This window comes from Streptomyces sp. NPDC001544 (genome assembly GCF_042894285.1).
Classification (GTDB): domain Bacteria; phylum Actinomycetota; class Actinomycetes; order Streptomycetales; family Streptomycetaceae; genus Streptomyces.
This window is the reverse complement of the sequence record NZ_JBIAVN010000028.1, coordinates 1-56,024: the sequence shown is the minus strand read 5'-3', so window position 1 is coordinate 56,024 and position 56,024 is coordinate 1. Positions and strand designations below refer to the sequence as shown.

The 56,024-nt window shown below is 72.1% G+C and carries 54 protein-coding genes (1 of these 54 running past the window's edge); 27 read left to right on the top strand and 27 right to left on the bottom strand.

Annotation, left to right across the window (positions count from 1 at the left end):
* Positions 1–198: the end of a serine/threonine-protein kinase gene (locus tag ACFY0F_RS37970; protein ID WP_388805352.1), read on the top strand. It extends 2,019 nt beyond the left edge of the window; 198 of the gene's 2,217 nt are visible here — the last part of the coding sequence; its start codon lies beyond the left edge, outside the window; the stop codon is at positions 196–198.
* Positions 199–259: 61 nt separating this feature from the next.
* Here ACFY0F_RS37970 and ilvD read toward each other — a convergent pair whose 3' ends face one another.
* From ilvD to ACFY0F_RS37950, 4 genes are all read right to left on the bottom strand, one after another.
* Positions 260–2,113 carry a dihydroxy-acid dehydratase gene (ilvD, locus tag ACFY0F_RS37965; RefSeq protein WP_388805349.1) on the bottom strand — a complete coding sequence of 618 codons (1,854 nt, stop codon included), beginning with the start codon at positions 2,111–2,113 and terminating at the stop codon, positions 260–262.
* Between the two features lie 157 nt (positions 2,114–2,270).
* On the bottom strand, positions 2,271–2,879 hold the full coding sequence (locus tag ACFY0F_RS37960; RefSeq protein ID WP_388805346.1) for a TetR family transcriptional regulator: 609 nt from the start codon (positions 2,877–2,879) through the stop codon (positions 2,271–2,273).
* Positions 2,876–3,697 (bottom strand): sugar phosphate isomerase/epimerase family protein, encoded by an 822-nt coding sequence (locus ACFY0F_RS37955; RefSeq protein ID WP_388805343.1) that lies wholly within the window; start codon positions 3,695–3,697, stop codon positions 2,876–2,878. Before ACFY0F_RS37955 ends, ACFY0F_RS37960 begins: the two co-directional genes overlap by 4 nt.
* A gap of 151 nt (positions 3,698–3,848) precedes the next feature.
* Complete coding sequence (locus tag ACFY0F_RS37950; protein ID WP_388805340.1) at positions 3,849–4,796, bottom strand: Ppx/GppA family phosphatase; 948 nt, start codon at positions 4,794–4,796, stop codon at positions 3,849–3,851.
* Positions 4,797–4,867: 71 nt separating this feature from the next.
* Here ACFY0F_RS37950 and ACFY0F_RS37945 point away from each other — a divergent pair, with 71 nt between their 5' ends.
* Complete coding sequence (locus ACFY0F_RS37945) at positions 4,868–5,734, top strand: hypothetical protein (protein ID WP_388805338.1); 867 nt, start codon at positions 4,868–4,870, stop codon at positions 5,732–5,734.
* Between the two features lie 253 nt (positions 5,735–5,987).
* Here ACFY0F_RS37945 and ACFY0F_RS37940 read toward each other — a convergent pair whose 3' ends face one another.
* Positions 5,988–7,694 (bottom strand): hypothetical protein, encoded by a 1,707-nt coding sequence (locus tag ACFY0F_RS37940; protein ID WP_388805335.1) that lies wholly within the window; start codon positions 7,692–7,694, stop codon positions 5,988–5,990.
* 181 nt (positions 7,695–7,875) lie between these two features.
* On the opposite strand from ACFY0F_RS37940, the gene radA reads away from it, so the two are divergent.
* Positions 7,876–9,285: a DNA repair protein RadA gene (radA, locus tag ACFY0F_RS37935; RefSeq protein ID WP_388805332.1), complete on the top strand. Its 1,410-nt coding sequence runs from the start codon at positions 7,876–7,878 to the stop codon at positions 9,283–9,285.
* Between the two features lie 81 nt (positions 9,286–9,366).
* On the top strand, positions 9,367–10,491 hold the full coding sequence (disA, locus tag ACFY0F_RS37930) for a DNA integrity scanning diadenylate cyclase DisA (protein ID WP_388805328.1): 1,125 nt from the start codon (positions 9,367–9,369) through the stop codon (positions 10,489–10,491).
* A gap of 81 nt (positions 10,492–10,572) precedes the next feature.
* Here disA and ACFY0F_RS37925 read toward each other — a convergent pair whose 3' ends face one another.
* Complete coding sequence (locus ACFY0F_RS37925; protein ID WP_388805325.1) at positions 10,573–11,403, bottom strand: hypothetical protein; 831 nt, start codon at positions 11,401–11,403, stop codon at positions 10,573–10,575.
* A 221-nt stretch (positions 11,404–11,624) separates the two neighbouring features.
* On the opposite strand from ACFY0F_RS37925, the gene ACFY0F_RS37920 reads away from it, so the two are divergent.
* The 5 genes from ACFY0F_RS37920 (at position 11,625) to cseC (ending at position 16,073) form a co-directional block, all read left to right on the top strand.
* Complete coding sequence (locus tag ACFY0F_RS37920; protein ID WP_388805322.1) at positions 11,625–12,500, top strand: A/G-specific adenine glycosylase; 876 nt, start codon at positions 11,625–11,627, stop codon at positions 12,498–12,500.
* Positions 12,501–12,760: 260 nt separating this feature from the next.
* The gene (locus ACFY0F_RS37915; protein ID WP_361620673.1) at positions 12,761–13,300 is read left to right on the top strand and encodes a SigE family RNA polymerase sigma factor; all 540 of its coding nucleotides are present in this window, start codon (positions 12,761–12,763) and stop codon (positions 13,298–13,300) included.
* Positions 13,288–13,941, top strand: a complete 654-nt coding sequence (locus tag ACFY0F_RS37910; RefSeq protein ID WP_388805319.1) for a hypothetical protein — start codon at positions 13,288–13,290, stop codon at positions 13,939–13,941. The genes ACFY0F_RS37915 and ACFY0F_RS37910 overlap by 13 nt, the downstream gene beginning before the upstream one ends.
* Positions 13,942–14,014: 73 nt before the next feature.
* Positions 14,015–14,719 carry a two-component system response regulator CseB gene (gene cseB, locus ACFY0F_RS37905; protein WP_388805316.1) on the top strand — a complete coding sequence of 235 codons (705 nt, stop codon included), beginning with the start codon at positions 14,015–14,017 and terminating at the stop codon, positions 14,717–14,719.
* Between the two features lie 10 nt (positions 14,720–14,729).
* The gene (gene cseC, locus ACFY0F_RS37900) at positions 14,730–16,073 is read left to right on the top strand and encodes a two-component system sensor histidine kinase CseC (RefSeq protein ID WP_388805312.1); all 1,344 of its coding nucleotides are present in this window, start codon (positions 14,730–14,732) and stop codon (positions 16,071–16,073) included.
* 362 nt (positions 16,074–16,435) lie between these two features.
* On the opposite strand, the gene ACFY0F_RS37895 is transcribed toward cseC, so the two are convergent.
* Positions 16,436–17,023, bottom strand: coding sequence for a TetR/AcrR family transcriptional regulator (locus tag ACFY0F_RS37895; protein WP_388805310.1), 588 nt, complete (start codon positions 17,021–17,023; stop codon positions 16,436–16,438).
* 127 nt (positions 17,024–17,150) lie between these two features.
* Between ACFY0F_RS37895 and ACFY0F_RS37890 the strand changes: the two genes are divergently transcribed.
* Complete coding sequence (locus ACFY0F_RS37890) at positions 17,151–17,906, top strand: SDR family oxidoreductase (protein WP_388805307.1); 756 nt, start codon at positions 17,151–17,153, stop codon at positions 17,904–17,906.
* Positions 17,907–17,983: 77 nt separating this feature from the next.
* Here the strand turns inward: ACFY0F_RS37890 and ACFY0F_RS37885 are convergent, their stop codons facing one another.
* On the bottom strand, positions 17,984–19,561 hold the full coding sequence (locus ACFY0F_RS37885) for an MDR family MFS transporter (protein ID WP_388805304.1): 1,578 nt from the start codon (positions 19,559–19,561) through the stop codon (positions 17,984–17,986).
* Between the two features lie 120 nt (positions 19,562–19,681).
* Between ACFY0F_RS37885 and ACFY0F_RS37880 the strand changes: the two genes are divergently transcribed.
* From ACFY0F_RS37880 to ACFY0F_RS37870, 3 genes are all read left to right on the top strand, one after another.
* A complete protein-coding gene (locus ACFY0F_RS37880) occupies positions 19,682–20,284 on the top strand; it encodes a TetR/AcrR family transcriptional regulator (RefSeq protein ID WP_388805301.1) in 603 nt (200 codons plus the stop codon).
* Positions 20,285–20,397: 113 nt separating this feature from the next.
* On the top strand, positions 20,398–21,084 hold the full coding sequence (locus ACFY0F_RS37875) for an HdeD family acid-resistance protein (RefSeq protein WP_388805298.1): 687 nt from the start codon (positions 20,398–20,400) through the stop codon (positions 21,082–21,084).
* Positions 21,085–21,100: 16 nt separating this feature from the next.
* Positions 21,101–22,090, top strand: coding sequence for a diacylglycerol/lipid kinase family protein (locus tag ACFY0F_RS37870; RefSeq protein ID WP_388805295.1), 990 nt, complete (start codon positions 21,101–21,103; stop codon positions 22,088–22,090).
* On the opposite strand, the gene ACFY0F_RS37865 is transcribed toward ACFY0F_RS37870, so the two are convergent.
* A complete protein-coding gene (locus ACFY0F_RS37865; RefSeq protein ID WP_388805292.1) occupies positions 22,033–22,632 on the bottom strand; it encodes a M23 family metallopeptidase in 600 nt (199 codons plus the stop codon). The genes ACFY0F_RS37870 and ACFY0F_RS37865 overlap by 58 nt on opposite strands.
* A gap of 344 nt (positions 22,633–22,976) precedes the next feature.
* Here ACFY0F_RS37865 and ACFY0F_RS37860 point away from each other — a divergent pair, with 344 nt between their 5' ends.
* Positions 22,977–23,486, top strand: coding sequence for a DinB family protein (locus ACFY0F_RS37860; protein WP_388805289.1), 510 nt, complete (start codon positions 22,977–22,979; stop codon positions 23,484–23,486).
* Positions 23,487–23,493: 7 nt separating this feature from the next.
* Here the strand turns inward: ACFY0F_RS37860 and ACFY0F_RS37855 are convergent, their stop codons facing one another.
* A complete protein-coding gene (locus tag ACFY0F_RS37855; RefSeq protein ID WP_388805286.1) occupies positions 23,494–23,721 on the bottom strand; it encodes a hypothetical protein in 228 nt (75 codons plus the stop codon).
* A 125-nt stretch (positions 23,722–23,846) separates the two neighbouring features.
* Here ACFY0F_RS37855 and ACFY0F_RS37850 point away from each other — a divergent pair, with 125 nt between their 5' ends.
* Both ACFY0F_RS37850 and ACFY0F_RS37845 read left to right on the top strand, forming a co-directional pair.
* Positions 23,847–24,455, top strand: coding sequence for an HAD family acid phosphatase (locus ACFY0F_RS37850; RefSeq protein WP_388805283.1), 609 nt, complete (start codon positions 23,847–23,849; stop codon positions 24,453–24,455).
* A 68-nt stretch (positions 24,456–24,523) separates the two neighbouring features.
* Positions 24,524–27,610: an NACHT domain-containing protein gene (locus tag ACFY0F_RS37845; protein WP_388805280.1), complete on the top strand. Its 3,087-nt coding sequence runs from the start codon at positions 24,524–24,526 to the stop codon at positions 27,608–27,610.
* A 78-nt stretch (positions 27,611–27,688) separates the two neighbouring features.
* Here ACFY0F_RS37845 and ACFY0F_RS37840 read toward each other — a convergent pair whose 3' ends face one another.
* On the bottom strand, positions 27,689–30,211 hold the full coding sequence (locus ACFY0F_RS37840; RefSeq protein WP_388805277.1) for an ATP-dependent Clp protease ATP-binding subunit: 2,523 nt from the start codon (positions 30,209–30,211) through the stop codon (positions 27,689–27,691).
* A gap of 457 nt (positions 30,212–30,668) precedes the next feature.
* Here ACFY0F_RS37840 and ACFY0F_RS37835 point away from each other — a divergent pair, with 457 nt between their 5' ends.
* Complete coding sequence (locus ACFY0F_RS37835; RefSeq protein ID WP_388805275.1) at positions 30,669–31,286, top strand: SCO3374 family protein; 618 nt, start codon at positions 30,669–30,671, stop codon at positions 31,284–31,286.
* Here the strand turns inward: ACFY0F_RS37835 and ACFY0F_RS37830 are convergent.
* The 10 genes from ACFY0F_RS37830 to ACFY0F_RS37785 form a co-directional block, all read right to left on the bottom strand.
* Entirely contained in the window at positions 31,265–31,600 is a 336-nt protein-coding gene (locus tag ACFY0F_RS37830; RefSeq protein ID WP_388805272.1) for an Lsr2 family protein, read from the bottom strand. The two genes, ACFY0F_RS37835 and ACFY0F_RS37830, sit on opposite strands and share 22 nt — an antisense overlap.
* Before the next feature lie 206 nt (positions 31,601–31,806).
* A complete protein-coding gene (locus tag ACFY0F_RS37825; RefSeq protein ID WP_388805269.1) occupies positions 31,807–32,340 on the bottom strand; it encodes an amino-acid N-acetyltransferase in 534 nt (177 codons plus the stop codon).
* A gap of 9 nt (positions 32,341–32,349) precedes the next feature.
* A complete protein-coding gene (locus ACFY0F_RS37820; RefSeq protein WP_388805380.1) occupies positions 32,350–32,805 on the bottom strand; it encodes a BlaI/MecI/CopY family transcriptional regulator in 456 nt (151 codons plus the stop codon).
* Between the two features lie 157 nt (positions 32,806–32,962).
* Positions 32,963–33,142, bottom strand: coding sequence for a hypothetical protein (locus tag ACFY0F_RS37815; RefSeq protein WP_388805266.1), 180 nt, complete (start codon positions 33,140–33,142; stop codon positions 32,963–32,965).
* Between the two features lie 47 nt (positions 33,143–33,189).
* Positions 33,190–33,798 (bottom strand): hypothetical protein, encoded by a 609-nt coding sequence (locus ACFY0F_RS37810; protein WP_388805263.1) that lies wholly within the window; start codon positions 33,796–33,798, stop codon positions 33,190–33,192.
* Between the two features lie 853 nt (positions 33,799–34,651).
* Complete coding sequence (locus ACFY0F_RS37805; protein ID WP_388805261.1) at positions 34,652–35,449, bottom strand: type III pantothenate kinase; 798 nt, start codon at positions 35,447–35,449, stop codon at positions 34,652–34,654.
* 4 nt (positions 35,450–35,453) lie between these two features.
* On the bottom strand, positions 35,454–36,440 hold the full coding sequence (nadC, locus tag ACFY0F_RS37800; protein ID WP_388805258.1) for a carboxylating nicotinate-nucleotide diphosphorylase: 987 nt from the start codon (positions 36,438–36,440) through the stop codon (positions 35,454–35,456).
* Positions 36,441–36,445: 5 nt separating this feature from the next.
* Positions 36,446–38,158, bottom strand: a complete 1,713-nt coding sequence (locus ACFY0F_RS37795; RefSeq protein ID WP_388805255.1) for an L-aspartate oxidase — start codon at positions 38,156–38,158, stop codon at positions 36,446–36,448.
* Positions 38,155–39,156, bottom strand: a complete 1,002-nt coding sequence (panC, locus tag ACFY0F_RS37790) for a pantoate--beta-alanine ligase (RefSeq protein ID WP_388805252.1) — start codon at positions 39,154–39,156, stop codon at positions 38,155–38,157. The genes ACFY0F_RS37795 and panC overlap by 4 nt, the downstream gene beginning before the upstream one ends.
* Positions 39,153–40,109: a Rossmann-like and DUF2520 domain-containing protein gene (locus ACFY0F_RS37785; RefSeq protein WP_388805249.1), complete on the bottom strand. Its 957-nt coding sequence runs from the start codon at positions 40,107–40,109 to the stop codon at positions 39,153–39,155. Before ACFY0F_RS37785 ends, panC begins: the two co-directional genes overlap by 4 nt.
* 170 nt (positions 40,110–40,279) lie before the next feature.
* Between ACFY0F_RS37785 and ACFY0F_RS37780 the strand changes: the two genes are divergently transcribed.
* Positions 40,280–41,452 (top strand): threonine aldolase family protein, encoded by a 1,173-nt coding sequence (locus ACFY0F_RS37780; protein WP_388805246.1) that lies wholly within the window; start codon positions 40,280–40,282, stop codon positions 41,450–41,452.
* Between the two features lie 28 nt (positions 41,453–41,480).
* Here ACFY0F_RS37780 and ACFY0F_RS37775 read toward each other — a convergent pair whose 3' ends face one another.
* The 3 genes from ACFY0F_RS37775 to ACFY0F_RS37765 all read right to left on the bottom strand — a co-directional run bounded on the left by ACFY0F_RS37775 (position 41,481) and on the right by ACFY0F_RS37765 (position 44,068).
* Positions 41,481–42,113 (bottom strand): AAA family ATPase, encoded by a 633-nt coding sequence (locus ACFY0F_RS37775; protein ID WP_388805243.1) that lies wholly within the window; start codon positions 42,111–42,113, stop codon positions 41,481–41,483.
* 3 nt (positions 42,114–42,116) lie between these two features.
* Positions 42,117–42,788, bottom strand: a complete 672-nt coding sequence (locus tag ACFY0F_RS37770) for a response regulator (protein ID WP_388805240.1) — start codon at positions 42,786–42,788, stop codon at positions 42,117–42,119.
* Between the two features lie 74 nt (positions 42,789–42,862).
* Complete coding sequence (locus tag ACFY0F_RS37765) at positions 42,863–44,068, bottom strand: sensor histidine kinase (protein ID WP_388805237.1); 1,206 nt, start codon at positions 44,066–44,068, stop codon at positions 42,863–42,865.
* A gap of 118 nt (positions 44,069–44,186) precedes the next feature.
* Between ACFY0F_RS37765 and ACFY0F_RS37760 the strand changes: the two genes are divergently transcribed.
* Entirely contained in the window at positions 44,187–45,230 is a 1,044-nt protein-coding gene (locus ACFY0F_RS37760) for an SAM-dependent methyltransferase (RefSeq protein WP_388805234.1), read from the top strand.
* Here ACFY0F_RS37760 and ACFY0F_RS37755 read toward each other — a convergent pair.
* Positions 45,195–46,355 (bottom strand): NADH-quinone oxidoreductase subunit D, encoded by a 1,161-nt coding sequence (locus tag ACFY0F_RS37755; RefSeq protein ID WP_388805231.1) that lies wholly within the window; start codon positions 46,353–46,355, stop codon positions 45,195–45,197. The two genes, ACFY0F_RS37760 and ACFY0F_RS37755, sit on opposite strands and share 36 nt — an antisense overlap.
* Positions 46,356–46,386: 31 nt before the next feature.
* Here ACFY0F_RS37755 and ACFY0F_RS37750 point away from each other — a divergent pair, with 31 nt between their 5' ends.
* Positions 46,387–46,887, top strand: coding sequence for a PH domain-containing protein (locus ACFY0F_RS37750; protein WP_388805228.1), 501 nt, complete (start codon positions 46,387–46,389; stop codon positions 46,885–46,887).
* Positions 46,884–48,212: a PH domain-containing protein gene (locus tag ACFY0F_RS37745; protein ID WP_388805225.1), complete on the top strand. Its 1,329-nt coding sequence runs from the start codon at positions 46,884–46,886 to the stop codon at positions 48,210–48,212. The genes ACFY0F_RS37750 and ACFY0F_RS37745 overlap by 4 nt, the downstream gene beginning before the upstream one ends.
* Positions 48,213–48,264: 52 nt before the next feature.
* On the opposite strand, the gene ACFY0F_RS37740 is transcribed toward ACFY0F_RS37745, so the two are convergent.
* On the bottom strand, positions 48,265–49,389 hold the full coding sequence (locus ACFY0F_RS37740; RefSeq protein WP_388805222.1) for a hypothetical protein: 1,125 nt from the start codon (positions 49,387–49,389) through the stop codon (positions 48,265–48,267).
* A gap of 77 nt (positions 49,390–49,466) precedes the next feature.
* Entirely contained in the window at positions 49,467–50,594 is a 1,128-nt protein-coding gene (locus tag ACFY0F_RS37735) for an alpha/beta hydrolase (protein WP_388805219.1), read from the bottom strand.
* Positions 50,595–50,823: 229 nt separating this feature from the next.
* Between ACFY0F_RS37735 and ACFY0F_RS37730 the strand changes: the two genes are divergently transcribed.
* The 6 genes from ACFY0F_RS37730 to ACFY0F_RS37705 all read left to right on the top strand — a co-directional run bounded on the left by ACFY0F_RS37730 (position 50,824) and on the right by ACFY0F_RS37705 (position 55,895).
* Positions 50,824–52,644, top strand: coding sequence for a phosphatidylglycerol lysyltransferase domain-containing protein (locus ACFY0F_RS37730; RefSeq protein ID WP_388805216.1), 1,821 nt, complete (start codon positions 50,824–50,826; stop codon positions 52,642–52,644).
* A 102-nt stretch (positions 52,645–52,746) separates the two neighbouring features.
* Positions 52,747–53,607, top strand: a complete 861-nt coding sequence (folP, locus tag ACFY0F_RS37725; RefSeq protein WP_388805213.1) for a dihydropteroate synthase — start codon at positions 52,747–52,749, stop codon at positions 53,605–53,607.
* Positions 53,604–54,107, top strand: coding sequence for a nuclear transport factor 2 family protein (locus ACFY0F_RS37720; RefSeq protein WP_388805210.1), 504 nt, complete (start codon positions 53,604–53,606; stop codon positions 54,105–54,107). The genes folP and ACFY0F_RS37720 overlap by 4 nt, the downstream gene beginning before the upstream one ends.
* Positions 54,108–54,353: 246 nt before the next feature.
* Positions 54,354–54,713, top strand: a complete 360-nt coding sequence (folB, locus tag ACFY0F_RS37715) for a dihydroneopterin aldolase (RefSeq protein ID WP_388805208.1) — start codon at positions 54,354–54,356, stop codon at positions 54,711–54,713.
* Positions 54,710–55,321, top strand: a complete 612-nt coding sequence (folK, locus tag ACFY0F_RS37710) for a 2-amino-4-hydroxy-6-hydroxymethyldihydropteridine diphosphokinase (protein ID WP_388805205.1) — start codon at positions 54,710–54,712, stop codon at positions 55,319–55,321. The genes folB and folK overlap by 4 nt, the downstream gene beginning before the upstream one ends.
* 85 nt (positions 55,322–55,406) lie before the next feature.
* Positions 55,407–55,895, top strand: a complete 489-nt coding sequence (locus tag ACFY0F_RS37705; RefSeq protein ID WP_388805202.1) for a DUF3180 domain-containing protein — start codon at positions 55,407–55,409, stop codon at positions 55,893–55,895.
* Positions 55,896–56,024 lie beyond the last annotated feature (129 nt).

The window sequence follows — 56,024 nt, the reverse complement described above, 5'->3', positions numbered from 1 at the left end:
ATCCCCGACGGGCGGCTGCTCGCCGTCGACGCCCGGCACGGCAGGCTCCTCGGGCAGACGCCGACCCGGCTCGGCGCGCACGCGGACCGGGTCTCCGCCACGCTGTCCGAGCCCGTGGTCGTCGACGGCCACGTCTACGCCTCCGCCCCCGACGGGACCGTCTTCGCCGTCGACGGACACCGTCCGGCGGCCTGGTGACACGAAGGGGCCGCCCCCGTCGGAGGCGGCCCCTGTCCCTGACACCGTGGTGTCCGGGCGCTCAGCCCAGCCTGGTCACGTCCCGCACCGCGCCCTTGTCCGCGCTGGTCGCCATCGCCGCGTACGCCCGCAGCGCGGCCGAGACCTTGCGGTCGCGGTTCTTCGGGGCGTAGGCACCGTTCAGGGCCTGCTCGCGGCGGGCGAGTTCCGCCTCGTCGACGAGGAGCTCGATGGTGCGGTTCGGGATGTCGATGCGGATGCGGTCACCGTCCTCGACGAGGGCGATGGTGCCGCCGGAAGCGGCCTCCGGGGAGGCGTGGCCGATGGAGAGGCCCGAGGTGCCGCCGGAGAAGCGGCCGTCGGTGATCAGGGCGCAGGTCTTGCCCAGGCCGCGGCCCTTCAGGTACGAGGTCGGGTAGAGCATCTCCTGCATGCCGGGGCCGCCCTTGGGACCCTCGTAGCGGATGACGACGACGTCGCCGTCCTTGACCTCCTGGGTGAGGATCCGCTGGACGGCCTCCTCCTGGGACTCGCAGACGACCGCCGGACCCTCGAAGGTCCAGATCGACTCGTCGACGCCGGCCGTCTTCACCACGCAGCCGTCGACCGCCAGGTTGCCCTTGAGGACCGCGAGGCCGCCGTCCTTGGAGTACGCGTGCTCGACCGAGCGGATGCAGCCCTCCGCCGCGTCGTCGTCGAGGGCCTCCCAGCGCTCGGACTGGGAGAAGGCCTCGGCGGAGCGCTTGCAGCCGGGTGCCGCGTGCCACAGTTCCACCGCCTCGGGGGACGGGGAGCCGCCGCGCACGTCCCAGGTCTTCAGCCAGTCCGCCAGGGACGGGCTGTGCACGGCGTGCACGTCCTCGTTGAGCAGGCCCGCGCGGTGCAGTTCGCCGAGGAGGGCGGGGATGCCGCCGGCACGGTGCACGTCCTCCATGTAGTACGTACGGTTCTTCGCGACGTTCGGGGCGACCTTCGCCAGGCAGGGGACGCGGCGGGAGACGGCGTCGATCTGCTCCAGGCCGAAGGGGACGCCCGCCTCCTGGGCGGCGGCCAGCAGGTGCAGGATCGTGTTGGTGGAGCCGCCCATCGCGATGTCCAGGGCCATGGCGTTCTCGAAGGCCTGGAAGGTGGCGATGTTGAGCGGCAGTGCCGACTCGTCGTCCTGCTCGTAGTAGCGGCGGGTGAGGTCCATGACCGTGCGGGCCGCGTCGACGTAGAGCTGCTTGCGGGCCGTGTGGGTGGCGAGGACCGAGCCGTTGCCGGGGAGGGAGAGGCCGATCGCCTCGGTGAGGCAGTTCATCGAGTTGGCGGTGAACATGCCGGAACAGGAGCCGCAGGTCGGGCAGGCGTTCTCCTCGATACGGAGGATGTCCTCGTCCGAGATCTTGTCGTTGACGGCGTCGGAGATCGCGTCGACCAGGTCGAGCGTGCGGACCGTGCCGTCGACGAGCGTGGCCCGGCCTGACTCCATCGGGCCGCCGGAGACGAAGACCGTCGGGATGTTCAGCCGCAGGGCGGCCAGCAGCATGCCCGGGGTGATCTTGTCGCAGTTGGAGATGCAGACCAGGGCGTCGGCGCAGTGCGCCTCGACCATGTACTCCACGCTGTCCGCGATCAGGTCGCGGGAGGGCAGGGAGTAGAGCATGCCGCCGTGGCCCATCGCGATGCCGTCGTCGACGGCGATGGTGTTGAACTCGCGCGGGATGCCGCCGGCCTCGACGATCGCCTCGCTGACGATCCGGCCGACCGGCTGCAGGTGCGTGTGGCCCGGCACGAACTCGGTGAAGGAGTTGGCCACCGCGATGATGGGCTTCCGGCCGATGTCCGCACCTGGTACACCGGAGGCGCGCATAAGGGCGCGGGCGCCCGCCATGTTGCGGCCGTGGGTGACTGTGCGGGACCTCAGCTCGGGCATCGTCGCTCGCTCCTTCGAAGACCGTCCGGCAGAGACGTCTGCCGGACCCCTGCCAGAGAGTTCTGACTCTACGAGCCTACGCCGCCCCTCCAAGGGATGGACTCGAGTGTCCGGAATGCGGGACGCTTGTTCCACGGACGCGGTATACGGGCCTGGCTCAGGGATCGGTCAGGTGGCCCTGCACCACCGGCGCCACCCGCGCGATGATCTGCTCCAGGTCCGCCGAGGCCAGCGGCTCCAGCTTGATCACGTAGCGCAGCATCGCCGTGCCCACCACCTGCGCGGCCGCCAGCTCGGCCCGCAGCTCGGCGTCCGGCCGGGCGAGCTGGGCGGCGACCCGGCGCAGGAGTTGAGCGGCGACGAGCCGGCGGAAGACGGCGGCGGCGGTCTCGTTGGTCACGGCGGACCGGAGGATCGCGAGCAGGGGGGTCCGGGTCGTGGGGTTCTCCCAGACGCCGAAGACGAAGCGGGTGAACCGCTCCCCCACCTCGTCCGCCGGGCCGGCGGCCACCGCGTCGGGGGCGTTCAGGGCGGGCGCGAAGGCGACCTCGATGGCCGCCTCGAAGACCTGCTCCTTGGTGCCGAAGTAGTGGTGGACCAGCGCCGAGTCGACACCGGCGGCCTTGGCGATGCCGCGTACCGAGGTCTTCTCGTAGCCGCGCGCGGAGAACTCCTCGCGGGCCGCGGCCAGGATGCGGTCGCGGGTGTCCGCCGACTCGGTGCGCGGGGGGCGGCCGCGGCGGCGGGCGCCGGTCGCCTCGGTCACCGCCGGGGCACCTTCAGCGCGGACGCCAGGTGCAGACGGGTGAAGGCCAGGGCCTCCGCGAGGTCGGCCTCGCGTTCGGCGCCGGACATCGCCCGGCGGGTGTTCACCTCGATGACGACGTGACCGTCGAAGCCGGTCAGCGCGAGGCGCTCCAGCACCTCGGCGCAGGGCTGGGTGCCGCGGCCGGGGACCAGGTGCTCGTCCTTCGCGGAGCCCCTGCCGTCGGCGAGGTGGACGTGGCCGAGGCGGTCGCCCATCCGGTCGAGCATGTCGAGGGCGTCCGTGCGGGCGGTCGCGGCGTGGCTGAGGTCGATCGTGAAGTGCCGGTAGTCGTCCCGGGTGACGTCCCAGTCGGGGGCGTAGGCGAGCATCTCGCGGTCGCGGTAGCGCCAGGGGTACATGTTCTCCACCGCGAACCGTACGTCCGTCTCGTTCGCCATGCGCCAGATCCCGGTGACGAAGTCCCGGGCGTACTGCCGCTGCCAGCGGAACGGCGGGTGCACGACCACGGTGTCGGCGCCGAGCTTCTCGGCGGCCGCCCGGGCGCGCTGCAGCTTGGTCCAGGGATCGGTGGACCACACGCGCTGGGTGATCAGCAGACAGGGCGCGTGCACGGCCAGGATCGGTATCCCGTGGTAGTCGGACAGCCGGCGCAGTGCCTCGATGTCCTGGCTGACCGGGTCGGTCCACACCATGACCTCGACGCCGTCGTAACCGAGGCGCGCGGCCATCTCGAAGGCCGTCGCCGTGGACTCCGGGTACACCGAGGCCGTGGACAGGGCGACCTTCGCATCTGGGATGCGGACGGGATCTGCCATGAGGGACAGGTTACGGTGTGCGGTCGCCGGAGTGCGGGGTGCCCATGAGCCGTTGTGGGGTTTCCCACGGGGCGGTGCGGACGGTGCCGTGACCTGACACGGGCACCGGTCCCGCTCCTCCTCTATCGGGTCTATCGGGTCTTCCGGGTCGCTACACCGACTCCATGTGAACCGACCCCATGTGATCGAGCCGCCGCAGGATCACGCCCTCCCTGAGCGCCCACGGGCAGATCTCCAGGTTCTCCACGCCGAACAGGTCCATCGCGGCCTCGGCCACCAGGGCGCCGGCGACGAGCTGGCCGGCACGGCCGTCGGAGACGCCGGGGAGTTCGGCGCGCTCGGCGGTGGTCATGCAGGCCAGGCGGGGCACCCAGGCCTGCAGGGACTCGCGCTTGAGCTCGCGCTGGACGTACAGGCCCTCCGCGGAGCGGGCCGCGCCGGCTATGCGGGCCAGCTGCTTGAAGGTCTTGGAGGTGGCGACCACGTGGTCGGGGGCGCCGAAGCGGGTGAACTCACCGACCGTGCGGGCGATCTCGGTGCGCACATGGCGGCGCAGTGTCCTGATCGCCTCGGGGCTGGGCGGGTCGCCGGGCAGCCGGCCGGCGGTGAGCCGGCCCGCGCCGAGCGGGAGGGAGACGGCGGCGTCCGGCTCCTCGTCGATGCCGTAGGCGATCTCCAGGGAGCCGCCGCCGATGTCCAGGACCAGGAGCTTCCCGGCCGACCAGCCGAACCAGCGGCGGGCGGCGAGGAAGGTGAGGCGGGCCTCCTCGGCGCCGGAGAGGACCTGGAGCTCGACGCCGGTGGCGTCCCGGACCCGGGCCAGCACCTCGTCGGCGTTGCTCGCCTCACGGACGGCGGAGGTGGCGAACGGCAGCAGGTCCTCGACGCCCTTGTCCTCCGCGGCCTGTAGCGCGTCCCGGACGACGCCGATCAGTTTGTCGACGCCCTCGGCGCCGATGGCGCCGCTGCCGTCGAGGAGCTGGGCGAGCCGCAGCTCGGCCTTGTGCGAATGCGCGGGCAGGGGGCGCGCGCCGGGGTGTGCGTCAACCACCAGCAGATGCACCGTGTTCGAACCCACGTCCAGGACACCGAGTCTCATGTACGGAACGCTACCCACCGCGGGGCTGTTCTCAGGTCCCGGAGCGGCCGCTTGCCGCTTACCCTGGACGGGTGCCAAAGACGAAAAAGGCGAAGACCGACAAATCCTCCAAGGGTCAGAAGGATTCTGCGGATTCTTCGCAGGTGAAGGCGCCCAAGTCCGGAAAGGCCCCCATGGTGAGCTCCAGGGCGAGCGACGAGAAGGGGCTCGACTTCGCGCGCGCGTGGGTGGAGTTCCCGGATCCGGCGGACGACGAGCAGGTCTTCCGGTGCGATCTGACATGGCTGACCTCCCGGTGGAACTGCATCTTCGGCAGCGGCTGCCAGGGCATCCAGGCGGGCCGCGCGGACGACGGGTGCTGCACGCTGGGTGCCCACTTCTCCGACGAGGACGACGAGAAGCGGGTCGCCGAGCATGTGGCGAGGCTCACCCCGGACATCTGGCAGCACCACGACGAGGGTCTGGCGGGCGGCTGGATCTCCGAGGACGAGGACGGTTCCCGGCAGACCCGCCCCTTCCAGGGCTCCTGCATCTTCCAGAACCGGCCCGGCTTCGCGGGCGGCATGGGCTGCTCGCTGCACATCCTGGCGCTGCGCGAGGGCCGCGAGCCGCTGGAGACCAAGCCCGACGTGTGCTGGCAGCTCCCGATCCGGCGGACCTACGACTGGATCGACCGGCCCGACGACACGCGCGTGCTGCAGGTGTCCATCGGCGAGTACGACCGCCGCGGCTGGGGTCCGGGCGGCCACGACCTGCACTGGTGGTGCACGTCGGCGACCTCCGCCCATGGGGCGGGCGAGCCGGTCTACGTCTCCTACCGGGCCGAACTGACCGAGCTGATGGGCAAGGCCGGTTACGACCGCCTGGTGGAGCTGTGCGAGCAGCGCCTGGCCTCCCAGCTGCCGCTGGTGGCGCCGCACCCGGCGGATCCGGTCTGAGCGTTCCGGAGCGGGGCATGCTGTCGCGGGACATCCAGGGGGTGTCTTGTGGAACAGGCCGGTTGAGACCGACGGCGCCTTCCAGCCGACCCGAGCGGGGGCGATGGGGGTGCCCCCGCGCGAGCTCGTTCGAGCGTGGGGGAGTCGAGGACCGACGACAACGCCGGTGGGGGCCCCGCCCGCTCGAGCGAAGTCGAGAGCGGGGGAGTGCGTGCCAGACCCCGCGACCCCGGCGTGATCCACAAGGCACCCCCTAGGGCCCGGTCGGAGGGGTCTGGGTGTCGTCGGCGGTCGGTGGGGGCGTAGGGCTGCCGGGGTTGTCCGGTGGGGACGACGGGGTGGTCGGTGGCGGGGTCGGGTCGGTCGGCGGGGGCGGGTCGGTCGGTGCCGGGTCCGTGGGAGCCGGGGTCGTGGGGGCCGGGTCCGGGCCCGTGGTGGGAGGCGGGTCCGCCGGTCTCGAGGGGCCGGTGGGGGCGGTGCCGTAGCCCTCGATCGAGACGACGGCGCCCGCCGGGGCGATCCTGACCCGGGCGGCCCAGTGGCCGGCGGGCTCCCGCAGCTGGTCGACGTACACCCTGACCGTGAGCGACTCGCCGGGCCGGAGGGTTCCCGAGGACCGGCTGAGGTAGAGCCAGTCGGCCGAGGTGGCGGCCGACCAGCGGACCGGGGAGGGGCCCGACGCGGTGAGCCTGATGAGCGTGGTGTCGCCGCGGGTGGCGGCCGTGACCGCGAGGTGTCCCGCTCCCTTGTGCCCGGCCCGGGGGGAGCTGATCACCTCCACGGACACGTCGGAGGAGCCGTCCTTGGCGAGGCGCTTGCCGGGGACGCTGGCGTTGCCGGCGTTCTCGTAGCCGCCGGCCGGGGCGCCGTCGAGACCGTCGAACATGTGTGCCTCGCGCGCGGTGGCGGCGGGGCCGTCCTGACCCTCCCCGACCGGGGTGCCCCGGTAGGCGGCCCACAGGGCCAGCACGGGGGCGGCGACCACGGTGGCGACGACGGTCGTGGTGACGGCACGCGCGCGGATGCGGTCCCGGCGGGCGGCGCGGTCCTTGGGGTCCATGGGAAAGCCCCGCCGGTCGAAGCGGGGCACGGCGGTGCCCCGCGCGCGTGGGTGATGGGCCAGGGCGACGTGCAGGGCCGCGCGGGGTGCCTCCAGTACTGGCAGCTCGGCAGGGGTGATGGTGGCGCCGGGCCAGTGTCCCGAGGCCGCGCGCTCCGCGGTGCGGCGGCAGCGCGGGCAGTCGTCGACGTGCCGCACCAGCTCGCGTCGCAGGGCGCTGCTGAGCACCAGCTGCCGGTCGCCGGTGAGCCGGTCGACGCCGGGACAGCCGCCGGCCTCGACGACGGCGAGGGCGGCGCGGGTGCGCTCGACCTCGCAGGCGGCGGACGCCAGCAGTTCGCGGGCGGCGGCGAGGCTCATGCCGAGGACGGCGGCGACCTCGTGGGCGGCGAGGTGGTGGCGCACGGCGAGTTCGAGCGCCTCGCGCTGCTCCGGGCTGGTCCCGGCGGCCTCCGGCCAGGCCAGCAGGGCGAGTTCGCGGCGCCGCTCCTCCTGGGCCTCCTCGGACACGGGCACGTCGGCGGGCTGTTTCGCGGGTTGTTTCCCGGGCGCCGTGCGGCCCGCCGCGTGCGTGGCCTGACGTTTCTGCTTGGCCTCGGCCAGCTTGCGCAGGCACGCCCAGCGGGCCAGCGCGTACAGCCAGGCCCTGCGGTCGTCCGCCGCGTCCGGCATCCGCTGCCCGCGCCGCTCGGCGAGCGCGAGGACGTCGCCCAGCGCGGCGGTCGCGGCGTCGTGGTCGCACAGCACGGACAGGCAGTAGGTGAACAGGCCGTCCAGGTAGGGGTCGTAGCGCGCGGGCGGCTGCTGCGCCAGCGTGCGCGCCGCAGCACGATCGCGAGCCTCCCGGTGCGCTCGATGTGCGCCGGTGGTGCGGGTCGATGTCTCCGGACTGCTGCTCATCACCCGTGCGACCGTAGGCGGCTGTGGATGAACCATTCCGGCGCCTTGAGCACATTTAATCCGTACGGGTGAAACGATCCCTCATAAGGGGACAGGAATTCAGGATTCCGCGGTCGTCCGCCGCGGGTCACGATGCCGGTCGGGGCCCGCGTTGTCAGTGCCTGCGGTTACGGTTTCGTCCATGGCTGCCCGTACCAAGACCACCAAGGACCGCCCGTCCTACCGCTGCACCGAGTGCGGCTGGCAGACGGCCAAGTGGCTCGGCCGCTGCCCCGAGTGCCAGGCGTGGGGGACGGTCGAGGAGTACGGGGCGCCCGCGGTCCGTACGACGGCGCCGGGGCGGGTCACCAGCTCTGCGCTGCCCATCGGACAGGTCGACGGGCGGCAGGCCACCGCGCGGTCGACCGGGGTGCCCGAGCTGGACCGGGTGCTCGGCGGCGGGCTGGTGCCGGGCGCGGTGGTGCTGCTGGCGGGCGAGCCCGGTGTGGGCAAGTCCACGCTGCTGCTGGACGTGGCGGCCAAGTCGGCCAGTGACGAGCATCGCACCCTCTATGTGACGGGTGAGGAGTCGGCGAGCCAGGTGCGGCTGCGGGCCGACCGGATCGGCGCCCTCGACGACCATCTGTACCTCGCCGCCGAGACCGATCTCGCGGCGGTGCTCGGGCACTTGGACGCGGTCAAGCCGTCCCTGCTGATCCTCGACTCGGTGCAGACGGTCGCCTCCCCGGAGATCGACGGGGCGCCCGGCGGCATGGCCCAGGTGCGGGAGGTGGCCGGCGCCCTCATCCGCGCCTCCAAGGAACGCGGCATGTCCACGCTGCTGGTGGGCCATGTCACCAAGGACGGGGCCATCGCCGGGCCCCGGCTGCTGGAGCACCTGGTGGACGTGGTGCTCAGCTTCGAGGGCGACCGGCACGCCCGGCTCCGCCTGGTGCGGGGCGTGAAGAACCGGTACGGGGCCACGGACGAGGTCGGCTGCTTCGAACTGCACGACGAGGGCATCACCGGACTCGCCGACCCGAGCGGGCTCTTCCTCACCCGTCGCGCCGAACCGGTGCCCGGCACCTGTCTGACGGTGACCCTGGAGGGCCGCCGCCCGCTGGTCGCGGAGGTGCAGGCCCTGACCGTCGACTCGCAGATCCCCTCCCCGCGGCGGACCACGTCGGGCCTCGAGACCTCACGCGTGTCGATGATGCTCGCGGTGCTGGAGCAGCGCGGCCGGATCAGCGCGCTCGGCAAGCGGGACATCTACTCCGCGACGGTCGGCGGTGTGAAGCTGTCGGAGCCCGCCGCGGACCTCGCCGTCGCCCTCGCCCTGGCGTCGGCCGCCAGTGACACCCCGCTGCCGAAGAACCTCGTCGCCATCGGCGAGGTCGGCCTCGCGGGCGAGGTCAGACGGGTCACGGGCGTGCAGCGCAGGCTCGCCGAGGCGCACCGGCTGGGCTTCACGCACGCGCTCGTACCGGGCGATCCGGGCAAGGTCCCGGCCGGGATGAAGGTGCTGGAAGTCGCCGACATAGGGGACGCGCTGCGGGTCCTTCCCCGCTCCCGTCGCCGAGAGGCCCCACGGGACGCGGAGGACCGCCGGTAGACTTTGCCCTGGTCTCGCCCGTCCGTACGAACCGAGTGCGCGAAACGGGAGCGCCTCAGATCCTGCGACCGGAGGAGTGCAGTGGCAGCCAACGACCGGGCGGCAGCTCCCGGAAAGTCCGGCGGAAGTTCCCGTGCCGACGGCCTGATGCGTGCCGCGCTGAGCGCCGTGGCTCCCGGCACGTCCCTGCGCGACGGCCTCGAGCGAGTGCTGCGCGGCAACACCGGCGGTCTGATCGTGCTCGGTTCCGACAAGTCCGTCGAGACGATGTGCACGGGCGGTTTCGTCCTGGACGTCGAGTTCACGGCCACGCGTCTGCGGGAGCTGTGCAAGCTCGACGGCGGCATCGTGGTCTCCTCCGACCTGTCGAAGATCCTGCGGGCGGGCGTGCAGTTCGTGCCCGACGCGACGATCCCCACGGAGGAGACGGGCACCCGGCACCGCACGGCGGACCGGGTCAGCAAGCAGGTCGGTTTCCCGGTCGTCTCGGTCTCGCAGTCGATGCGGCTGATCGCCCTGTACGTGGACGGTCAGCGCCGCGTCCTGGAGGACTCCGCGGCGATCCTGTCCCGCGCCAACCAGGCCCTGGCCACGCTGGAGCGGTACAAGCTCCGCCTGGACGAGGTCGCGGGCACGCTGTCGGCGCTGGAGATCGAGGACCTGGTGACGGTCCGGGACGTCTCCGCCGTCGCGCAGCGCCTGGAGATGGTGCGTCGCATCGCCACCGAAATCGCCGAGTACGTGGTCGAGCTGGGCACCGACGGGCGGCTGCTCGCCCTTCAGCTCGACGAGTTGATCGCGGGCGTGGAGCCGGAACGCGAACTGGTCGTCCGTGACTACGTCCCGGCACCCACCGCCAAGCGCTCCCGCACGGTCGACGAGGCCCTGTACGAGCTGGACGCCCTCTCCCACGCCGAGCTGCTGGAGATGCCCACGGTCGCCCGCGCCCTCGGCTACACCGGCTCCCCCGAGAACCTCGACAGCGCGGTGTCGCCGCGCGGCTTCCGGCTGCTGGCCAAGGTGCCGCGCCTGCCCGGCGCGATCATCGACCGGCTCGTGGAGCACTTCGGAGGTCTGCAGAAGCTGCTCGCGGCGAGCGTGGACGACCTCCAGACCGTGGACGGCGTGGGCGAGGCCCGGGCCCGCAGCGTGCGCGAGGGCCTGTCGCGCCTGGCGGAGTCGTCGATCCTGGAGCGGTACGTCTGAGGGCGGTCGCTTGCCTGGGAGCCGGCCCGCGTTTTCCAGCCCGTTGTCTGGGTCTGCCCCCTGGCGGCGAGGCGTGATCGGCTAGTCCGCCGACAGCACGAACGACGTCTGCGCCTTGGCGAACCCGGAGGCCTTCGCCTCCACCAGATACGTCCCCGCCTTCGCCGACCCCGCCGGAGGCGTCGCGCACTCGGGTGCGCTCGGCTTGCGGTCCCACTTCACGGTGTAGGTGATGGTGCTGCCCGCGGAGACCCGGAACACCAGGCTCGCCGCACCCTTGGGGCAGTCGGCCGACGACCAGTAGTCGTCGCTGCCGCCCGCCTGCGTGATGGTCAACACGGCCTTCTTCGGGCCGAGATCGATCTTGCAGTCGTTCGCGGACGAGTTCTTGACGGTGAGTTCGAAGGCTGGCGTCTGGTCCGGCGAGTAGGAGTTGTGGACGCTGCGCAGGTGCAACGTGGCGGCGCCCGCTGTGCAATCGGGCAGTGTGGACGACGCCGGAAGCGCGTCCCCGGCGACGACACTGCCACCGCCGGACCCCGACCCGGAGCCGGACCCGGAACCCGAAGAACCGCTGCCGCTCGACCCGTCGCCGGATCCCCCGGAGCCCGAGCCGGCGGATCCGCCCGACCCGCCCGACCCGCTCCCACCGGTGTCCGAGCCCCCCGACCCGTCGCGCCCGCCCGGGTGTTGACTGATGGCGGGCCCCGAGTCGGACGGCCCCGGTGTGATCGAGGGGGCGGGGTTCTTGCCGCCCGGCCCTTCGGCACCGTTCTTCCCGCCGGAGCCGCCCGAGGTGACTATCCAGGTGACCAGCAGCGCCAACACGGCGACCACCGACACAAGTACGACCCTCCGTCGCCAGTAGATGGAGGAGGGAAGCGGCCCGACCGGATTGCGCAGAGATCCCACGGCGCAAACTGTACGAGAGTTCGCGGCTCTTGCCCGCGTCACCCGCCGCCTGGGACACAACTTTTCCCGATCATCATCCCGGTAACTGCACGCGCAGCGGCTCAGGTTCCGTCGGCACCCCGCGAACCGGCTCCCCGCGTGTCACACGTCAACCCGGCACACCCCGCCCGGGGCAAGCCGCAAACCGTACGCAACCAACCCGTGGCAGGATCGGAGGTGCCATGACTGAGAAGCTCCACGCCCCCGTGATCGCCTGGTTCCACGCCCACGCCCGCGACCTCCCCTGGCGGCGCCCCGAAGCGGGCCCCTGGGGCGTGATGGTCAGCGAGTTCATGCTCCAGCAGACTCCGGTCAGCCGTGTGCTGCCGGTGTACGAGGAGTGGCTGTCCCGCTGGCCGCGCCCGGCGGACCTCGCCAAGGAGGCCCCCGGCGAGGCGGTCCGCGCCTGGGGCCGGCTCGGCTACCCGCGCCGCGCCCTGCGGCTGCACGGCGCCGCGGTCGCCATAGCGGAGCGGCACGGCGGGGACGTACCGACGGACCACGCCCAGTTGCTCGCGCTGCCCGGCATCGGCGAGTACACGGCGGCGGCGGTGGCCTCGTTCGCGTACGGACAGCGGCACGCGGTGCTGGACACCAACGTCCGCCGGGTGTTCGCCCGGGCGGTCACGGGCGTGCAGTACCCGCCGAACGCCACCACGGCCGCCGAACGCAAGCTCGCCCGCTCCCTGCTGCCCGAGGACGAAGGGACCGCCGCCCGCTGGGCCGCCGCCTCCATGGAGCTGGGCGCGCTGGTGTGCACGGCGAAGAACGAGGGCTGTCCGCGCTGCCCGATCGCCGCACAGTGCGCCTGGCGGCTGGCGGGCAAGCCGGAGCACGCGGGACCGCCGCGCCGGGGGCAGACGTACGCCGGTACCGACCGCCAGGTGCGGGGCAAACTGCTGGCCGTGCTGCGCGAGACGCACGCCCCCGTGCCGCAGGCGGTGCTGGACCGGGTGTGGCACGAGCCGGTGCAGCGGGCCCGCGCCCTGGACGGGCTCGTCTCCGACGGTCTGGTGGAGCCGCTGCCGGGTGGTCTGTACCGGCTGCCGACGAGCTGACACACAGGAACATCACAGAGCCGGGGGCTTCGTGACGACCGCTCCCGGCCGTCAAATCGCCCTATACCAGGGCCATTCAGCCCGCCTCTTTACCCCGAACTCATTTCCGTTACACAACCGACGGACAGCCGAGTGCTACCCGCAGGCTGCCGAGCACAGCCTCGTGACAACAGCTCCGTAGCTTCATTGCTGTGCCCGGCACGACCGACCGGGGACGACTGGCACGAGCCGAGAAAACGGGGAACGGGAGGCGGTTGATCATGGCGCAGGGCGAGGTGCTCGAGTTCGAGGAGTACGTCCGCACCCGGCAGGACGCGCTGCTGCGCAGCGCCCGCCGGCTGGTGCCGGACCCGGTCGACGCCCAGGACCTGCTGCAGACCGCGCTGGTACGGACGTACGGCCGCTGGGAGGGCATCGCGGACAAGCGGCTCGCGGACGCCTATCTGCGCCGGGTGATGATCAACACGCGGACCGAGTGGTGGCGGGCGCGGAAGCTGGAGGAGGTCCCCACCGAGCAGCTGCCGGACGCGTGCGTGGAGGACGCCACCGAGCAGCACGCCGACCGGGCCCTGCTGATGGACATCATGAAGGTGCTCGCTCCGAAGCAGCGCAGCGTCGTCGTGCTGCGACACTGGGAGCAGATGTCCACGGAGGAGACCGCCGCGGCCCTTGGCATGTCGGCCGGAACGGTCAAGAGCACGCTGCACCGGGCGCTCGCCCGGCTCCGCGAGGAGCTGGAGGCCCGCGATCTGGACGCACGCGCGCTGGAGCGTGAGGAGCGGGAGCGTTGCGCGGCCTGACCGGGGCCGGGTCCAGTCGGGCCCGACTGAGCTTGCAGGCGGTGATCACGGCGGCGGCCGTGATCACCGCCCTCGGCCTTTTCGCCGCCGGCTGCGCCACCGGTGGTACCGGCGCCCGGGACGAGGGCCCGGCGCACTCCGACTCGGTGACGGGTCTCGGCGCCTCCCCCGTGCCCAGCCCCTCGGACACCTACCGCCGGGTGGACGCGGTCGCGCTCGTCAAGGACGATCCGAAGGTCTCGGCCACCGTCAAACGGGATCTCAAGCCGTGCTCCGGCGACCACTACCCGGTCGACGTGACCTATGGCAACGTGACCGGAGGCAGCGTCGACGACGTCATCGTCAACGTGCTGACCTGCGGGGACGCCGTGGGCGTGGGGGCGTATGTGTACCGGGCGCACGACGGCCGGTACGAGAACGTGTTCAAGACCGAGGAGTCCCCGGTGTACGCGGAGGTCGACCGCGGCGACCTGACGGTGACCAAGCAGGTGTACGAGAAGGGCGACCCGGTGTCGAACCCGTCCGGCGAGACCGTGATCACCTACGGCTGGACCGCGGGACGCTTCGTGCAGGAGGACTTCCACCACACCGACTACGGCAACGCGGTCGGGGGCGACGCGACGCCGGTGCCGGGCAACTGAGTGAACCGGTCCGCCGCGCCATGCGTCACCTGTTCGGGAGAACGACATTCACACGAGGACTGAGAGCACCGGGATGGCAGACCAGACCCACGTTCTGTTCGTCGAGGACGACGACGTCATCCGCGAGGCCACACAGCTCGCCCTGGAGCGGGACGGCTTCGCGGTGACCGCCATGCCGGACGGGTTGTCCGGCCTGGAGTCGTTCCGGGCGGACCGGCCCGACATCGCGCTCCTGGACGTGATGGTCCCGGGCCTGGACGGGGTGAGCCTGTGCCGGCGCATCCGGGACGAGTCGACCGTTCCGGTGATCATGCTGTCGGCGCGCGCCGACAGCATCGACGTGGTGCTGGGGCTGGAGGCGGGCGCCGACGACTACGTGACCAAGCCGTTCGACGGTGCCGTCCTCGTCGCCCGGATCCGCGCGGTGCTGCGCCGCTTCGGACACGCGACCGGCGGGGACCGGGGGGACGGCGCCGGCTCCTCGGTGGACGGCGGGGTGCTGACCTTCGGTGAGCTGGAGGTGGACACCGAGGGCATGGAGGTGCGCCGGGCCGGGCAGCCGGTGGCGCTCACGCCGACCGAGATGCGGCTGCTGCTCGAGTTCTCCTCCGCGCCGGGGACCGTGCTCTCGCGGGACAAGCTGCTGGAACGGGTCTGGGACTACGGCTGGGGCGGGGACACCCGGGTCGTCGACGTCCATGTGCAGCGGCTGCGGACGAAGATCGGCCAGGACCGGATCGAGACGGTCCGCGGTTTCGGCTACAAGTTGAAGGCCTGAGCGGGGCAACATGCGGGGGTACATCGAGCGCCGGGTCAAGGGGCGCGTGGGACGTGCGGATCTGCGCACGGGGCTCAGATGGAAGCTCAGCGCGGCGATCGCGCTGGTCGGCGCGCTGGTGGCGATCGCGCTCAGCCTGGTCGTGCACAACGCGGCCCGGGTCTCGATGCTGGACAACGCGCGCGACCTGGCGCTGGACCGGCTGCAGATCCCCGAGCGGAACTACGTCCTGAACCGGCACACGAACTTCCCCGGCGCCCTGATCGACGACCCGAAGCTGCCGTCGGCGCTGCGGGAGAAGGTCGAGGAGGGCCGCCGGGCCACGTATGTGACGGAGCGCGGCGGCAGCGCGCCGGACATCTGGGCGGCCGTGCCGATGAAGGACGGGCATGTGCTGTCGCTGCACACCCACTTCACCGACCGCAGCACCGACGTGATGAAGGACCTCGACCAGGCCCTGGTCATCGGGTCCATCGCGGTGGTGCTCGGCGGCAGCGCGCTCGGCGTGCTCATCGGCGGGCAGCTCTCGGGGCGGCTGCGCAAGGCGGCCGCGGCGGCGAACCAGGTCGCCCAGGGCGAGCCGGACGTGCGGGTGCGGGACGCCATCGGCGGGGTCGTACGGGACGAGACCGACGACCTCGCGCGGGCGGTGGACGCCATGGCGGACGCGCTGCAGCAGCGGCTGGAGGCCGAGCGCCGGGTCACCGCGGACATCGCGCACGAGCTGCGCACCCCGGTGACCGGGCTGCTGACGGCGGCGGAACTGCTGCCCCCGGGCCGGCCCACCGAGCTGGTCCTGGACCGGGCCAAGGCCATGCGCACGCTCGTCGAGGACGTGCTGGAGGTCGCCCGGCTCGACAGCGCCTCGGAGCGGGCCGAGCTGCAGGACATCGTGCTGGGCCAGTTCGTGACCCGGCGAGTGGCGGCCAAGGACCCGAACGTCGCCGTGCGCGTGGTGCACGAGTCGGAGGTCACCACCGACCCCCGGCGCCTGGAGCGGGTGCTGATCAACCTGCTCGCCAACGCCGCCCGGCACGGCAGGCCGCCCATCGAGGTGACCGTGGAGGGCCGGGTCATCCGGGTCCGCGACCACGGGCCCGGCTTCCCCGAGGAGCTGCTCGCCGAGGGGCCGAGCCGGTTCCGCACCGGCAGCAAGGACCGCGCCGGGAAGGGCCACGGGCTCGGCCTGACCATCGCGGCCGGGCAGGCCCGGGTACTGGGCGCCCGGCTGACCTTCCGCAACATCCGCCCCGCGGGCGCCCCGGACCACGTCCCGGCGGAGGGAGCGGTGGCCGTCCTGTGGCTCCCGGAACACGCGCCGACGGCCACCGGAAGCTACCCGATGCTGCCGTAGGCCTCCGGCCGCGCCGCGGGCCCTCACCGCACGGGGCCGGTGGTCCGGACCCCGCTACGACTGCTCGCCGGGCGGGCGATGACCAGGCAGCCGCACCCGAGCCGCCTCGCCCGCAGGTCCGCCGCCGCACCGGCGAGTCGCGGCCCCCACGAGACGCGGCACGGTGCGCGGCACAGCCGGCCGGCAGCCGGGGGACATGGCCCCGACAGGAAGTCGGTGGTCTGCCGCCCCGGCAACGCCGTACGCCGACCGGGGCTTGACCGCACACCGGACGGGGCACGACCGCGCACCGGCCGGGCATGAACTGGTCGCGCTCACGGCCCCGCCCCAGGGGACTGAACCGGGCCCGCCGCCGCGGGCGTTCACCGCAGCAGGGAGTCCGTGATCCGCTCGGCGGTAACCGCGTCCAGGGCGGCGTGGCCGAGGAGGAAGCGGTACCAGAAGAAGCCGTAGAACTGGTCGACCAGGAGGTCGACGTCCCGGTCGGCGGGCAGCTCGCCGCGTTCGTGGCCGCGCCGGAGGATCTCGCGGAGCACGGCCCGGCGGGCCTCGGTGAAGTCCCGCATCAACTGGGCCAGGTGCGCGTCGCGGGCGGCCTCGGTGACGAGGGTGCGCAGGGCCGGCGCCGAGGGGGCGCGCTGGGACGCCTCGAAGGTCGCCGTCGCGAAGGCCCGCAGGTCCCCGCGCAGGCTGCCGGTGTCCGGTGTGGGCAGTTCCTGGGCGGCGTAGTCGGTGAGCGCGTCCAGCAGGACGGCGCCCTTGGAGGGCCACCAGCGGTAGAGCGTCTGCTTTCCGACCCCGGCCGCCCGGGCGATGGTCTCCACCGTCACCGGGGCGCCGTCGGCGTCGGAGAGCAGGTCCAGGGCGGCGTCGAGGATCGCCCGGCGGACGGCTTCGTTGCGGCGGCGCCCGGTGTGCGGGCGGGGTTCTCTGGTGTCCACGGGACTCATCCTCTCCGACGGTTCCTCCGGCCCCCGAAATCGCTTGACGAGACTAACGGTCTCGGCAACACTTTGGCGAGACCGGCGTTCTCGACAAGGGGTCGAGGTCCGGTGAATCACAGGAGAGAAGCCACTCATGAGCACTCCGAACCACGTCAACTCCCCCGCCCTGGCCGGTCAGCGCGTCGTCGTCATGGGCGGCAGCTCGGGCATCGGCGAGGCGGCGGCCACGGCCTTCGCGGCGGACGGCGCGGAGGTGGTCATCACCGGTCGCGACCGGGAACGGCTCGACGCGGCGGCGTCCCGCATCGGCGGCAAGACGTCGGCGTACCGCCTGGACGCGGCCGACCGGGCCGCCGTGGACGCCTTCTTCGACCGGTCCGGCCCCGTCGACCACCTGGTCCTCGCCCTCAGCGGCGCCAAGGGCGGCGGCCCCTTCGCCGAACTGGACCTGGCAGACCTCGCGGCGGGCTTCGACGGCAAGTTCTGGCCGCACCTGCGGGTGGTGCAGGCAGCCCTGCCCCGGCTGCGCACCGACGGCTCGGTGACCCTGGTGACCGCCGCCTCCGCGCGTGCCGCGATACCCGGCACCGCCGGCCTCGCCGCGATCAACGGCGCCCTGGAGGCGATGGTCCCGCCGCTCGCCGTGGAACTGGCCCCGCTCCGGGTCAACGCGGTCTCGCCGGGCGTCGTGGACACGCCCTGGTGGGACGCCACACCGGCCGAACAGCGCAAGGCCGTCTTCGAGGGGCTCGCGGCCACGTCCCCCGTGGGCCGGGTCGGCCGCCCCGAGGACATCGCCCGGGCCATCCACATGCTGGCCGTGAACACCTTCGTGACCGGCGTGGTCCTGGACGTCACCGGCGGGGCGAACCTGGCGACGGGACGCTGACGCCGCGCCCGTGACACCACACAGGGCGAAGGCCCCCGGGGCGGACACCGTCCGGGGGCCTTCGGTTCACTGCGGGCTCAGTGGGCCTCGAGGCCGGCTTCCGGCTTCTGCGGGCCGCCCCGGAGCGGGACCTCCTTGACGAAGAAGGCCGACACCAGCACGACCACCGCGACGATCGCGCCCAGCAGGAACGCCGAGTGCGTACCGGAGGACACCGCGTGCTGGTACGCCTCCCGCGCCACGGCCGGCAGCTTCGCCAGGCTGGCCGCGTCGAGCTGGGCGGACTGCTCGGTCACCTTGGAGCCCAGCGCGCCGGCCCGCTCGGACATGACGTCCTGGACCCGGTTGTTGAACAGCGCGCCCATGATGGCGACACCGAAGGAGGAACCGAGCGTACGGAACAGGGTGGTGGACGAGGACGCCACGCCCATGTCCTTCATCTCCACGCTGTTCTGCGCGACCAGCATGGTGATCTGCATCAGGCAGCCCATGCCGAGGCCGAGGACGGCCATGAACACCCCGGAGGTCAGCCGGGAGGTGCCCGTGTCCATCGTCGACAGCAGGTAGAGGCCGACGATCATCAGCACACCGCCGGCGATCGGGAAGACCTTGTAACGCCCGGTGTTGGTGGTGACCCGGCCGGCGACCATCGAGGTCACCAGCATCGCGCCGAGCATCGGCAGGAGCAGCAGCCCGGAGTTGGTCGCGGACGCGCCCTGCACGGACTGCTGGTACAGCGGCAGGAAGAGCGTGGCGCCGAACATCACGAAGCCGGTGATGAAGCCGATGACCGACATCAGGGTGAAGTTGCGGCTGCGGAAGATGTGCAGCGGGACGACCGGCTCGGCGGCCCGGGTCTGCCAGAACGCGAACCCGACCAGCGCGGCGACACCGATGCCGATCAGCTCCATGATCCTGGCGGACATCCACGCGTACTCCGTGCCGCCCCAGGTGGTGACCAGCACGATCGAGGTGATGCCGATGGTCAGCAGCGCGACGCCCAGGTAGTCGATGCGCGCCTTCGCCCGCTTCTTCGGCAGGTGCAGCACGGCGCTGACCAGCGCCAGCGCGACCACGCCGAGCGGCAGGTTGATGTAGAAGGACCAGCGCCAGCCCCAGTTGTCGGTGATGGTGCCGCCGACCAGCGGACCGCCGATCATCGCGAGTGCCATGACGCCGGCCATCATGCCCGTGTACTTGCCGCGCTCCCGGGGCGGGATCAGGTCGCCGATGATCGCCATGACACCGACCATCAGACCGCCGGCCCCGAGCCCCTGAACGGCCCGGAACCCGATCAGCTCACCCATGTTCTGCGCCATACCGCTGAGCGCGGACCCGATCAGGAAGATCACGATCGAGGCCAGGAAGGTGGCCTTGCGGCCGAACATGTCGCCGAGCTTGCCCCAGATCGGGGTAGCCGCAGCGGTCGCCAGCGTGTAACCGGTCACCACCCAGGACAGGTGCTCCAGGCCGCCCAGTTCGCCCACGATCGTCGGCATGGCCGTGCCGACGATCATGTTGTCGAGCATCGCGAGCATCATCGCGATCATCAGGGCGAGCAGCACGACCCGCACGCTTCTGGGCTTCTTGCCTTCTGTCTCGTTGCTCTGCGCTTCGACGCTCTCCGCGACCGGCGCGCTCTGCGTGTCCGCCATCGTCCCCACTCCCCGCGGGCCACTTACTTGCCGCCCGGCTAGTTTCCACTACACTGCAAGGTAGCGATTTCACTAGCCGGGCGTCAAGTAAGTTTCCGAGGGAGCGCGAGGAGTACGAGGATGGGCGTCACCATGGACGGCACCAAGCAACCGCGCCGCGGCAACACCCGCCAGCGCATCCAGGACGTGGCCCTAGAACTCTTCGCCGAGCAGGGCTACGAGAAGACATCCCTGCGCGAGATCGCCGAGCACCTGGACGTCACCAAGGCGGCGCTCTACTACCACTTCAAGACCAAGGAAGAGATCATCGTCAGTCTCTTCGAGGATCTGACACAGCCGATCCAGGAACTGATCGAGTGGGGCGCCGGGCAGCCGCACACACTGGAGACCAAGCAGGAGATCGTACGGCGCTACAGCCAGGCCCTGGCCGGTGCCGAACCGCTCTTCCGCTTCATGCAGGAGAACCAGGCGGCGGTGCGTGAACTGCGCATCGGCGACACCTTCAAGGACCGCATGCGCAGCCTGCGCGACATCATCATCGACCCCGACGCGCCCCTCGTCGACCAGGTCCGCTGCGTCAGCGCCCTGTTCACGCTGCACGCGGGCATGTTCATCATGCAGGACGTCGAAGGCGACCCCGACAAGAGGCGCGAGGCGGTTCTGGAGGTCGCCGTGGACCTGGTCACGCAGGCGCACAAGGGGGCCCGGGACACGGGGGCGTAGCCCGTTCCGTTCCCGGCCCGGGGCCAGTTCTCGGCGGGCGGGACGGGGCCGGGCGGGGTGAAGATGGAGGGGAACCGATTCGCCCACCTCGTCAACCGGAAGGGTGAGCTGGTATGACATCTCCCTCCGAATCCTCCTCAGGGACCGGCGCGGCACCCCCGCACCGTACCGAGGCCCAGGACAACCCCCTCGGCGGGAGCATGGCGGCCCTGGCGAACATGAGCTGGCAGCTCGTGCTCACCGCGGGGCTGGCCGCCATCGCCCTCGGCATCGTGATCCTTGCCTGGCCGGCGGAGACGCTCAAGGTCGTCGGCGTGCTGTTCGGCATCTACCTGCTGCTCATCGGCGTCTTCCAGCTGGCCGCGGCCTTCGGCACGCACGTGCCCGGACATCTTCGGGCGCTGCACTTCCTCACGGGTGCGCTCCTCGTCCTGATCGGGCTGGTCTGCTTCCGCGGCACCCTGCAGTCGGTCCTGCTGCTGGCCCTGTGGATCGGCTTCAGCTGGCTCCTGCGGGGCACCATGGTGACGGCCACGGCGGCCTCCGCCCCCGACATGCCGGGTCGGGGCTGGATGCTGTTCAGCGGGATCATCGAGATGCTGGCGGGCATCGTGCTGATCGTCTCGCCGTTCACCTCGATCGGCGCGCTGACCCTCGTGGCGGGCATCATGGCCATCGTCCTCGGCGTGACCGAGGTGTTCCACGCCATCAGGATGCGCGTCGACGTCGGCCGCCTCACCCCGGGCGAGGCCGCCGAGCGGCGGCCTCTGTTCCGCCATCAACCGCACCCGCAGCACTGATCACGGGACGCTCCGGATGGCCGGCGTTCCGACGCGTGTCCGGGCCGTGATCGTGGCGAACCCCCGCTCGGGCGGCGGCAAGACCGCTCGGTACGGCTTGCCGCAGCGGGCCGAGGACATGGGGGCCCGGGTCTGGACGACCAGCGCGGAACTGGACGCGGCGTCGCTCGCGAGCAACGCCGTCCAGGAGGGGGCACAGGTGCTCGGGGTCGCCGGCGGTGACGGCACCGTGTCGGCGGTCGCCGCCGTGGCCGCCGACACGGGCGTACCGCTGGTCGTGGTCCCGGCGGGCACCCGCAACCACTTCGCCCGGGACCTGGGCCTCGACCTCCGCGACCCGGGACTGGCGCTGGACGCCCTGGTCGACGGTGAGCCCGCACAGGTGGACCTGGGATTGCTCGGGCCGCGCGTCTTCATCAACAACGTCTCGTTCGGCATGTACGCCGACGCCCTGCTGGAGCCCGGTTACCGGGAGGACAAGCCGCGTGCCTTCGCCGCGGTCGCGCCCGGCTACGTCAAGGGCGAGCAGGGGGTCGAGGCCCGTGTGGACACCCCCTGGGGGACCGTCGAGTTCCCGCAGGTGCTGCTGATCTCCAACAACCCCTACCACCTGGCCACTCCCCGCTGGCTCGGGCGGCGTTTCTCGCTCAGCACGGGGGAACTGGGTGCCATCCTCCTCAAGCGCCCGGCGGGGGCGCCCCCGGATCTCCTGCGGCACCTGCGCGGCGAACTGCGCCGGCACCAGCAGGGCGCCGGCCCGGCGGGGCAGGGGGTCGTCGTCTGGTCGGCTCCCGGCATCACGCTGCACGGTGACGTGCCGCACCTGGACGCGGGCGTCGACGGCGAGGCGGTGCGGCTCGCGCTCCCCGTCCTGTGCGGGATCCGGCCGGGCGCTCTGCGTGTGCTGCTGCCGAAGGACCGGCCGGGGATTCCGCAGGAGCCCGCGGCTCAGACCTTCACGCCCTTGGCCCGCAGGAAGGCGACCGGGTCGATCGCGGAGCCGTAGTTCGGGGTCGTACGGATCTCGAAGTGCAGGTGCGGGCCGGTGGTGTTGCCGGTGTTGCCGGACTCGGCTATGTGCTGGCCGGTGGTGACGACCTGGCCGACCCTGACGTCGACCCGCGACAGATGGGCGTACTGCGAGTACTGCCCGTCGGCGTGCTTGATGACGATGGCGTTGCCGTAGGCGGGCCCGTCACCGGCGCCCCAGCCGCCGGCCTTGACCACGGTGCCGCCGTGCGCGGCGACGACCTCGGTACCGATCGGCACGGCGAAGTCCTGCCCGCTGTGCCGGTGCATCCAGTGGGAGCCGGCCTGGTCGAAGCCCGCGGTCAGCGTGTAGTTCTTCACGGGGTCGACCCAGGCGGCGGCCTGGGCGGCGGGCTTCGCGGCGGCGGCCGTCGCCGTGTGGGAGGCGGCGTGCGGGGTGGCGGCACTCGCGACTCCGACCCCCAGCACGGCCGACGCGCCCACACCGACGGCCAGGGCGGCGGCACGGGTGCGCAGCGGGGAGGTACGGGGGAAGCGGAACGGGACGCGCAGGGACATCGAGACCTCGGGGAGTCGGGTACAGGAATCCACCCGACGCGACTGGCGTCCGCCGGGTGGGGCATCCCTTGCTAACCCGGGGACTCATTCATCCCAAAACGGACTTATTACTGCCGCCGGTAGTACTGAGCTGCCGAACTTTCCCGCCTCTTGACAGGTCGGAGGCGTGACGAGAGCTCGCTTTACCCGTGGCCGCATGTCCGACTATCTACCCTAGTAACGGACATATCGCCTGTGCGGCATGTCACTGGCTCACGAGATCGCCGAGCAGGCGGAAGTGAGCGGGGTCACTCGCCCCGGCACGCCGCCGATGAGTTTTCGGAGCGCGGGCAGTCACAGCGAGCATGAGTGGGACAACTCCTGGCAGTGAGATCACGGCCCTCCTCAGGGTCTTGCACGGACAGCGGCGCCACGTTCTCGGCATCCTCGACGGGCTCGCCCCGGGGGCTCTGCGGCGGCCCGTGCTGCCGTCCGGATGGCACTGCCTGGGGCTGGTCCAGCACCTCACCCTGGACGTCGAGCGCTTCTGGTTCCGCGCGGTCGTCACCGGGGACGAGGAGACGATCCTCGGCCTCACGAGCGGCGACGAGGCCTGGCAGGTGGCGCCGGAGGTACGGGCCGCCGACGTGCTCGACCGATACCGGCAGGAGACAGAGCTCGCCGACGCCGTCATCGCCACGACCCCTGTCGACGCCACCCTGGCCTGGTGGCCCCACGACCTGTTCGGCGAGCCACACCTGCACACCCTGCGCGACGTCCTGCTGCACGTCATCACCGAGACCGCGTGCCACGCCGGCCACCTCGACGCGGCCCGGGAGCTCATCGACGGGCGCCGTTGGCTGGTCCTGACCTAGGGCCGCATCAGCGCACCTTCACCCCGGCGTCCGCGACCCGGAGCGTGACGACAGCGCCATCGGTTTCCCGATCGGGGCCGACCACAACAAGGCCGCGGTCCAGCTCGCACTCGATGCGGGCAACAACCCGCCGGCCGTTACCAATTACTCGACGCTCTCCCCCGCCGACCGTGAACTCGTACCGAGTGAAGAGGACTTGTCCCGGGTGGTCCAGCAAGCCGTCGATCACATGCACAGCTGAATGTGACGCACACCTCTGTACGCCTACCCGTCAGTAACCCTACGGTTCCCCTCGCGCCACCCTCACGCACGATCATGCCCACGACATCGGCAGCGTATGGAGTGAGAGGACCCCCACCGATGAGCAGAAGACGCCCCTGGGCGCTGCGCGTTTCCGCGACCGCCGTCACCGCGGCCGCCTTCGTCGCGATGGCCGCCCCGGCCGACGCCGCGACGACGAGTGCCACCGCCGCCAAGGTGGACTACGCGACCTGGCAGAAGGACTGCCAGGCGGTGATGGACCAGGCGCTGCCGTACCTGGAGCAGCGCATCGCCGCCGCCAAGCCGGGTGAGAAGCAGGCGATCGTCTTCGACGTCGACAACACCACGCTGGAGACCGACTTCGGCTTCAGCTTTCCGTCCCCGGCCAACAAGCCCGTGCTGAACGTCGCCGAGTACGCCCAGGAGCACGGCGTCTCCCTCTTCTTCGTCACCGCCCGCCCGGGCATCATCAAGGCCCCCACCGAGTACAACCTCGAGCACGACGGCTACGACGTCTCCGGGCTCTACGTCCGCGGCCTGTTCGACCTGTTCAAGGACGTAGCCGCCTACAAGACGGCCCAGCGCGTCGACATCGAGAACAAGGGCTACACGATCATCGCGAACATCGGCAACAGCGCCACCGACCTGTCGGGCGGCCACGCCGAGAAGACGTTCAAACTGCCGGACTACGACGGACAGTTGTCCTGACGCGGGACTGAACCTTCCGGCTAGGCTCCATCCGTACTCCTGCCGTTGTACGACCACGGGGGTGGCGGATGGAGCCGACGGTACTGGGCAGCAAGCTGGCCGCCGGCCTGATCGGGCCGCTGGTGAAGAAGCTGTTCGTGCAGGAGGGGCCCGGCGCGGGACTGGTCGGCAGACCGGTGCGGCTGTCCGCGCTGGTCTCCTTCCGGGGTGAGAAGCGCACCCTGGGCGAGAAGGAGGTCCAGCGGCTGGCCGAGCGGATCGTGGCCCAGGCGGTTCGGTCCCCGGGCGAGCTCCCGTTCCCGGTCGACGAACAGGCCGCCGTGGCCCACGCGTTGACCCGGCGTCTACTCGCGCTCGGCGATCTGGACATGGACGACGTGCAGGCCGTACGGCTGGGCGACCGCGCGTTGGCCCAGCAGTTGAAGGAGAACGCCCCGGAAGCCGACGGGCTGTCCAGTGACGCGAGCCGGTTCCTGGACGGCGCCACCGAGGGGGCGTGCGGCCAGATCCTGGAATTCTTCACCCGCAGGTCCACGTTCGTGGCCCGCACCCTGGTGGAGCAGAGTCGCACGCAGGCCGAGACGGCGTCCGGCGTGGGGGAACTGCTCGACCGGCTGCCCAGCCCGGACGCACAGGACATCGGATTCGAGATCCGGTATCTGCACTACGTCGCGAAGAAGCACAGCAAGCTCACCATCTACGGCATCGATCTGAGCAATTCACCGGGGCGGTGGCCGTTGGACGCCGCCTATCTGAGCCTGGAAGCGGTCGGGCGCGGCGACGAACCGCTCCCCCCGGCCATGGGTATCGCCCCCGCCACCCCGGTCACGGCCCCTGCCGACGAGGCGCTGGCCCGCCATGAGCAAGTACTGCTCCGCGGGGTCGCGGGTTCGGGAAAGACCACACTGATCCAGTGGCTCGCCGTGTCGGCCGCGACCGAGCCGGCCGGTCGCATGGCCTACCTCGCCGGCCGCGTACCGTTCGTCCTCCCCCTGCGCACCCTCACCCGGCACGGCGAACGCCTCCCGATGCCGGAACGCTTCCTCGCCGCCGCCGGCTGCCCGCTGAGCGGGGCGCAGCCCGACGGCTGGGAGTACCGGGTTCTGGCGGCCGGACGCGGGCTCGTACTCGTCGACGGACTCGACGAGGTCCCGGAGCCGGAGCGCCAGCGGGCCCGCGCATGGCTGCGCGGCCTCGTGGAGGCGTTCCCCGGCAACCGCTGGCTCGTCACGTCCCGTCCGTCGGCCGTCGGCGACGACTGGCTCGCCGACGACGGGTTCACCGAGCTGATCCTCTCCGCGATGAGTCCGGCGGGCGTCGGCTCGTTCATCAGGCGCTGGCACCGGGCGGCGGCCACCGGCGTCCCGGACGAGGACGCCCTGCTCGCCCTCTACGAGAGCCAGCTCCTCGATGCCGTCCGCACCAAACCGGACCTGGGCCGGCTCGCCACCAACCCGCTGATGTGCGGCCTGATCTGCGCCCTGCACCGCGACCGGCGCGGCTACCTGCCGCACGGCCGCAAGGAGTTGTACGAGTCCGCCCTCTCCATGCTGCTGACCCGCCGGGACCGCGAGCGGGACATGGCCGTGCCGGATCTGAGCGAGGAGCCCCAACTGCAGCTCCTGCAGCGCCTCGCCTACTGGCTCATCCGCAACGGGCGTACGGAAATGGACCGGGGCCGGGCGGAGAGCATCATCGCGGAGATCCTGCCGGCCGTGCCCGCGGCGTCGGCGCTGGGGGACGCGGCGGCGGTGCTGGGCCACTTCCTCGTACGCACCGGCCTGCTGCTGACGCCCACCCCGGACACCCTCCACTTCGTCCACCGCACCTTCCAGGACTACCTCGGCGCCCGGGCGGCCGTGGAGGCGGGCGACCTCGGTCTGCTCGCCGAGCATGCCGACGACGACCAGTGGGCGGACGTGATCCGCATGGCGGTGGCCCAGGCCCGGCCCCGGGAACGGGCCGAGCTGCTGGGACTGCTGACCTCGCTCCCCGACAAGCGGGCCCATCTGCTGGCGATGGCCTGCCTGGAGCATGCGACAGAGCTGGATCCGGCGGTGCGTCGGCGGGTCGAGGACCTGGCCCGCGCTCTGCTGCCGCCCCGGACCGCGGAGGAGGCCAAGGAGCTGGCCGAGGCCGGCCCCCTGGTCCTGGAGCTGCTGCCGGGCCCGGAGGGCCTGACGGCCGAGGAGGCCGAAGCGGTGACGGCCACCGCGGCGCTGGTGGGGACGGACGGGGCCGTTCCGCTGCTGGCACGGTACGCCGGACATCCCGAGGAGCGGGTGCGGACCACGCTGATGCGGGCCTGGGAGCGTTTCGACCAGGCCGTGTACGCCGACGAGGTCCTGACCCATGTGGACTCCGACGACCTCTTCGTCAACGTGTCCTCTCGCGGGGCCCTGCGCGCCCTGCCCCGGCTCGGACGCCGGCCCCGGCTGACGATCGTGGGGGCGCACGACCTGACGGACATCATGGAGATGCTGCCGGAAGGTGTGCGCAGGATCGGTCTCACGGACAACCCGCTGCTCACCGACCTACGGCCGCTCACCGCACTCCGCTCGCTCGAGCGCGTCAGCCTGATGTACTGCTCCCGGGTGGGGGACCTCGCCCCCCTGGCCGATCTCGGTCTGCACGAGTTGTACCTGTACAACATCGGTCATATCACCGGTCTCGGCCGCCTCAGCACTCTGCGTACTCTCAGGGTGGCGAGCGCGCTGCCCGGCGGTCTGTCGCGACTGCCCCGCACCGCCCCGCTGACCGAACTGGGCCTGGACGGCGGAGCGCTCTCGGCGGGTCTGCGAGACCTGAGCCACTGGCCGGGACTGGAACATCTGGACCTGCGCGGCGGAGCCGAGCTGCTCGGAGCGCAGGACTGGTCCGAACTCGCCGCCCATCCCTCGCTCAACCGCCTGAGCGTCCCCGCGCGCGCGGCGGCCTGCTGTGCCGGAGCTCCTGAGCTGCCCGGCGTCGAGAGCCTGTGGGTGTCCGGCGTCCAGGGGGACGAGGACCTCGCCCCGTTGGCCCGCCTGTGCCCGAACCTGCGCACCGTCCAGCTCGCCACGCACCCCGGAGTGGCGCTGGACCTGACCGCGTACGAGGCGGATTTCCCGGACATCGAGGTGCTGGCCCCCCGTACGCGTCCCTACGCCCTCTGAGGAGAGCGGCCGGACAGAGCGAGAGGGGCCGGTACCCGAAGGTACCGGCCCCTCTCGCTCAGGCGATCCGCCCGGGGACTACTCCTTGCTCAGGTTGGGCCCGGCCCCACCCGCGGCCTGCTCGATCGGCGGGACGTCCGGGAGGGCCGACTTCTCCTCGCCGCGGAAGGTGAAGGTCTTGGTCTCGCCCTCGCCCTCGGTGTCCACGACCACGATGTGGCCGGGGCGCAGCTCGCCGAAGAGGATCTTCTCGGACAGGGAGTCCTCGATCTCGCGCTGGATGGTGCGGCGCAGCGGCCGGGCGCCCAGCACGGGGTCGTAGCCCTTCTTGGACAGCAACTCCTTGGCGGACTGGGAGAGCTCGATGCCCATGTCCCGGTCCTTGAGGCGCTCGTCCACCTTGCCGATCATCAGGTCGACGATCCGGAGGATGTCGGTCTGGGTCAGCTGCGGGAAGACCACCACGTCGTCGACGCGGTTGAGGAACTCGGGGCGGAAGTGCTGCTTGAGCTCGTCCGAGACCTTGTTCTTCATGCGCTCGTAGTTGGTCTTCGTGTCACCCGAGGCCGCGAAGCCCAGGTTGAAGCCCTTGGAGATGTCCCGGGTGCCGAGGTTGGTCGTCATGATGATGACCGTGTTCTTGAAGTCCACGACCCGGCCCTGGGAGTCGGTCAGGCGGCCGTCCTCCAGGATCTGCAGAAGGCTGTTGAAGATGTCCGGGTGGGCCTTTTCGACCTCGTCGAAGAGGACCACCGAGAACGGCTTGCGGCGGACCTTCTCGGTCAGCTGACCGCCCTCTTCATAGCCCACGTAGCCGGGGGGCGAACCGAAGAGCCGGGACACCGTGTGCTTCTCGCTGAACTCCGACATGTCGAGGGAGATCAGCGCGTCCTCGTCACCGAAGAGGAATTCGGCGAGGGCCTTGGACAGCTCGGTCTTACCGACACCGGACGGGCCGGCGAAGATGAACGAGCCACCCGGTCGCTTCGGGTCCTTCAGACCGGCACGGGTACGGCGGATCGCCTTCGACAGCGCCTTGACGGCGTCGTCCTGGCCGATGACCCGCTTGTGGAGCTCCTCCTCCATGCGCAGCAGGCGGGAGGACTCCTCCTCCGTGAGCTTGAAGACCGGGATGCCGGTGGCCGTGGCGAGGACCTCGGCGATCAGCTCGCCGTCGACCTCGGCGACGACGTCCATGTCGCCGGCCTTCCACTCCTTCTCCCGCTTGGCCTTGGCGGCCAGGAGCTGCTTCTCCTTGTCGCGCAGGGAGGCGGCCTTCTCGAAGTCCTGCGAGTCGATCGCGGACTCCTTGTCCCGGCGGACGGCGGCGATCTTCTCGTCGAACTCGCGCAGGTCCGGCGGCGCGGTCATCCGGCGGATACGCATCCGGGAGCCGGCCTCGTCGATCAGGTCGATCGCCTTGTCGGGCAGGAAGCGGTCCGAGATGTAGCGGTCGGCCAGGGTGGCGGCCTGGACCAGCGCCTCGTCCGTGATGGAGACCCGGTGGTGGGCCTCGTACCGGTCGCGCAGACCCTTGAGGATCTCGATCGTGTGCGGCAGGGACGGCTCGGCGACCTGGATGGGCTGGAAGCGGCGCTCGAGGGCCGCGTCCTTCTCCAGGTGCTTGCGGTACTCGTCCAGCGTGGTCGCACCGATGGTCTGGAGCTCACCGCGGGCCAGCATCGGCTTCAGGATCGAGGCGGCGTCGATCGCGCCCTCGGCGGCGCCCGCACCGACCAGCGTGTGCAGCTCGTCGATGAACAGGATGATGTCGCCGCGGGTGCGGATCTCCTTCAGCACCTTCTTCAGGCGCTCCTCGAAGTCACCGCGGTAGCGGGAGCCGGCGACCAGCGCGCCGAGGTCCAGGGTGTAGAGGTGCTTGTCCTTGAGGGTCTCGGGCACCTCGCCCTTGACGATGGCCTGGGCGAGGCCCTCGACGACGGCGGTCTTGCCGACGCCGGGCTCACCGATCAGAACCGGGTTGTTCTTCGTACGGCGGGACAGCACCTGCATGACCCGCTCGATCTCCTTCTCGCGCCCGATGACCGGGTCGAGCTTGGACTCACGAGCGGCCTGGGTGAGGTTCCGGCCGAACTGGTCGAGGACCAGGGACGTCGAGGGCGTGCCCTCGGCAGGGCCGCCGGCGGTGGCGGTCTCCTTGCCCTGGTAGCCGGAGAGCAGCTGGATGACCTGCTGCCGCACCCGGTTGAGATCTGCGCCCAGCTTGACGAGAACCTGGGCGGCGACGCCCTCGCCCTCGCGGATCAGGCCGAGCAGGATGTGCTCCGTGCCGATGTAGTTGTGGCCCAGCTGAAGGGCCTCGCGGAGCGACAGCTCCAGGACCTTCTTGGCACGGGGGGTGAAGGGGATGTGCCCGGACGGGGCCTGCTGGCCCTGACCGATGATCTCCTCCACCTGCTGGCGGACCGCCTCGAGCGAAATCCCGAGGCTCTCAAGGGCCTTGGCGGCGACACCCTCACCCTCGTGGATCAGGCCCAGGAGGATGTGCTCGGTGCCGATGTAGTTGTGGTTGAGCATCCGGGCTTCTTCCTGAGCCAGGACGACAACCCGCCGCGCGCGGTCGGTGAACCTCTCGAACATCGTTAATCGCTCCTCAGAGCGGTCAGGCAGTGGGGGGAACTTCCCCTCCCTGTCCTTCCGCAGCTTAGTCCCGCAAGCGGGGACCGCTCATTCCAACTGCCGACACCGTCGATGGCCTCCTGACCCCGAACGCCGACATCTGCTCCAACCTGATGGTGCGAGACGATGTTCCCGCAGGCCAGACAGATACCCCTGTCGCCAGTACGCCGATGGCGAACGTGAGACAGCCCCGTCCTGCGCGTCGCCCCCTCCCACTAGGGATGTCTTACCCGCAGGCACTGACAGTCCATGCCGCGCGCACCGGTTCGCTCCGCTATGGGCGAACAACCTCGCGTCCCCCCGCACCTCCCGCGCGCCCCTTTCCGGGCACGGTGCGCAGTCGCCTTGACACCCCGCGTAACTTGGAGCCGTTTCGGCTGTTGCTCTTTTCATGGTTGGCACTGCCCCCGTGGTCCCCATGATCCCCCTCCCCCGTCGACCGCTCGACCCGGAGGCCGGGACCCGGCGCTGGTACGAGAACGAACTGGGGTGGGCGACGGCGCCCGGTTCGCCGCTACGGCTTGTCACGGGCCTGCGCTTCGACGTCCTGGACGTGCCGGTCGAGGCGGGCGTGGCCGCGCTCGGGCGCCTGGCGCCGGACTCTCCGGTGGCGGTGCAGGGCGACCGGATGCGGCTGCTGGTGGCCGCGGGCAGCGCGGAGGAGCTACCGGGGCTGCTGGAGTGGCTGGAGTGGGGCGCGCTGGCCCTGGATCTGGTCGCCCTGGGCGCGGACGGGAGCGTCGAGGCGCCTGCGCCCCTCGAGTCGGCCTCCACCGGGGCCCGACCGCTTCCCATGGCCGGCTCCGGAGCTCCTGCCGTTCGGGCCGGATCGCAGGAGGCTGCCTTGCGGGGGGCCGCCGTGTGGTTGCGGCCCCCCGAGCCGGGACGCGAGGTCGAGTCGTCGCTGCCGACGCTCGCGGCCCTGGGGGGCGGTGTGGGCGCCCCCGATCTCGTACGACTGGTGGACACGGTGGCGACGCACTGTCACCGGGTCCGGCTGCGGCGCGCGGGCGCTCAGCGGTTGGCTTCCTCGTAAGCCTCGCGGATGGTCGCCGGAACACGGCCGCGGTCGTTGACCTCGTAGCCGTTCTCCTTCGCCCAGGCGCGGATCTGCGCGGTGTCCTGGCTGCCGCCGGATGCGGCACGGGCCTTTCCGCGGCCGCCCGCGGAACGGCCTCCGGTACGGCGACCGCCCTTCACATAGGGCTCGAGAAGTCCGCGCAGCTTGTCCGCATTGGAAGTGGTGAGATCGATCTCGTACGTCTTGCCGTCCAGCGCGAACGTCACGGTCTCGTCCGCCTCGCCGCCGTCGAGGTCGTCGACAAGAAGGACCTGAACCTTCTGTGCCACCGGATTTCCTTTCATCGATAACGTTAGGGCCGGGGTGTGCGGCGTCCGCCGTTTCGCCGCCCCCTGTTATATGCAGTACTGCAGTACGTCGGAAAGCAAACCGCTTTTGCCGGAAAAACACAAACCCCTGTCGGAGACTCAGGGGTCCCGCCCGGACGGGAAACATGCGCGTTTCGGACATAGGGCGCGCGTGCAATGGCCGATGATCACAGATGCAGAAGCATCCTGCTGTTGCCCAAGGTGTTCGGTTTCACTCGTTCGAGACCCAGGAACTCCGCGACGCCCTCGTCATAGGAACGCAACAGCTCCGCGTAGACATCGGTGTCGACGGGCGTCTCCCCGATCTCCACGAAGCCGTGCTTCCCGAAGAAGTCGACTTCGAAGGTCAGACAGAAAACGCGGCGAACGCCGAGCCAGCGGGCGGTGTGAAGCAACTTCTCCAGCAACTGGTGGCCGACGCCGGCGCCCTTCAGGCCGGGCTTCACGGCGAGAGTGCGTACTTCCGCGAGGTCTTCCCACATCACGTGCAGTGCGCCGCAGCCGACGACCTCGGCGTTGTCGTCGCGTTCCGCGACCCAGAACTCCTGGATGTCCTCGTAAAGCGTCACGGTCGCTTTGTCGAGCAGGATGCGGTCACGGACGTACGCGTCGAGGAGGCGACGCACGACCGGGACATCGCTGGTCCTCGCCCGCCGGACGGTGATGGCTTTTGCGGTGACTTCGGGGCGCTCTGCTGACATGAGCGGACGCTATCGCCCGCCGCGCTCCGGTGCCGAGCCGGGGTTCTCGCCGTCGGTATCGGGGGCGGCATGGGGGGCGGTATGGGGGGCGGCGGTTTGAGGTCCGGTATGGGGACCGGTATCCCCCGGAGCGCTATCCGAGGGGCCCTGGACGATGCGTACGGCGTCACTGAGGGCCTGGCGCTGTTCGTCGCTCATCATCCCGAAGAACGCCACGAGAGCCGCGGCCGGGTTGTCGCTCTGCGACCAGGCGTCGTTCATCAGGGCGGCGGCGTACGCGGCCCGTGTGGAGACGGCCTCATATCGATAGGCCCGGCCTTCCGCCTCGCGGCGCACCCAGCCCTTCTGATGGAGATTGTCCAAAACGGTCATGACCGTGGTGTACGCGATGGACCGTTCCTGCTGAAGGTCTTCCAGGACTTCTCGAACGGTCACCGGGCGGTTCCACTTCCACACCCGCGTCATGACCGCGTCTTCGAGTTCTCCCAATGGGCGAGGCACAGCTCAGACAATAGTGGGAGATCCCGGCGACGGCGTGCCCAACGTGCACTTTCTGCGATGAACATGGGCAAAAAGGGCGCGCGCTCCCTGCCGGGGCCGCCGTGCGGCTCGAGGGGCTTGCTCAGGCGTCGGTGCCCGCGGAGGTCGGCCGGGCCCCCTCGGCGGACGCGAGTGCGGCGTCGACGGCCGCGTCCTCCTTGGCCTTGGCGGCGCCACCCTGGGTCTTCACGATCACCCTGACCACACCGATGAAGAAGACGGCCATGACGACCGGGGGTACGAGCGCGGAGACGTAGTCCATGCCTCCAGAGTAGCCACGGGCCTTCACCCGGAGCGGCAGGGGTGCGGTCAGACGGCGGCGAGCCGCCGGGAGGGATCTCCGGACGGCGGGGCCGGCTTGCGGCGCGGGAAGACCTCGCCCGGGGTCGGGATGGGCCGGGACGGCCGGGGTGCGGCGGGCTCACCGCCAGGTCGCTCCGCGGGTCTGCGGGTGGGCCTTTCCTCGGGCTTCCGGGCGGGCTCCTCGGCGGGCTCCTCGGCGGGTTTCCCGCCGCCGGGGAGGGCCTGCAGTGGCGTACGGCAGGCCGGGACGAATGTCGAGGTCCGCTCCAGCAGAGCGGCCGCCGCCGGGTTTCCGCGCAGCGCCCCCAGCGCGGCCAGATCGTCGGGCAGCGGACGGTGTCCGGCGTCCAGCGCCTCCCGCAGGAGCGCGAGGTAGCCGGCGGCCGTGCCGGGCAGCGCGGCGCGGTACCGGGCCAGGTCGGCCACCAGGAAGGCGCGCAGCCGGGCGCCCTCGCGCATCGCCTCGTCGAGCTGCTCGGCAAGCCCGAGGCAGTCCTGAACGTCCTCGGCCGAGGCGGGGCCGGGGTGAAGGGCGAGAGCGAGAGCGCGGCGGAGCACACGCAGCTCCGCCACACCGAACGCCATGCCGCCGCGGGATCCGTATGGCGTGGGCATACGCCGACGATACGCGCTAATCAGACAAACCCGACAGAAGAGCCTGGTGTGGCGCGCCCGAGCCACCCATGCGGGGCCCTGGCCGGGGGCTGCGCCGGGTCCACCCCGCCGGGGTTTTGCGGGGTCCAGTCCCCACACCCGGGCGTCCGCCCCGAGCCCGGTGAGACGCAACCCTGGCGCCCTTCCCGGATCCGGGGCATGGCCCCTGGGGCCGGGGCCAATTCCCCGAGGGGGCGGGGGCGCATTCCCGGGGTGGGCCCGGGGGGGGGAAGCCCACGGGGACACTGGGCGGAGCCCTCGGATGGGGGGCCTGGGGGCACGCATTGCCCGAAGATGTCCTGTGGGCCGCAGTCCCCGAGGGGCGACTTGAGGCCGAGCCAACGGGCGCAGGGCGCAGCCCACGTAGGGGGCGCAGGGCGCAGCCCACGTAGGGGGCGCAGGGCGCAGCCCACGCGGAGGCTGCAGGCGCAGCCCACAGGGCACACCCGGCGGGGGCGGGGGTGCAGCCCTCGAAGGTGGGCCTGAGGCCGAGCCAACAGGGACAGGGGCGCAGCCCACAGAGGGGGGCCTGGGGCACACCCCCACTGAGGCAGAGCCAACAGGGGCAGAGACAGGGGCGCAGCCCGCCAAGGGACGCAGGGCGCAGCCCACGCACGCGGAGGCTGCAGGCGCAGCCCCCAGTAGGGGGCCGGGGCACAGCCCGCGGGGGCGGGGGCGCAGCCCCCGTAGGGGGCCTGGGGCACAGCCCGCGGGGGCGGGGGCGCAGCCCCCGTAGGGGGCCTGGGGCACAGCCCAAGCCTCACGGGAGCCACAGGCCCCTGAGGGGCAGCCCCCAGGGGCGAGGGGAGTCGGGTCAGAGGCGGGACACGTTGCGTTCGTATACCAGTCGTAGGCCCACCAGCGTCAACCACGGCTCGTGTTCGTCGATCACCGAGGACTCGCCGAGGACCATGGGCGCCAGCCCACCCGTCGCGATCACGGTCACCTCGTCCGGGTCGTCGGCCAGTTCGCGGGCCATCCGGCTGACGACCCCGTCGACCTGGCCGGCGAACCCGTACACGATGCCCGCCTGCATCGCCTCGACGGTGTTCTTGCCGATGACGCTGCGCGGCCGGGCCACCTCGATCTTGCGGAGCTGGGCGCCCTTGACGCCGAGCGCCTCCACCGAGATCTCGATGCCGGGGGCGATGACCCCGCCGACGTACTCCCCGCGCGCGGACACCGCGTCGAACGTCGTCGCCGTACCGAAGTCCACGACGATCGCCGGCCCGCCGTAGAGCTCGACGGCGGCGACCGCGTTGATGATCCGGTCCGCGCCGACCTCCTTGGGGTTGTCGGTGAGGATCGGCACGCCCGTCTTCACCCCGGGCTCCACCAGGACCGCGGGCACGTCGCCGTAGTACCGCCGCGTCACCTCACGCAGTTCGTGCAGCACCGACGGCACGGTCGCGCAGATCGCGATCCCGTCGATCCCGTCGCCCAGCTCGTCGCCGAGCAGCGGGTGCATGCCCATGAGGCCCTGCAGCAGCACCGCCAGCTCGTCCGCCGTGCGCCGCGCGTCCGTGGAGATCCGCCAGTGCTCGACGATGTCCTCGCCGTCGAACAGACCGAGAACCGTGTGCGTGTTGCCGACGTCGATCGTGAGGAGCATCGCCCTACTCCGCCTCGCGCAGGTCCAGGCCGATGTCCAGGATCGGCGAGGAGTGGGTCAGGGCCCCCACGGCGAGGAAGTCGACGCCGGTGGCGGCGTACGCCCGCGCGTTGTCCAGGGTGAGCCGGCCCGACGCCTCCAGCAGCGCCCGCCCGTCGACGATGCCCACGGCCTCCGCGCACTCCATCGGCGTGAAGTTGTCCAGGAGGATGAGGTCGGCGCCCGCGTCGACGACCTCGCGGAGCTGGTGCAGGGTGTCGACCTCGACCTCGATCGCCAGGTCGGGGAACGCCTCCCGTACGGCCTTGAAGGCCTGCGCGATGCCGCCCGCGGCGACGACGTGGTTGTCCTTCACCAGCGCCGCGTCCGACAGCGACATACGGTGGTTGACGCCCCCGCCGCACCGCACCGCGAACTTCTCCAGCGCCCTGAGACCCGGCGTGGTCTTGCGGGTGTCCCGCACCTTCGCCTTGGTGCCCTCCAGCACGTCCGCCCACGCGCGCGTGGCGGTCGCGATGCCCGACAGGCGGCAAAGGATGTTCAGCGCGCTGCGCTCGGCGGTCAGCAGGTCACGCGTGCGTGTGGTGACCGACAGCAGCTTCTGCCCGGCCTCGACCCGGTCGCCGTCCTCGACGTGCCGCTCGACCTCGAACTCGTCCGTGCAGACCACGGAGACCACGGCCTCGGCGACCCTGAGGCCCGCCACCACTCCGGCCTCGCGGGCGGTGAAGTCGGCGGTGGCCACCGCGTCCTCGGGGATGGTCGCGACCGTCGTCACGTCGACGCCGTGCGCGAGGTCCTCCTGGATGGCCACGTTGGCGATGTCCTCGACCTCCACGGGGTCGAGCCCCGCGTCGGTCAGGAGCTGCGCGAGCGCGGGGTCGAGCCCGCACTCGGCGTATGCGTCGTATCCCTCGTCCGTGTCCGCGCCGCAGGCGCAGCCGTCGCCGCAGCCTCCGGACGGGGCGAGGGGAAGGTCGTCGGTGCTCACTGCTGTCACTGCTCCTGGGGACGGTGCTGCCGGGTCGGGGGGAAGTCTGCGGTGTCCGTGGTGCCCACGGCCAGCGTCCGGTCGGGATTCAGCCGTACGACGATGTGGCGGCGCCAGTTCGCGTCGTCGCGGTCGGCCCGGTCCTCGCGCCAGTGGCAGCCCCGGGTCTCCTCGCGCAGCAGCGCCGCGGCGACCAGGACGCGGGCCACGCACAGGAGGTTGGTGGCCTCCCACGTGTCGACGCCGGGCTCGGCGGTCTTGCCGTTCTCGTCCAGGGCCTCCCGGGCCTCGGAGTGCAGCTGCTGGAGCTGGTCGGCGGCCCGGGCGAGGGACTCGGCGGAGCGCAGTACGCCCGCGCCCTCGGTCATGATCCGCTGGATGGTGAAGCGGGCCTCGGCGGCGAGCAGCGGGTGGGCCGGCCTCTCGGGCTCCGGGACGGGCTCGGGCACGCGGAGGTCCTCCGCGCCGTGCCCGGCCGCGATGTCGGCGGCGATGCGCTCGGCGTAGACGAGGCCCTCCAGGAGCGAGTTGGAGGCGAGCCGGTTGGCGCCGTGCACACCGGTGCAGGCGACCTCGCCGCACGCGTACAGGCCCGGGACGGTGGTCCGGCCGTGGGAGTCGGTGCGCACGCCCCCGGAGGCGTAGTGGGCGGCCGGGGCGATCGGAATGGGCTCGACGACCGGGTCGATGCCGTTGGCGCGGCAGGCGGCCAGGATCGTGGGGAAGCGGTGCTCCCACATGTCGGCGCCGAAGTGCCGGGCGTCGAGGTACATGTGCTCGGCGCCCTGCTCGATCATCCGCCGCAGGATGCCCTTGGCGACGATGTCCCGGGGGGCCAGCTCGGCCAGCTCGTGCTGCCCGACCATGAAGCGCACCCCGTCGCCGTCGACCAGGTGGGCACCCTCGCCGCGCACCGCCTCGGAGACCAGCGGCTGCTGCCCCTCCGCCTCCGCGCCGAGGAACAGCACGGTCGGGTGGAACTGCACGAACTCCAGGTCGGAGACCTCCGCACCCGCGCGCAGCGCCAGCGCCACACCGTCGCCGGTGGACACCGACGGGTTGGTGGTCGCGGAGAACACCTGGCCCATGCCGCCGGTCGCGAGGACCACGGCGGGGGCGTGCACGGCGCCCACTCCGTCGTGCTGGCCCTCGCCCATCACGTGCAGCGTGACACCGGCCGTACGGCCCTCGGCGTCGGTCAGCAGGTCCAGTACGAGCGCGTTCTCGATCGTGCGCACCCCGCGCGCGTGCACGGCCTCCACGAGCGCCCGGGAGACCTCCGCGCCGGTGGCGTCGCCGCCCGCGTGCGCGATCCGGCGCCGGTGGTGGCCGCCCTCGCGGGTGAGGTGGATGTCGCCCCCGTCGTCGGTGTCGAAGTGGGCGCCGGTGGAGATCAGCCGCCGTACCGCGTCCGGGCCCTCGGTGACGAGGATCCGTACGGCCTCCTCGTCGCACAGGCCCGCGCCCGCCACCAGGGTGTCGTCCAGGTGCTGTTCGGGGGTGTCGCCCTCGCCGAGGGCCGCGGCGATGCCGCCCTGCGCCCAGCGGGTGGAGCCGTCGTCGAGGCGGGCCTTGGTGACCACGACCGTCGTCAGACCCGCCGCCTCGCAGCGCAGGGCCGCCGTGAGGCCGGCCACGCCGGAGCCGACGACCACGACGTCCGCGGAGATGGACCACCCGGGGGCGGGCGCGTGCAGTCGTATGCCTGTGCTGGTCACGAGGCGGCTCCGAGGGTTCCGAAGGTGAGCGGGAGGTTGTCGATCAGCCGGGTCGTCCCGACCCGGGCGGCGACCGCGAGGACGGCCTCGCCGGTGAAGTCGTCGCCGACCTCGGTGAAGTCGGACGGGTCGACCAGCGCGAGGTAGTCCAGTTGGAGCGGCGGGTCGAGGCGGGCGGCCTCGTCGAGGACCAGGCGGGCCGCGGCGCGGACGGCCGCCGGACCGCCGGGGGCCGCCTTGGCGACGGCGTGCGCGTCGGCCGCCGCGCGGGACTCCCCTATGGCGCTGAGCGCCTCCGCGCGGGCGTGCGTCGCGGGCACCTCGAGGGCACGCGCGCGCAGCGCCTCCTGTGCGGCGTGCCGGTCGCGGCCCGCGAACAGGGCCTGGGACAGGGCGAGGGCCGTGCGCCGTTCCTGGGGCGAGAGGTAGCGGTTGCGGCTGGACAGGGCCAGGCCGTCCTCCTCGCGCACCGTCGGTACGCCGACGATCTCCACGCCGAAGTTCAGGTCCCGCACCATGCGGCGGATCAGGGCGAGCTGCTGGGCGTCCTTCTGGCCGTACAGGGCGACGTCGGGGCGGGTGAGGTGCAGCAGCTTGGCGACGACGGTGAGCATGCCGTCGAAGTGCCCGGGGCGGGAGCCTCCCTCCAGGCGTTCGCCCATGGGGCCCGCGCTGATGCGGACCTGGGGTTCGCCGCCCGGGTAGACCTCGTCCACGGAAGGGGCGAACACGGCGTCCGCGCCGGACTGCTCGGCGAGTTTCAGGTCGGCGTCGAGGGTGCGCGGGTAGCGGTCGAGGTCCTCGCCGGCGCCGAACTGCAGCGGGTTGACGAAGACGGTGACGACGACCTCGCCGTCCGGCCCGGCGATGTCCCGCGCGGTGCGGATCAGCGTCGCGTGGCCCTCGTGCAGGGCGCCCATGGTCATCACGACGGCACGGCGGCCCCGGCGCACACGCGCGTGCAGCTCGGCGGCGGTGCTCAGCAGGGCGGTGGTCATCGGGCCTCTCCCTCGGTGCCGTCGGCTCCGCCGGACCCCGTGGCCCCGGCGGCTCCGTCCGCGAGTACCCCGAGGAGGTCCTCGGCGAGTTCCGGCTTCAGCAGGCCGTGGGCGAGCGCGCGGTCGGCGGTGGCGCGGGCCATCGCCAGGTACCCGGCGACGGTCTGCGGTGCGTGCGCGCGCAGTTCCGCGACGTGCGCGGCGACGGTGCCCGCGTCGCCGCGCGCGACCGGCCCGGTCAGTGCCGCGTCACCGGAGCGCAGGGCGTTGTCCAGGGCGGCGCCGAGCAGCGGGCCCAGCATCCGGTCGGGTGCCTCGACACCGGCCGTGCGCAGCAGCTCCAGGGACTGGGCGACCAGGGTGACCAGGTGGTTGGCGCCGAGCGCGAGGGCGGTGTGGTAAAGCGCCCGGTTCTCCTCGGCGATCCACTCGGGCTCGCCGCCCATCTCGATGACGAGGGCCTCGGCGGCGAGACGCAGCTCCTCGGGCGCGGTGACGCCGAAGGAGCAGCCGGCGAGCCGCTGGACGTCGACGGGGGTGCCGGTGAACGTCATCGCGGGGTGCAGGGCCAGCGGCAGCGCGCCCGCGCGCAGGGCGGGGTCCAGCACCTTGGCGCCGTACCGCCCGGAGGTGTGCACGAGCAGTTGCCCCGGGCGTACGGCGCCGGTCTCGGCGAGGCCCGTGACGAGGCCGGGCAGGGTGTCGTCCGGGACGGTCAGCAGGACCAGGTCGGCGCGCTGGAGGACCTCGGCCGGCGGCACCACGGGCACGTCGGGCAGGAGCTGCGCGGCCCGTCGCCTGGAGGTGTCGGAGACTGCGGAGACGGCGACCGGGCGGTGCCCGGCGAGTTGGAGGGACGCGGCGAGCGCGGGACCCACGCGGCCGGCGCCGACGACGCCGACGGTGAGCCGCGCGGGGCGGTCCTTGGAGTCTTGCTGGTGGACTGTACTCACGCGACGGCGGCCTTCCCGTTCCAGTCCGCTCTGGGTACCGGACGATTTCTCGTCATGTTAACGCTATCGGGTCGGGGGCGGTCGGTCGTCCACAGGCTGTGGGTTTCCGCACACGGGACCGGGCCGTTAATCCGCTGCCCGGCCACGGCGGTTCACGGCATGATCCGGGCATGAGCGATGAGGCGAAGCAGGGTGGGGAGCAGTCGGCGCAGGAGCGGTTGCGGGAGCGGCGCTCCGCCGTCTTCCGGCAGGACCCGCGCGTGCTGGCGCGCGGGGGTTTCCGGACCACGATCGGGGAGCGTCTGGCGCGACTGCAGGAGGCCGCGCCCGAGGTGTACGACCTGGACGAGTGGCCGGACATGTACGGCGACGGGGTCGTGGCCGCCCTGGAGGACCGGGTCGCCGCGCTCCTGGGCACCGAGGCCGCCGCGTTCTTCCCCACCGGGACGATGGCCCAGCAGGTGGCCCTGCGCTGCTGGGCGGGCCGCACCGGCGACCGCACCGTCGCCCTGCACCCGCTGGCCCACCCCGAGGTGCACGAGCGGAACGCCTTCAGCGACGTCAGCGGGTTGCGCACGGTCCGGGTGACCGACGAGCCCCGGCTTCCCACGGCGGCGGAGATACGCGACTTCGAGGAGCCCTTCGGCGCCCTGATGCTGGAGCTGCCCCTCAGGGACGCCGGTTTCGTGCTGCCCACCTGGGAGGAGCTCACGGAGGTCGTGGCGGCGGCCCGGGAGCGTGACGCGGTGGTCCACTTCGACGGCGCGCGCCTGTGGGAGACCACCGTCCGCTTCGGGCGTCCCCTGGACGAGATCGCGGGCCTGGCGGACAGCGTCTACGTGTCGTTCTACAAGTCGCTCGACGGGTTCGGCGGCGCGGCGCTGGCCGGGCCGAAGACGCTGGTGGAGGAGGCGAAGACCTGGCGGCACCGGTACGGCGGCATGGTCTTCGAGCAGTTCCCCACGGCGCTGGCGGCGCTGGTCGGGCTGGAGCGGGAGTTGCCCCGGCTGCCGGAGTACGTGCGGCACGCGCGCGTGGTGGCCGCCGCGATGCGCGAGGGGTTCGCCGCGGCCGGGGTGCCCTGGGTGCGTTTCCAGCCCGAGGAGCCGCACACGCACCAGTTCCAGGTGCTGCTGCCGTACGAGCCGGAGGTGCTGGCGGAGGCGGCGGTACGGCAGGCCGAGGAGACGGGGACGCTGCTGTTCGTCACCAGCTGGATGCGCGGTGGGCCGGGACTGGGCTTCACCGAGGTCACCGTGGGCTCCGAGGGACTGGAGTGGACGGCGGCCGAGGTGAAGGCGGCGGTCGCGGACTTCGTGGCCCGGCTGCCGGAGGTGAGATAGCCGGAGAGAAGGCGTGAGGGGCGGCGGCTCAGTCGAACCTGATGTGCCGCAGGCCCACGCCCACCTGCCTCATCCGGGTGCGCAGCGGGCCCTCGTGGTCGGGACGCAGCCGGAGCCCGGCCAGGTCGGCGATGCGGTCCGCCGTCCTCGGCACGGTGGTGTGGTCCGTCCACAGGTGCTCGGCGAACTCCGGCTCGCGCAGCCGCTCCAGGCAGTGGTCGAGTCGGCTCACCGCCCAGGTCTCCCTGCCCAGCCCGGCGTTCTTCCCGCCGACGAACCGCGGAAGATGGCCGAAACCGCGCTCCCGCAGCCGTTTCAGTACGGTCTCGCGTTCGGCGAGCAGCGTGAAGTGCCGTACGTCGTGGCCGAGTTCGCGCAGGCGGCCGACGGTCTCGGCGAAGTGGCCGGAGTCGGTGACCGTCATGGGGGCGATGACCACCCCGTCGTGCTCGGTGAGGGCGAGATCGAGCACCTCGACGACGCCCTGCCGCCAGGCGGCCAAGTCCTGGAAGTCCTGGCGAAGGCCCGGCGGAAGCATGCGGTGCAGGCCGAATCCGACGTGCTCGGGGTCGCAGACGACGCTGCGGGGCAGGCGGCGCCGTATCTCGTACGCGGTCTGGGTCTTACCGCCCCCGAAGGGGCCGTTGATCCACAGCAGCATGCGTCAGCCGTGCCCGCCGGCCCGGACGAGCCCCGTCTCGTACGCCAGGACCACGACCTGCACCCGGTCCCTGAGGCCCAGTTTGGTCAGGATGCGGCCCACGTGGGTCTTCACGGTCGCCTCGGACAGCACCAGCCGGGCGGCGATCTCACCGTTGGACAGGCCCTGGGCGACCAGCACCATGACCTCCCGCTCACGGTCGGTGAGCCGCTCCAGCTCCCGGTGCTGCGGCTCCTTGCCGGCGGAGGGCAGCATGGGCGCGAAACGGTCCAGCAGCCGGCGGGTGGTGGACGGTGCCACGACGGCGTCGCCGCTGTGCACGGAGCGGATGGCGGCCAGCAGGTCGCCCGGCGGCACGTCCTTGAGCATGAAGCCGGACGCGCCCGCCTTCAGCCCGGAGAAGGCGTACTCGTCGAGGTCGAAGGTGGTCAGTATCAGCACCTTCGGCGGGTCGGGCTCGGAGCAGATCCGGCGCGTGGTCTCCACGCCGTCCAGCTTCGGCATGCGTACGTCCATCAGGATCACGTCGACCGCGGTGGAGTCCAGCACCTGCAGGGCCTCGACGCCGTCGCCCGCCTCCGCGACGACCTCCATGTCCGGCTGGGCGGCGAGCACCATCCGGAACCCGGTGCGCAGCAGCACCTGGTCGTCGACGAGCATCACGCGGATCGTCATCGGGGGCCTCTTCCGTGGGTCAGCAGGGGGCGTGCGGGGATGTGACAGGTGTCAACGAGGGGCGTGCGGCGGCGTCAGTGCGCCGGTTTGAGGGGCAGCAGGGCACTGATGCGGAAGCCTCCACCGGGACGCGGGCCCGCGTCCAGGGTGCCGCCGACCATACCGACCCGCTCGCGCATGCCGATCAGGCCGTGGCCCTGGCCGTCGGCGCCGCCCTCCTCGTACAGCTCGTGCGGGGCGCCCTTGCCGTCGTCCTCGACGAGCAGGCCGAGTCCGTCGTCGAAGTAGACCAGCCGCACGCTCGCGCCCGCGTTGGGGCCGCCGTGCTTGCGGGTGTTGGTGAGCGCCTCCTGCACGATGCGGTACGCGGTGAGCTCGACGCCGCTGGGCAGCGGACGCGGGGTTCCCTCCACCTTGAAGTCGACCGGCAGGCCGGAGCTGCGGCACTGCTCGACGAGGTCGTCGATCTGCTCGACGTCGGGCTGCGGGACGTACTCGCCGCTCTCCTTGTGCTCGCCGGTGCGCAGCACGCCGAGCAGGCGGCGCATCTCGGCGAGGGCCTGGCGGCCGGTGGAGGAGATCGTCTCCAGGGCCTTCTTCGCCTGGTCGGGCGCGGCGTCGAGGACGTAGGCGGCGCCGTCGGCCTGCACCACCATCACCGACACGTTGTGCGCGACCACGTCGTGCAGCTCGCGCGCGATCCGGGCGCGTTCGGCGGCCACCGCGACCTTGGCCTGCGCCTCGCGTTCCTTCTCCAGGCGGGTGGCGCGCTCCTCCAGTTGCGCGAAGTAGGCGCGGCGGGTGCGCATGGAGTCGCCGAGCACCCAGGCGAGGGCGAACGGCACCGTCTGGAACACCACGACCGCGACCCGGCCCAGGGCGCCGGACTCGTCGGCCGGCCAGCGGATCTGCGCCAGGGTCGCCGCACTCAGGCTGATCGCCAGGGCGAACCGGGAGGCCCAGCGGGCACCGACCGTGGCGACCGTGTAGGTGATCACCAGCATGGCGAAGTCGGCGACGGTCATCTCGACGTCCAGGACGAGCTGGGCGAGGCCGCACGCGGCGGCCAGCAGCAGCATCGCCTCCGGGAAGCGGCGGCGCAGCGCGACGACCACGCACAGGACGGCGGAGACGGCCAGCCCGGCGGCGAGGGGCATGTGGTGGCCCGGCGCCCCGCTGACATTGGTCACGCTCACGCACGAGAGCCCGAACAGGGCGACGGCCCAGAAGGTGTCGACCCACGTCGGGTGCCTGCGGAGGAAGTCATAGAGGCGCTGCACGTAACCCAGAGTAGGGAAGCGTGCCGTGTGCCGGGGTCAACCGGAGGGCCGATCCGTCCGCGACCCGCGTACTCCGCAAGGTGGAGGAGGTGATCACCTGTGCGCCTAGTCTGTTCCGGTGAGGGATGAGGACTGCGGCGAGTGGCGGGGCTGGCGGGCGGCCACCGAGGCGGCCCTGTACGGGCCTGGCGGCTTCTACCGGCGGCCGGAGGGCCCGGCGGGACACTTCCGTACCTCCGTGCACGCGTCGCCGCTGTTCGCGCGTGCGGTGGCCCGGCTGCTGTGCCGGGTGGACGAGGCGCTGGGGCGGCCCGGGAGCCTGGACTTCGTCGACATGGGGGCCGGGCGGGGCGAGCTGGTCACGGGTGTGCTGGCCGAGCTGCCGGCCGGTGTGGCCTCCCGCGTCCGCCCGTGCGCCGTCGAGCTGGCCGGCCGGCCCGAGGGGCTCGACGACCGGATCACCTGGTCGAGCGAACCGCCGGAGGGGATCCACGGGGTGCTGTTCGCCAACGAGTGGCTGGACAACGTGCCCGTGGAGGTCGCGGAGGCGGACCGGGAGGGCGTGCCGCGGCGGGTGCTCGTGCGCCGGGACGGGCGGGAGCGGCTCGGGGAGCCGGTGTCGGGGTCGGACGCCGAGTGGCTCGCGCGGTGGTGGCCGCTGCCGCCGGAGGAGGGGTTGCGGGCGGAGATCGGGCTGCCCAGGGACGACGCGTGGGCGTCCGTCGTCGCCCGGGTCGAGCGGGGGCTGGCGGTCGCCGTCGACTACGCGCACACGGTGGACGCGCGCCCGCCGTTCGGGACTCTCACCGGCTTCCGGGAGGGGCGGGAGACGGCGCCCGTGCCGGACGGGACGTGCGACATCACGGCGCATGTCGCGCTGGACGCGTGCGCGGCGCGTCCCACGGCGCGCACCCTGCCCGGGGCGCGCCTGCTCACCCAGCGCGACGCCCTGCGCGCCCTCGGCGTGACGGGCGCACGCCCCCCTCTCGCCCTGGCCTCCGCGAACCCGTCGGAGTACGTACGCGCGCTCGCGAGCGCCGGTGAGGCCGCCGAGCTCACCGCGCCGGGCGGGCTCGGGGACTTCGGGTGGCTGCTGCAGCCGGTCGGGGCCGCGGACGTGCTCGCCCTATTTGTCGATGTCCCCGACCACGAAGAACATTGAGCCCAGGATCGCCACCATGTCCGCCACCAGCGTCCCGGGCAGCAGCTCGGTCAGCGCCTGGATGTTGTTGTACGAGGCCGAGCGCAGCTTCAGCCGGTACGGGGTCTTGTCGCCCTTGCTGACCAGGTAGTAGCCGTTGATGCCGAGCGGGTTCTCGGTCCACGTGTAGGTGTGGCCCTCGGGCGCCTTCAGGACCTTCGGCAGACGCTGGTTGACCGGGCCGGGCGGCAGCTCGGCGAGCCGGTCGAGGCAGGCGTCGGCCAGGTCCAGCGCGTTGTGGGTCTGGGCCAGGAGGCACTCGAAGCGGGCCAGGCAGTCGCCTTCCTCCCGGGTGACGACCTCCAGGACGTCCTGCAGCTCCCCGTACGCCAGGTACGGCTCGTCGCGGCGCAGGTCGAAGTCGACGCCCGAGGCGCGCGCGAGGGGCCCGCTCACTCCGTACGCGTGCACGGTCTGCGGAGTGAGCGCGCCCACGCCCCGGGTGCGTCCGCGGAAGATCTCGTTGCCGAGGACCAGGTCGTCGAAGACGTCCATGCGCGAGCGGACGGCGGCGACGGCGGCACGCGCGCGTGTGGCCCAGCCGGCCGGCAGGTCCTCCTTCAGGCCGCCGACGCGGTTGAACATGTAGTGCATGCGGCCGCCGGAGACCTCCTCCATGACGTTCTGCAGCACCTCGCGCTCCCGGAACGCGTAGAAGACCGGGGTGATGCCGCCCAGCTCCAGCGGATAGGAGCCCAGGAACATCAGGTGGTTCAGCACCCGGTTCAGCTCGGCCAGCAGCGTGCGCGTCCACACCGCGCGCGCGGGGACCTCCATGCCGAGCATCCGCTCCACGGCGAGCACCACGCCCAGCTCGTTGGAGAAGGCCGACAGCCAGTCGTGGCGGTTGGCGAGCATGATGATCTGGCGGTAGTCGCGCGCCTCGAAGAGTTTCTCCGCGCCCCGGTGCATGTAGCCGATCACCGGTTCCGCGTGCACGATGCGTTCGCCGTCCAGCACGAGCCTGAGCCGCAGCACACCGTGGGTGGACGGGTGCTGGGGGCCGATGTTCAGCACCATGTCGGTGCTCTCGGCGGCACCGCCGATCCCGACCGTGGTCCGCGTCGTGGGAGTGGTGGACGTCATGCACACAGTCTCCCCTACGTAGGCTGGCCGCATGGAGACGGGGAGCGGGGAGGGCTGCCCGGCGGCGGCCGAGCCGGTGTGGCGGGGGCTGCCTCCGGGGCTGCTGCGGATGCGGCGGTTGCTGCTGGTCGTGTGGCTGGGAGTGGTGGCGCTGGCCGTGGGCCTGTTGCTGGGGCTGCTGGCCGGGCCGGGCTGGGCCGCCTTCGCGCTGCTGCCGCTGGCGGCGACGGCGTGGGGCTGGGTGCTGCTCGGCCGCAACTGGCGCTCCTGGCGCTATGCCGAGCGGGCCGACGACCTGCTGATCAGCCGTGGCGTGCTGTGGCGCGAGGAGACCGTCGTACCGTACGGGCGGATGCAGTTGGTCGAGGTGACCTCCGGGCCCGTGGAGCGGTACTTCGGGCTGGCGAGCGTGCAGCTGCACACGGCGGCGGCCGCGACCGACGCGGCCATCCCGGGCCTCGAACCGGCCGAGGCGGAGCGGCTGCGCGACCGGCTGACCGAGCTGGGCGAGGCCCGATCGGCGGGGCTGTGACAGCGCCGGAGGCCGCCGGCGGCATACCCGGGGCGCGGCCCGTGGCCGAGCGGCGGCTGCACCCCGTGACGCCGTTCCGGCGGGCGTGGGCGCCGGTCGCCGTGCTCGTCGGGTGGGCGGTGCACGACCCGGACCAGGCACAGGAGCAGCTGACGAGGCTGACCTCGACCATGCTGCTGGCCGGGCTCGCCGTGCTGGTCCCGGCGGCCTCCCTCTACGGCTTCCTGTCCTGGTGGTTCACGCACTTCGCGGTGACCGACAGCGAGCTGCGCATACGCACCGGTCTGCTGTTCCGGCGCACCGCGCACATCCGGCTGGAACGGATCCAGGCCGTCGACGTCACCCAGCCGCTCCTCGCGCGCGTGGCGGGCGTCGCCAAGCTGCGGATCGACGTCGTCGGGGCCGACAAGAAGGACGAGCTGGCCTTCCTGGGCGAGGACGAGGCACGCGCGCTGCGGGCCGAGCTGCTCGCGCGGGCCGCCGGTTTCGCGCCGGAGACGGCGCACGAGGTGGGCGAGGCGCCGGCGCGGGAGCTGATGCGGGTGCCCCCGCGGGGGCTCGCGCTCGCGCTGGTGCTGACCGGCGCGAGCTGGCTGTCCCTGGCTGCCGCCCTCGTCGTACCGCCGGTGCTGTGGCTGGCCACGCACAGCGTGTGGACGGTCCTCGCCACCGGGGTGCCGCTGCTCGGCGGGGCGGGCGCGCGGAGCGCGGGACGGTTCGTCGCGGAGTACGACTGGACGGTGGCCGAGTCCCCGGACGGGCTGCGGATCGACCACGGGCTGCTGGACCGCACGCACGAGACCGTGCCGCCGGGGCGGGTGCAGACGGTGCGGATCGTGGAGCCGCTGCTGTGGCGGCGCCGGGGCTGGGTGCGGGTGGAGCTGGCGGTGGCCGGGTCGTCCAACTCGCTGCTGGTGCCGGTCGCTCCGCGTGCGGTCGCCGAGTCCGTCATCGCGCGCGTGCTGCCCGGGGTGACCGTGCCGCCGGTCCTGGCCCGGCCGCCGCGCCGGGCCCGGTGGTGCCTGCCGGTGTGGTGGCGGGGCCACGGCATCGCCGTCACGGACACCGTCTTCGCCGCCCGGCACGGGCTGCTACGGCGCCGGCTCTCCCTCGTCCCGCACGCCAAGGTCCAGAGCGCCCGGCTCACCCAGGGGCCCTGGAAGCGGCTGTGGCGCGTCGCAGACGTCCATGTGGACACGGGAGCGGGCAAGACCGTGACGGCCCGGCTGCGGGACGCCCGGGAGGCCGCGGCCCTTCTCCACGCCCAGGCGGAACGCTCCCGCACGGGGCGCCGGGGGGCGGGGCCGGAGCGCTGGATGAGCTGACGGGCCGCTGGGGGCTCCGCCCCCGGACCCCCGCCCGTCCGGGGGTGCCCCCTCAGGACGCCGCGCTGCGCAGGCCGTGTACGTCGATGTGTTCGGTCTCGTCATGGGCCGTCAGGTCGATGACCTGGCCGACGCCGCGGGAGTCCTCGCCGGCGGGCTTGAAGCCGGCCTCGGTCTCGGCCTTGTGGAGGGCGAGGGCCTCCTGGCCGACCACGTCGGCGAGGTCCTCGTTCTGCACGGCGTCCAGCGCGTCGGACGGCGCGTCCTTCTGTGTGCCGAAGAAGTCGAAGCCGCCCTCGACCGCCGGACGCCGCACGGGCGGGGCCGGTACGACGGCCACCGCGGTCGGCACCGTGAAGTGGCCCGTGGCGCGGGACGCGGGCTCGGCCTGCTCGGCGGGCTCCCGGACGGCGCCCTCCGTCACTTCCTCGTCGGCGCCTTCTCCTTTGACGGCTTCGGCCGACCCGGCCGCCTCGTCCCCTTTGGCGGCTGCATCCCCTTTGGCGGCTGCATCTCCTTTGGCATCGGCATCGGCATCCGCCTCGGCCTCCGCCGGCTCGTCCCCGGCGCCGAACCGGGCCAGTGCCGTCATGGCCCGCAGGAAGAGCCGTGAGCCCTCCGGGGAGAACACCCCGGTGACCGCCGGCCCGTCCTCGGCCCCGGCGACGTCGGTCTCCGCCGCGCGCGCCGCCGGCAGTGCCGGCGTCTGAGGCGCGGGAGCCCCGGCCTCGATCTCGAGCAGTCGCCGCCCTTCCAGCGCGGTGGCCCGCTCGGTCTCCGCCGTGGCGTACCGCCGCAGCAGCGCGGCGTGCTCGTTGCGCAGACCCGCCAGCTCCGCCCGCTTGGCCCGCAGCCGCTGCTCCAGCTTGCCGCGCAGCTCGCGGGATTCCTCGAGTTCGCCTTCCAGTTCGGCGACCCGCTCCTCGAAGCGCCATTCGTCACTCGCACGCGCGCGTGCGAGGTCGGCTACCTGCTTACCCGCATGTATGTCCCAGCGGCGCATGACGACCGCGCCGATGACGGCTGTCGCCGCGGCGGCCGCGGCGAGGGTGCGGAGCACCGTCTGCTCCGAGAACACCCAGGGGCCGATCGCGCAGACGACGGAGACGCCTGCGATCGCCGACGGAGGCAACAGCCTGTGCAGAGGAGGTGAATGGCGGTGACGTCCACGTGGCATGGCCAGAAACTTACCGCGAGTAGGGGAATCTTGGCGCCCCGCCCCGTAAAAACACCGCCTTGACGAAGTCTTCACCGTCACCGGTCACTGAGCCGCCCGCTCATCCACTGCAGCGTCGCCGGGATCTCCCGCCGCCAGGTGTTGAAGTTGTGGCCGCCGCTCTCCAGGATGATCGACGAGATCCTGGTCAGGTTCGTCGCCCGCACCCGGTCGATGAATTTCAGGGTGTCCTTGTAGTTCGATTCGCCGATCCTGCTGCTGGTGACGAGCAGTGAGGTGTCCGGAGCGGCCTGGTGCTTGAGGAACCACCACAGGTCGGAACGATTCCGCAGGCCGCTGTCGCCGTGGAAGAGGTCACCGGTCGTGGGGTCGATCGGCGCCTTGTAGTAGGGCGACAGCCCCGCGCCCGCCGCGTACACGTCCGGGTGGTGCATGGCGAGCTTCAGTGCGCAGTAACCGCCCGTGGAATCACCGATGATCCCCCAGCTTCCCGGCTTTCTGCCCACCCTGTAATGGGCCAGAACCGCGTCGGGAAGATCTTTGGCGAAGAACGTCTCGGTCTGCGGTCCGCCGGGAATGTCCACGCATTCCGTGTCGCGCGGCGGCGCGACCGTCGGCCGCAACATGATCAGGATCATCGGCTGCATCCGCCCGTCCTTGGCCAGTTGCCGCGCCGTGCTCGGGTAATGCAGTTTGTCCACCAGGGCCTGCGCGGTGCCCGGATATCCGGTGAGGACGACGGCCGCGGGGAACGTACGCGTGCGGTACTGCGGCTGGAAGTACTCCGGCGGCAGATACACGTACGCCGGTGTGGGGATGTGGGTCGTACGGCCCACGATGTCGACCTTCTGGACCTGCCCGGCCCGCTGCGGCGGCCTCCCGCCGGCCCCGGTCGGTCCCGCCGTGGTGAGTACCTGCAGCGGTCCGGCCGCGCCGCCGCTCGCCGTGTGGTCGACCACGACACCCTGCGCGGTCTCCCGGCCGAAGAGGTCCGCCCAGCTGGCGTAGAACCCGAAGGCCTGGTTGGCGGCGACGGCCACGCAGGCGAAGAGCGTCAGCTGGGTGGCAAGGAGCAGCCCGACGCGCCCGCTGACGGACCGCCAGTCCCGCCGGGCCAGCCGCGGCCACAGCCAGACCGTGCCGACGAACAGCACGACGGCGAACGCGATCGCCACCACCAGCACTTTGTTGCTCGTGAGACCCATGGGCTCTTCCTGCCTGCGCTTTCCGCCCACGGCACGCCGTCGCAAACGTTGCGAGCGCTTGCCCTGGGCTTTCCTCGGGCTTTGAACCGGCTTTCCGACGAGGAAGGAACCTCCTTCCCCAAGACACCGTCCTAGAGGGCGCAATGTCGCCGGATGCCCGAAACGGTCACCGGACTCAAGGTCTCTCGCAGAACTATGGGATGCGATGTCTGTCAGGATAGATGGGGAAATGTCGGGCGGGGTTCCGAGCCGATCAAGCCGGGCGCGGCGCATGGTCCGTGGTCCGCGCCCCGAGGCCGTCCCCGCACTGGTCGGCAGGGCCTGCGCGGTCGTCGGGCTCCTGGACATTGCCGCGGGCGTGTTCCCGCGCTTCCGTCACAGCCGTATGCACGCCATCGCGGAGGTGCTGCCGGGCTCCTTCGGCCCGTTCGCCGCGGCGCTCTCGCTCAGCGCGGGCGTGCTCCTGCTGCTCCTCGCGCACGGGCTGAAGCGGCGCAAGCGCCGGGCCTGGCGGGCCGCCGTGGCGCTGCTGCCGGCCGGCGCGGCCGCGCAGTTCGTGTACCGGCACTCCGTCATCGGGGTGCTGATCTCACTCGCGCTGCTCGTACCGCTGCTGCGCCACCGCGACGAGTTCGCCGCGCTGCCCGATCCGCGCAGCCGATGGCGCGCGCTCGCCAACTTCGTCCTCATGGGCGCCGGTTCCCTGGTGCTCGGACTGGTCATCGTCAGCGTCCACCCGGACCGCATGGTCGGCGACCCGAGCCTCGCCGATCGGCTGACCCACGTCCTGTACGGCCTGTTCGGCTTCGAGGGCCCGGTGGACTACCAGGGCAACACCTCCTGGACGGTCGCCTTCTCCCTCGGCGCCCTCGGCTGGATCACCGCCGCCACCACCATCTACCTGGCCTTCCGCCCCGAACACCCGGCAGCGCGGCTGACCGAGGACGACGAGAACCGGCTGCGGGCGCTGCTGGCCAAGCACGGCGGCCGTGACTCCCTCGGGCACTTCGCGCTGCGCCGCGACAAGGCGGTCGTCTTCTCGCCCAGCGGCAAGGCCGCGGTGACCTACCGGGTCGTGTCCGGCGTGATGCTCGCCAGCGGTGACCCGATCGGCGACGTCGAGGCCTGGCCGGGCGCCATCGAGCGGTTCATGGACGAGGCCAAGGCCCACTCCTGGACCCCCGCCGTCATGGGCTGCTCGGAGACCGGCGGCGAGGTGTGGACACGCGAGACCGGTCTGGACGCCCTCGAACTCGGCGACGAGGCGGTGGTGGACGTCGCGGATTTCTCGCTCGCCGGACGCGCGATGCGCAACGTGCGACAGATGGTCAAGCGCATCGAGCGGGCCGGCTACGAAACCCGGGTACGGCGTATCCGTGACCTCGGTGAGGCCGAACTCGACCGTGTCCGGCGCGCGGCGGAGGACTGGCGCGGCACCGACACCGAGCGCGGCTTCTCCATGGCGCTCGGCCGCATCGGCGACGCGTCGGACGGGGACTGCCTGATCGCCACCGCGCACAAGGCCGACGACGAGCCGGGCCCCTACGGCGACCTGAAAGCCATTCTGCACTTCGTGCCCTGGGGTACCGATGGAGCCTCGCTGGACCTGATGCGCCGCGACCGCTCGGCCGACCCCGGGATGAACGAGCTGCTCATCGTCGCCGCGCTCCAGGCGGCCCCGAAGTTCGGCATCACCCGGGTCTCGCTGAACTTCGCGATGTTCCGCTCGGCGCTCGCGCGCGGCGAGAAGATCGGCGCGGGTCCGGTGCTGCGCGCCTGGCGGGGGCTGCTGGTGTTCCTCTCCCGCTGGTTCCAGATCGAGTCGCTGTACAAGTTCAACGCCAAGTTCCAGCCGCGCTGGGAGCCGCGCTTCGTGGTCTACCGGGCTTCCGGCGACCTGCCCCGCATCGGCTTCGCCGCCATGCAGGCGGAGGGCTTCGTCAACCTCGCCCTCCCCCTGCCCCGCTTCCTGCGCCGCACCGCCGCCCCCGCCCGCCCGTGCTCCCACGCACTCGCGGAACACGAAGTCCGGGACGTACGGCCGGCCTGACGGGACCGGCCCGAACGACAGGCCCGGGGCGGAGGGGAGCCGCCCCGGGCCTGTCGTTCGGGCCGCGCGTGGGCGTTGCGGGGCGGGGCCTAGGCTGAACGTATGAGCAATGAGAGCGGGCGCGGCACGGTGGCGGGGCTTCCGGCATGGGACCGGTGCGCGGTCATGGGGGTCGTGAACGTGACCCCCGACTCCTTCTCCGACGGCGGCCGTTTCTTCGACACCACCGCCGCCGTGAAGCACGGGCTCGAGCTGGTCGCCGAGGGCGCCGACCTGGTGGACGTCGGCGGCGAGTCGACCCGCCCCGGCGCCTCCCGAGTCGACGAGGACGAGGAGCTGCGGCGCGTCGTCCCCGTGGTGCGCGGCCTCGCCTCCGAGGGAGTCGTCGTGTCCGTCGACACCATGCGGGCCTCGGTCGCCGCCCAGGCCCTCGCGGCGGGCGCCGCCCTCGTCAACGACGTCAGCGGCGGCCTCGCCGACCCGGCGATGATCCCGGTGGTGGCCGAGGCGGGCGCCCCGTTCGTCGTCATGCACTGGCGGGGCTTCCTGCAGGGTGGCAACGTCAAGGGCGTGTACGAGGACGTCGTCACCGAGGTCGTGGACGAGCTCCACGCACGCGTGGAGGCCGTCCTGGCGGGCGGCGTCGCGCCCGACCGGATAGTCATGGACCCCGGGCTGGGCTTCTCCAAGGAGGCCGGACACGACCTCACCCTGCTGGCCAACCTGGACCGTCTGCGCGCTCTGGGCAGGCCCCTGCTGGTCGCCGCCTCCCGCAAGCGCTTCCTCGGCCGTGTCCTCGCCGGCCCCGAGGGCGCCCCGCCCCCCGCCCGGGAACGCGACGCCGCCACCGCCGCCGTCTCCGCCCTCGCGGCCCACGCCGGCGCCTGGGCGGTCCGCGTCCACGAGGTACGCGCCACGGCCGACGCGGTCCGGGTGGCGCGGGCGGTGGAGGGGGCTCGGTGAGCGCCCCGCACACCGACGTCGAACAGGTCGAACTCGCCAACACGGCCTTCTACGAGGCCATGGAGCGCGGCGACTTCGAAGAACTGTCCGCCCTCTGGCTCACCCCGTCCGACCTGGGCGTCGACGAGACGTACCACGACCCGGCGGACGTCGGCGTGATCTCCTGCGTGCACCCGGGCTGGCCGGTGCTCACCGGCCGCGGCGAGGTCCTCCGGTCGTACGCGCTGATCATGGCGAACACCGACTACATCCAGTTCTTCCTCACCGATGTGCACGTCTCCGTCACCGGTGACACCGCCCTCGTGACCTGCACGGAGAACATCCTCAGCGGGGGTCCGGCCCCGGAGGGGAGCGAGGAACTCGGGCCCCTCGTCGGTCAGCTCGTCGTGGCCACCAACGTCTTCCGCCGCACGCCCCTCGGCTGGAAGCTCTGGTCCCACCACGCCTCCCCCGTTCTGGCCGAAAACGACGAGGACGAGGACGGCGACACACCCGCCTGAGTGGGTAGGCGGCCCGCAGGGAGCAAGGAGTGGTTGGAATCACGAACTGACGGGTAGATGCGGCTACCGGCCCGTAAGCCACCGGATTCCGCTGGGGAAACGCACCATGAACCCTCCTGTCCCCACGCCGCCCCACACCCCTGCGGCCCGGTTCCGGCCAGGGCCGCGGGTAGATTCGTCCGGGGCCGGTGTGCCGCACGCACACGGCACGGACCGCCGTTAACGACGACTGCAGGAGTGATTCGCGTGGATCGTGTCGCGCTGCGCGGCCTGAAGGCCCGCGGGCACCACGGCGTGTTCCCCAAGGAGCGCGAGGAGGGCCAGACCTTCATCGTGGACATCGTCCTGGGACTGGACACCCGGCCGGCCGCCGCCGACGACGACCTGACGAAGACCGTGCACTACGGCATCGTGGCCGAGGAGGTCGTGGCCGTGGTCGAGGGCGAGCCGGTGAACCTCATCGAAACACTCGCCGCGCGCATCGCGGAGACCTGTCTGAAGCACGAAGGGGTACAGGAGGTCGAGGTCAGCGTCCACAAGCCGGACGCCCCGATCACGGTCCCCTTCGACGACGTCACCGTCACCATCACCCGGAGCCGAGTATGACCGCATCCTTCACGCAGGGTCCGATCGACCCGACCGTACAGCCGGTGCCCGCCTCCGTCGTGGCACAGGTCGACGCCGCCGACACCACCTTGCAGAACCCGAAACGGGCCGTGCTCTCCCTGGGCTCCAACCTCGGCAACCGCCTGGAGATCCTGCAGGGCGCCATCGACGCCCTGGAGGACACCCCCGGCGTCCGCGTCAAGGCGGTCTCCCCCGTGTACGAGACCGAGCCGTGGGGCGTGGAGCCCGGCAGCCAGCCGTCGTACTACAACGCGGTCGTGGTCCTGAAGACCACCCTGCCGCCGTCCTCCCTGCTGGAGCGCGCCCACGCCGTGGAGGAGGCCTTCAACCGCGTACGGGACGAGCACTGGGGTCCGCGCACCCTCGACGTCGACATCGTCTCCTACGCCGACGTCACCTCCGACGACCCGAACCTCACCCTGCCCCACCCGCGCGCCCACGAACGCGCCTTCGTCCTGGCGCCCTGGCACGACGTGGACCCCGGCGCCCAGCTGCCCGGCCGGGGCACGGTCGCGGACCTTCTCCGCGCCGTCACCCGCGAGGGCGTCGAGGCCCGGGGGGACCTGGAACTCCGGCTGCCCGAGTAGTCGTTAAGGTCAGGACGACCGACACACGGGCACACTGAGGTGGGCCGCCACGACCACAGCGGTCCGGGGGAGCTGAAGGGACATCGTGAAAGAGCTGCGCATCAGGGTGCTGGTCGGTGTGTTCGTCGTGGCCGGCGTCCTGTCCTGGGCGGGTGCCCGCCTGTGGAACTCGGTCGGGACCCTGCCCAGTGTTCCGGTGGCCGCGCCCATCGTCCTGGCCGTGATCGCCGTGGTCCTGCTGTCCACGGCGCTCTCGCTGCGGGCCCGCCTCAAGGCCCAGCGCGAGCGCCGTCCCGAGGCCAAGGGCGTCGACCCCCTGATGGCCGCCCGTGCGGTTGTTTTCGGCCAGTCCAGCGCGCTGGTCGCCGCCCTCGTGGCCGGCATGTACGGCGGCACGGGCGTGTTCCTCCTGGAACTCCTCGACATCCCCGCCCGCCGCGACCAGGCCGTCTACGCGGCCTTCTCGGTCCTTGCGGGCATCGCCGTCATAGCGGCCGCCCTGTTCCTGGAGCGGGTGTGCAAACTCCCCGAGGACGACGACGAGGACCATCCGGGCGCCGAACCGGTGGCGTGAGCGAGCGGGCTGGGGCCTGTCCGGCGGATCATGCCGCAGGGCACGGGCGGTGCCTCATCGGCGCTGGTGAGCGGGGCGAATGGGGGTGCCCCCGCGCGAGCTCATTCGAGCGTGGGGGAGCGTCCGGCT

Coding starts and splice junctions, on each gene's coding strand:
- cseB (WP_388805316.1), top strand. CDS start 14,015: ATGGCAGACCAGACCCACGTTCTGTTCGTCGAGGACGACGACGTCATC.
- ACFY0F_RS37815 (WP_388805266.1), bottom strand. CDS start 33,142: ATGGACTACGTCTCCGCGCTCGTACCCCCGGTCGTCATGGCCGTCTTC.
- ACFY0F_RS37755 (WP_388805231.1), bottom strand. CDS start 46,355: ATGACGTCCACCACTCCCACGACGCGGACCACGGTCGGGATCGGCGGT.
- ACFY0F_RS37825 (WP_388805269.1), bottom strand. CDS start 32,340: ATGTCAGCAGAGCGCCCCGAAGTCACCGCAAAAGCCATCACCGTCCGG.
- ACFY0F_RS37730 (WP_388805216.1), top strand. CDS start 50,824: ATGTCGGGCGGGGTTCCGAGCCGATCAAGCCGGGCGCGGCGCATGGTC.
- ACFY0F_RS37840 (WP_388805277.1), bottom strand. CDS start 30,211: ATGTTCGAGAGGTTCACCGACCGCGCGCGGCGGGTTGTCGTCCTGGCT.
- ACFY0F_RS37770 (WP_388805240.1), bottom strand. CDS start 42,788: ATGACGATCCGCGTGATGCTCGTCGACGACCAGGTGCTGCTGCGCACC.
- ACFY0F_RS37850 (WP_388805283.1), top strand. CDS start 23,847: ATGAGCAGAAGACGCCCCTGGGCGCTGCGCGTTTCCGCGACCGCCGTC.
- ACFY0F_RS37835 (WP_388805275.1), top strand. CDS start 30,669: ATGATCCCCCTCCCCCGTCGACCGCTCGACCCGGAGGCCGGGACCCGG.
- ACFY0F_RS37875 (WP_388805298.1), top strand. CDS start 20,398: ATGACATCTCCCTCCGAATCCTCCTCAGGGACCGGCGCGGCACCCCCG.
- ACFY0F_RS37885 (WP_388805304.1), bottom strand. CDS start 19,561: ATGGCGGACACGCAGAGCGCGCCGGTCGCGGAGAGCGTCGAAGCGCAG.
- ACFY0F_RS37870 (WP_388805295.1), top strand. CDS start 21,101: ATGGCCGGCGTTCCGACGCGTGTCCGGGCCGTGATCGTGGCGAACCCC.
- ACFY0F_RS37915 (WP_361620673.1), top strand. CDS start 12,761: ATGGCGCAGGGCGAGGTGCTCGAGTTCGAGGAGTACGTCCGCACCCGG.
- ACFY0F_RS37735 (WP_388805219.1), bottom strand. CDS start 50,594: ATGGGTCTCACGAGCAACAAAGTGCTGGTGGTGGCGATCGCGTTCGCC.
- ACFY0F_RS37740 (WP_388805222.1), bottom strand. CDS start 49,389: ATGCCACGTGGACGTCACCGCCATTCACCTCCTCTGCACAGGCTGTTG.
- ACFY0F_RS37940 (WP_388805335.1), bottom strand. CDS start 7,694: ATGAGCAGCAGTCCGGAGACATCGACCCGCACCACCGGCGCACATCGA.
- ACFY0F_RS37950 (WP_388805340.1), bottom strand. CDS start 4,796: ATGAGACTCGGTGTCCTGGACGTGGGTTCGAACACGGTGCATCTGCTG.
- radA (WP_388805332.1), top strand. CDS start 7,876: ATGGCTGCCCGTACCAAGACCACCAAGGACCGCCCGTCCTACCGCTGC.
- ACFY0F_RS37810 (WP_388805263.1), bottom strand. CDS start 33,798: ATGCCCACGCCATACGGATCCCGCGGCGGCATGGCGTTCGGTGTGGCG.
- ilvD (WP_388805349.1), bottom strand. CDS start 2,113: ATGCCCGAGCTGAGGTCCCGCACAGTCACCCACGGCCGCAACATGGCG.
- ACFY0F_RS37880 (WP_388805301.1), top strand. CDS start 19,682: ATGGGCGTCACCATGGACGGCACCAAGCAACCGCGCCGCGGCAACACC.
- ACFY0F_RS37860 (WP_388805289.1), top strand. CDS start 22,977: ATGAGTGGGACAACTCCTGGCAGTGAGATCACGGCCCTCCTCAGGGTC.
- cseC (WP_388805312.1), top strand. CDS start 14,730: ATGCGGGGGTACATCGAGCGCCGGGTCAAGGGGCGCGTGGGACGTGCG.
- ACFY0F_RS37750 (WP_388805228.1), top strand. CDS start 46,387: ATGGAGACGGGGAGCGGGGAGGGCTGCCCGGCGGCGGCCGAGCCGGTG.
- ACFY0F_RS37955 (WP_388805343.1), bottom strand. CDS start 3,697: ATGGCAGATCCCGTCCGCATCCCAGATGCGAAGGTCGCCCTGTCCACG.
- ACFY0F_RS37805 (WP_388805261.1), bottom strand. CDS start 35,449: ATGCTCCTCACGATCGACGTCGGCAACACGCACACGGTTCTCGGTCTG.
- ACFY0F_RS37845 (WP_388805280.1), top strand. CDS start 24,524: ATGGAGCCGACGGTACTGGGCAGCAAGCTGGCCGCCGGCCTGATCGGG.
- ACFY0F_RS37775 (WP_388805243.1), bottom strand. CDS start 42,113: ATGCTGCTGTGGATCAACGGCCCCTTCGGGGGCGGTAAGACCCAGACC.
- panC (WP_388805252.1), bottom strand. CDS start 39,156: ATGACCACCGCCCTGCTGAGCACCGCCGCCGAGCTGCACGCGCGTGTG.
- ACFY0F_RS37780 (WP_388805246.1), top strand. CDS start 40,280: ATGAGCGATGAGGCGAAGCAGGGTGGGGAGCAGTCGGCGCAGGAGCGG.
- folK (WP_388805205.1), top strand. CDS start 54,710: ATGACCGCATCCTTCACGCAGGGTCCGATCGACCCGACCGTACAGCCG.
- ACFY0F_RS37865 (WP_388805292.1), bottom strand. CDS start 22,632: ATGTCCCTGCGCGTCCCGTTCCGCTTCCCCCGTACCTCCCCGCTGCGC.
- ACFY0F_RS37920 (WP_388805322.1), top strand. CDS start 11,625: ATGACTGAGAAGCTCCACGCCCCCGTGATCGCCTGGTTCCACGCCCAC.
- folP (WP_388805213.1), top strand. CDS start 52,747: ATGAGCAATGAGAGCGGGCGCGGCACGGTGGCGGGGCTTCCGGCATGG.
- ACFY0F_RS37895 (WP_388805310.1), bottom strand. CDS start 17,023: ATGAGTCCCGTGGACACCAGAGAACCCCGCCCGCACACCGGGCGCCGC.
- ACFY0F_RS37820 (WP_388805380.1), bottom strand. CDS start 32,805: ATGACGCGGGTGTGGAAGTGGAACCGCCCGGTGACCGTTCGAGAAGTC.
- ACFY0F_RS37890 (WP_388805307.1), top strand. CDS start 17,151: ATGAGCACTCCGAACCACGTCAACTCCCCCGCCCTGGCCGGTCAGCGC.